Annotated in this window: 54 protein-coding genes and 2 tRNA genes (2 of these 56 cut by a window edge); 49 read left to right on the forward strand and 7 right to left on the reverse strand. The window is 37.1% G+C overall.

Translation table 11 applies throughout. The annotated features are described in order from the left end of the window. Together K5Q13_RS05605 and radA are read left to right on the forward strand one after the other, a co-directional pair. Positions 1 to 434: the 3' portion of an NUDIX hydrolase gene (locus tag K5Q13_RS05605; RefSeq protein ID WP_220740732.1), read on the forward strand. 40 nt of this gene lie to the left of the window's left edge; 434 of the gene's 474 nt are visible here — the last part of the coding sequence; its start codon lies off the left edge, out of view; it ends in the stop codon at positions 432 to 434. Between the two features lie 5 nt (positions 435 to 439). Beyond that, a complete protein-coding gene (radA, locus tag K5Q13_RS05610) occupies positions 440 to 1,807 on the forward strand; it encodes a DNA repair protein RadA (RefSeq protein WP_220740807.1) in 1,368 nt (455 codons plus the stop codon). Between the two features lie 73 nt (positions 1,808 to 1,880). Here radA and K5Q13_RS05615 read toward each other — a convergent pair whose 3' ends face one another. After that, the gene (locus tag K5Q13_RS05615) at positions 1,881 to 3,125 is read right to left on the reverse strand and encodes a YhgE/Pip domain-containing protein (RefSeq protein ID WP_220740733.1); all 1,245 of its coding nucleotides are present in this window, start codon (positions 3,123 to 3,125) and stop codon (positions 1,881 to 1,883) included. A 129-nt stretch (positions 3,126 to 3,254) separates the two neighbouring features. Between K5Q13_RS05615 and K5Q13_RS05620 the strand changes: the two genes are divergently transcribed. The 16 genes from K5Q13_RS05620 (at position 3,255) to dnaB (ending at position 20,187) form a co-directional block, all read left to right on the forward strand. Next, positions 3,255 to 3,836 carry a TetR/AcrR family transcriptional regulator gene (locus K5Q13_RS05620; protein ID WP_220740734.1) on the forward strand — a complete coding sequence of 194 codons (582 nt, stop codon included), beginning with the start codon at positions 3,255 to 3,257 and terminating at the stop codon, positions 3,834 to 3,836. 226 nt (positions 3,837 to 4,062) lie between these two features. Continuing rightward, a complete protein-coding gene (gene gltX / locus K5Q13_RS05625) occupies positions 4,063 to 5,559 on the forward strand; it encodes a glutamate--tRNA ligase (RefSeq protein ID WP_220740735.1) in 1,497 nt (498 codons plus the stop codon). A 140-nt stretch (positions 5,560 to 5,699) separates the two neighbouring features. After that, positions 5,700 to 6,602 carry an NADP-dependent oxidoreductase gene (locus K5Q13_RS05630; RefSeq protein WP_220740736.1) on the forward strand — a complete coding sequence of 301 codons (903 nt, stop codon included), beginning with the start codon at positions 5,700 to 5,702 and terminating at the stop codon, positions 6,600 to 6,602. Between the two features lie 147 nt (positions 6,603 to 6,749). After that, complete coding sequence (adhP, locus tag K5Q13_RS05635) at positions 6,750 to 7,805, forward strand: alcohol dehydrogenase AdhP (protein WP_220740737.1); 1,056 nt, start codon at positions 6,750 to 6,752, stop codon at positions 7,803 to 7,805. Between the two features lie 182 nt (positions 7,806 to 7,987). Beyond that, the gene (locus tag K5Q13_RS05640; protein WP_220740738.1) at positions 7,988 to 8,527 is read left to right on the forward strand and encodes a hypothetical protein; all 540 of its coding nucleotides are present in this window, start codon (positions 7,988 to 7,990) and stop codon (positions 8,525 to 8,527) included. Positions 8,528 to 8,762: 235 nt separating this feature from the next. Further along, positions 8,763 to 9,059, forward strand: coding sequence for a 30S ribosomal protein S6 (gene rpsF, locus K5Q13_RS05645; RefSeq protein WP_220740739.1), 297 nt, complete (start codon positions 8,763 to 8,765; stop codon positions 9,057 to 9,059). A 32-nt stretch (positions 9,060 to 9,091) separates the two neighbouring features. After that, positions 9,092 to 9,637, forward strand: a complete 546-nt coding sequence (gene ssb, locus K5Q13_RS05650) for a single-stranded DNA-binding protein (RefSeq protein WP_220740740.1) — start codon at positions 9,092 to 9,094, stop codon at positions 9,635 to 9,637. A 36-nt stretch (positions 9,638 to 9,673) separates the two neighbouring features. Next, the gene (gene rpsR / locus K5Q13_RS05655) at positions 9,674 to 9,958 is read left to right on the forward strand and encodes a 30S ribosomal protein S18 (protein ID WP_220740741.1); all 285 of its coding nucleotides are present in this window, start codon (positions 9,674 to 9,676) and stop codon (positions 9,956 to 9,958) included. A 477-nt stretch (positions 9,959 to 10,435) separates the two neighbouring features. Then, complete coding sequence (locus K5Q13_RS05660; RefSeq protein WP_220740742.1) at positions 10,436 to 11,296, forward strand: SAM hydrolase/SAM-dependent halogenase family protein; 861 nt, start codon at positions 10,436 to 10,438, stop codon at positions 11,294 to 11,296. Positions 11,297 to 11,313: 17 nt separating this feature from the next. Next, complete coding sequence (locus K5Q13_RS05665) at positions 11,314 to 11,880, forward strand: ECF-type riboflavin transporter substrate-binding protein (RefSeq protein ID WP_220740743.1); 567 nt, start codon at positions 11,314 to 11,316, stop codon at positions 11,878 to 11,880. Positions 11,881 to 11,927: 47 nt separating this feature from the next. Next, positions 11,928 to 13,607: an ABC transporter ATP-binding protein gene (locus K5Q13_RS05670; RefSeq protein WP_220740744.1), complete on the forward strand. Its 1,680-nt coding sequence runs from the start codon at positions 11,928 to 11,930 to the stop codon at positions 13,605 to 13,607. A 58-nt stretch (positions 13,608 to 13,665) separates the two neighbouring features. Next, entirely contained in the window at positions 13,666 to 14,490 is an 825-nt protein-coding gene (locus K5Q13_RS05675) for an energy-coupling factor transporter transmembrane component T family protein (RefSeq protein WP_220740745.1), read from the forward strand. A 50-nt stretch (positions 14,491 to 14,540) separates the two neighbouring features. Further along, on the forward strand, positions 14,541 to 15,989 hold the full coding sequence (pepV, locus tag K5Q13_RS05680) for a dipeptidase PepV (RefSeq protein ID WP_220740746.1): 1,449 nt from the start codon (positions 14,541 to 14,543) through the stop codon (positions 15,987 to 15,989). A 163-nt stretch (positions 15,990 to 16,152) separates the two neighbouring features. Next, a complete protein-coding gene (locus tag K5Q13_RS05685) occupies positions 16,153 to 18,180 on the forward strand; it encodes a GGDEF domain-containing protein (RefSeq protein WP_220740747.1) in 2,028 nt (675 codons plus the stop codon). A gap of 85 nt (positions 18,181 to 18,265) precedes the next feature. Then, positions 18,266 to 18,718 (forward strand): 50S ribosomal protein L9, encoded by a 453-nt coding sequence (rplI, locus tag K5Q13_RS05690; RefSeq protein ID WP_220740748.1) that lies wholly within the window; start codon positions 18,266 to 18,268, stop codon positions 18,716 to 18,718. A 2-nt stretch (positions 18,719 to 18,720) separates the two neighbouring features. Continuing rightward, on the forward strand, positions 18,721 to 20,187 hold the full coding sequence (gene dnaB / locus K5Q13_RS05695; protein WP_220740808.1) for a replicative DNA helicase: 1,467 nt from the start codon (positions 18,721 to 18,723) through the stop codon (positions 20,185 to 20,187). Positions 20,188 to 20,268: 81 nt separating this feature from the next. Here dnaB and K5Q13_RS05700 read toward each other — a convergent pair whose 3' ends face one another. Then, positions 20,269 to 20,769: an aminoacyl-tRNA deacylase gene (locus K5Q13_RS05700; protein WP_220740749.1), complete on the reverse strand. Its 501-nt coding sequence runs from the start codon at positions 20,767 to 20,769 to the stop codon at positions 20,269 to 20,271. Positions 20,770 to 20,847: 78 nt separating this feature from the next. Between K5Q13_RS05700 and K5Q13_RS05705 the strand changes: the two genes are divergently transcribed. Then, the gene (locus K5Q13_RS05705; RefSeq protein WP_220740750.1) at positions 20,848 to 21,576 is read left to right on the forward strand and encodes a GntR family transcriptional regulator; all 729 of its coding nucleotides are present in this window, start codon (positions 20,848 to 20,850) and stop codon (positions 21,574 to 21,576) included. A 277-nt stretch (positions 21,577 to 21,853) separates the two neighbouring features. Next, entirely contained in the window at positions 21,854 to 24,307 is a 2,454-nt protein-coding gene (locus K5Q13_RS05710) for a phosphoketolase family protein (protein ID WP_220740751.1), read from the forward strand. 426 nt (positions 24,308 to 24,733) lie between these two features. On the opposite strand, the gene K5Q13_RS05715 is transcribed toward K5Q13_RS05710, so the two are convergent. Further along, complete coding sequence (locus tag K5Q13_RS05715; protein ID WP_220740752.1) at positions 24,734 to 25,525, reverse strand: ABC transporter ATP-binding protein; 792 nt, start codon at positions 25,523 to 25,525, stop codon at positions 24,734 to 24,736. A gap of 317 nt (positions 25,526 to 25,842) precedes the next feature. Between K5Q13_RS05715 and ilvB the strand changes: the two genes are divergently transcribed. The 4 genes from ilvB to ilvA all read left to right on the forward strand — a co-directional run bounded on the left by ilvB (position 25,843) and on the right by ilvA (position 30,218). Further along, a complete protein-coding gene (gene ilvB, locus K5Q13_RS05720; protein ID WP_220740753.1) occupies positions 25,843 to 27,555 on the forward strand; it encodes a biosynthetic-type acetolactate synthase large subunit in 1,713 nt (570 codons plus the stop codon). Then, complete coding sequence (locus tag K5Q13_RS05725) at positions 27,555 to 27,800, forward strand: ACT domain-containing protein (protein WP_220740754.1); 246 nt, start codon at positions 27,555 to 27,557, stop codon at positions 27,798 to 27,800. The genes ilvB and K5Q13_RS05725 overlap by 1 nt, the downstream gene beginning before the upstream one ends. A gap of 36 nt (positions 27,801 to 27,836) precedes the next feature. Beyond that, the gene (ilvC, locus tag K5Q13_RS05730) at positions 27,837 to 28,880 is read left to right on the forward strand and encodes a ketol-acid reductoisomerase (protein ID WP_220740755.1); all 1,044 of its coding nucleotides are present in this window, start codon (positions 27,837 to 27,839) and stop codon (positions 28,878 to 28,880) included. A 72-nt stretch (positions 28,881 to 28,952) separates the two neighbouring features. Next, positions 28,953 to 30,218, forward strand: a complete 1,266-nt coding sequence (gene ilvA / locus K5Q13_RS05735; RefSeq protein WP_220740756.1) for a threonine ammonia-lyase IlvA — start codon at positions 28,953 to 28,955, stop codon at positions 30,216 to 30,218. A 35-nt stretch (positions 30,219 to 30,253) separates the two neighbouring features. On the opposite strand, the gene K5Q13_RS05740 is transcribed toward ilvA, so the two are convergent. Further along, positions 30,254 to 30,646 carry a RidA family protein gene (locus K5Q13_RS05740; protein ID WP_220740757.1) on the reverse strand — a complete coding sequence of 131 codons (393 nt, stop codon included), beginning with the start codon at positions 30,644 to 30,646 and terminating at the stop codon, positions 30,254 to 30,256. A 395-nt stretch (positions 30,647 to 31,041) separates the two neighbouring features. Here K5Q13_RS05740 and K5Q13_RS09575 point away from each other — a divergent pair, with 395 nt between their 5' ends. From K5Q13_RS09575 to thiD, 14 genes are all read left to right on the forward strand, one after another. Further along, complete coding sequence (locus K5Q13_RS09575) at positions 31,042 to 31,314, forward strand: hypothetical protein (protein WP_246574201.1); 273 nt, start codon at positions 31,042 to 31,044, stop codon at positions 31,312 to 31,314. 215 nt (positions 31,315 to 31,529) lie between these two features. After that, positions 31,530 to 32,354 carry a histidinol-phosphatase HisJ gene (gene hisJ / locus K5Q13_RS05750; protein ID WP_246574202.1) on the forward strand — a complete coding sequence of 275 codons (825 nt, stop codon included), beginning with the start codon at positions 31,530 to 31,532 and terminating at the stop codon, positions 32,352 to 32,354. 127 nt (positions 32,355 to 32,481) lie between these two features. Further along, complete coding sequence (locus K5Q13_RS05755) at positions 32,482 to 33,000, forward strand: NUDIX hydrolase (RefSeq protein WP_220740758.1); 519 nt, start codon at positions 32,482 to 32,484, stop codon at positions 32,998 to 33,000. 170 nt (positions 33,001 to 33,170) lie between these two features. Then, positions 33,171 to 34,403, forward strand: coding sequence for an MDR family MFS transporter (locus K5Q13_RS05760; protein WP_220740759.1), 1,233 nt, complete (start codon positions 33,171 to 33,173; stop codon positions 34,401 to 34,403). Positions 34,404 to 34,674: 271 nt separating this feature from the next. Beyond that, complete coding sequence (locus K5Q13_RS05765) at positions 34,675 to 35,493, forward strand: Cof-type HAD-IIB family hydrolase (RefSeq protein WP_220740760.1); 819 nt, start codon at positions 34,675 to 34,677, stop codon at positions 35,491 to 35,493. A gap of 61 nt (positions 35,494 to 35,554) precedes the next feature. After that, positions 35,555 to 36,052 carry a thiol peroxidase gene (locus tag K5Q13_RS05770; RefSeq protein WP_220740761.1) on the forward strand — a complete coding sequence of 166 codons (498 nt, stop codon included), beginning with the start codon at positions 35,555 to 35,557 and terminating at the stop codon, positions 36,050 to 36,052. 162 nt (positions 36,053 to 36,214) lie between these two features. Continuing rightward, positions 36,215 to 37,195, forward strand: a complete 981-nt coding sequence (locus K5Q13_RS05775; RefSeq protein WP_220740762.1) for a ribose-phosphate diphosphokinase — start codon at positions 36,215 to 36,217, stop codon at positions 37,193 to 37,195. 134 nt (positions 37,196 to 37,329) lie between these two features. Then, positions 37,330 to 38,037, forward strand: a complete 708-nt coding sequence (gene yycF / locus K5Q13_RS05780; protein WP_220740763.1) for a response regulator YycF — start codon at positions 37,330 to 37,332, stop codon at positions 38,035 to 38,037. Between the two features lie 115 nt (positions 38,038 to 38,152). Beyond that, the gene (gene walK, locus K5Q13_RS05785) at positions 38,153 to 40,024 is read left to right on the forward strand and encodes a cell wall metabolism sensor histidine kinase WalK (RefSeq protein ID WP_220740764.1); all 1,872 of its coding nucleotides are present in this window, start codon (positions 38,153 to 38,155) and stop codon (positions 40,022 to 40,024) included. Continuing rightward, positions 40,014 to 41,312: a two-component system activity regulator YycH gene (gene yycH / locus K5Q13_RS05790; protein WP_220740765.1), complete on the forward strand. Its 1,299-nt coding sequence runs from the start codon at positions 40,014 to 40,016 to the stop codon at positions 41,310 to 41,312. Before walK ends, yycH begins: the two co-directional genes overlap by 11 nt. A 28-nt stretch (positions 41,313 to 41,340) precedes the next feature. Beyond that, a complete protein-coding gene (gene yycI / locus K5Q13_RS05795; protein WP_220740766.1) occupies positions 41,341 to 42,117 on the forward strand; it encodes a two-component system regulatory protein YycI in 777 nt (258 codons plus the stop codon). A 63-nt stretch (positions 42,118 to 42,180) separates the two neighbouring features. Continuing rightward, on the forward strand, positions 42,181 to 43,320 hold the full coding sequence (locus tag K5Q13_RS05800) for a S1C family serine protease (RefSeq protein WP_220740767.1): 1,140 nt from the start codon (positions 42,181 to 42,183) through the stop codon (positions 43,318 to 43,320). A gap of 652 nt (positions 43,321 to 43,972) precedes the next feature. Next, a complete protein-coding gene (rlmH, locus tag K5Q13_RS05805; RefSeq protein ID WP_220740768.1) occupies positions 43,973 to 44,452 on the forward strand; it encodes a 23S rRNA (pseudouridine(1915)-N(3))-methyltransferase RlmH in 480 nt (159 codons plus the stop codon). An 82-nt stretch (positions 44,453 to 44,534) separates the two neighbouring features. After that, entirely contained in the window at positions 44,535 to 45,341 is an 807-nt protein-coding gene (gene thiD, locus K5Q13_RS05810) for a bifunctional hydroxymethylpyrimidine kinase/phosphomethylpyrimidine kinase (protein ID WP_220740769.1), read from the forward strand. A 46-nt stretch (positions 45,342 to 45,387) separates the two neighbouring features. Here thiD and K5Q13_RS05815 read toward each other — a convergent pair whose 3' ends face one another. Then, positions 45,388 to 46,791: an MDR family MFS transporter gene (locus K5Q13_RS05815; RefSeq protein ID WP_220740770.1), complete on the reverse strand. Its 1,404-nt coding sequence runs from the start codon at positions 46,789 to 46,791 to the stop codon at positions 45,388 to 45,390. A 106-nt stretch (positions 46,792 to 46,897) separates the two neighbouring features. Further along, positions 46,898 to 47,041 carry a hypothetical protein gene (locus tag K5Q13_RS05820; RefSeq protein ID WP_010015935.1) on the reverse strand — a complete coding sequence of 48 codons (144 nt, stop codon included), beginning with the start codon at positions 47,039 to 47,041 and terminating at the stop codon, positions 46,898 to 46,900. Positions 47,042 to 47,167: 126 nt separating this feature from the next. Between K5Q13_RS05820 and mutY the strand changes: the two genes are divergently transcribed. The 7 genes from mutY (at position 47,168) to K5Q13_RS05855 (ending at position 51,302) form a co-directional block, all read left to right on the forward strand. Further along, a complete protein-coding gene (gene mutY / locus K5Q13_RS05825) occupies positions 47,168 to 48,199 on the forward strand; it encodes an A/G-specific adenine glycosylase (protein WP_220740771.1) in 1,032 nt (343 codons plus the stop codon). Continuing rightward, the gene (locus K5Q13_RS05830; protein ID WP_220740772.1) at positions 48,189 to 49,304 is read left to right on the forward strand and encodes an AI-2E family transporter; all 1,116 of its coding nucleotides are present in this window, start codon (positions 48,189 to 48,191) and stop codon (positions 49,302 to 49,304) included. The genes mutY and K5Q13_RS05830 overlap by 11 nt, the downstream gene beginning before the upstream one ends. 24 nt (positions 49,305 to 49,328) lie before the next feature. After that, the gene (locus K5Q13_RS05835; protein ID WP_220740773.1) at positions 49,329 to 49,721 is read left to right on the forward strand and encodes a hypothetical protein; all 393 of its coding nucleotides are present in this window, start codon (positions 49,329 to 49,331) and stop codon (positions 49,719 to 49,721) included. Between the two features lie 44 nt (positions 49,722 to 49,765). Then, positions 49,766 to 49,847, forward strand: a tRNA-Leu gene (locus K5Q13_RS05840). A gap of 63 nt (positions 49,848 to 49,910) precedes the next feature. Continuing rightward, positions 49,911 to 49,983, forward strand: a tRNA-Thr gene (locus K5Q13_RS05845). A 141-nt stretch (positions 49,984 to 50,124) separates the two neighbouring features. Then, positions 50,125 to 50,463 (forward strand): PadR family transcriptional regulator, encoded by a 339-nt coding sequence (locus K5Q13_RS05850; RefSeq protein WP_220740774.1) that lies wholly within the window; start codon positions 50,125 to 50,127, stop codon positions 50,461 to 50,463. Continuing rightward, positions 50,460 to 51,302, forward strand: coding sequence for a DUF1129 domain-containing protein (locus K5Q13_RS05855; RefSeq protein WP_220740775.1), 843 nt, complete (start codon positions 50,460 to 50,462; stop codon positions 51,300 to 51,302). Before K5Q13_RS05850 ends, K5Q13_RS05855 begins: the two co-directional genes overlap by 4 nt. Before the next feature lie 29 nt (positions 51,303 to 51,331). Here K5Q13_RS05855 and rlmD read toward each other — a convergent pair whose 3' ends face one another. After that, positions 51,332 to 52,816, reverse strand: coding sequence for a 23S rRNA (uracil(1939)-C(5))-methyltransferase RlmD (gene rlmD, locus K5Q13_RS05860; RefSeq protein WP_220740776.1), 1,485 nt, complete (start codon positions 52,814 to 52,816; stop codon positions 51,332 to 51,334). A 269-nt stretch (positions 52,817 to 53,085) separates the two neighbouring features. Here rlmD and K5Q13_RS05865 point away from each other — a divergent pair, with 269 nt between their 5' ends. The 4 genes from K5Q13_RS05865 to K5Q13_RS05880 form a co-directional block, all read left to right on the forward strand. Beyond that, positions 53,086 to 53,313, forward strand: coding sequence for a transcriptional regulator (locus K5Q13_RS05865; RefSeq protein WP_220740777.1), 228 nt, complete (start codon positions 53,086 to 53,088; stop codon positions 53,311 to 53,313). A 55-nt stretch (positions 53,314 to 53,368) separates the two neighbouring features. Further along, positions 53,369 to 55,486: an AAA family ATPase gene (locus tag K5Q13_RS05870; RefSeq protein WP_220740778.1), complete on the forward strand. Its 2,118-nt coding sequence runs from the start codon at positions 53,369 to 53,371 to the stop codon at positions 55,484 to 55,486. Positions 55,487 to 55,732: 246 nt separating this feature from the next. Continuing rightward, positions 55,733 to 56,434: a trehalose operon repressor gene (treR, locus tag K5Q13_RS05875; protein WP_220740779.1), complete on the forward strand. Its 702-nt coding sequence runs from the start codon at positions 55,733 to 55,735 to the stop codon at positions 56,432 to 56,434. Positions 56,435 to 56,470: 36 nt separating this feature from the next. Next, on the forward strand, positions 56,471 to 57,671 hold the 5' portion of the coding sequence (locus K5Q13_RS05880; RefSeq protein ID WP_220740780.1) for a PTS sugar transporter subunit IIABC. 860 nt of this gene lie beyond the right edge of the window; 1,201 of the gene's 2,061 nt are visible here — the first part of the coding sequence; its start codon is at positions 56,471 to 56,473; its stop codon lies beyond the right edge, outside the window.

Genomic DNA, 57,671 nt, shown 5'->3' on the forward strand with positions numbered 1-57,671 from the left:
AGCATGATTTTAAATTACGTGCTACTGGTGTATTACTAAATGATATAGGTGATGTTGCTGTTAATGAAGACCGGCGTAATGGTTATTTGTTGTTGCCGGGTGGAAAAATAAAGTTTGGTGAAACGAGTCAACAGGCAATTGCTCGTGAGTTTTTAGAAGAAATGGGTATTCATGTCCGTGCTACGAGATTACTTGCAACGACGGAAAACATATTTGCTATCGATGGTAGACAAACTAACGAAGTATGTTTTACCTGGTTAGTTGTTCGCATTAATCATGAACGTGTGTATGCAAAGGATGATTGGGAACAAATAGTATCTTGGCGCTCGCCAAATGATTTGGTAGATTTGAAGCCAAAAGCATTACAAGCTGTTTTGAAACAACTACCAGCACAAACAATGTATTTATTAAATATTGATCAGGAAGAAGGATAATAGTTATCGCTAAAACAAAAACACAATTTATTTGTTCTAACTGTGGTTTTACATCGGCACGTTATCTCGGGCGCTGTTCAAACTGTGGTGAATGGGGCACTTTTGTTGAAGAAAAAATTGCGCCTGAAGTTAATGATCGTAAAAGCCGTGTGAGTCTTGATGGCCGCACGGCCAAAGTTGAGAAAATTAATGAAATCACCTCTGAAGAAACACCGCGAGTGACAACGAGTTTGATGGAACTTAATCGTGTCTTAGGGGGCGGTGTTGTACCTGGATCAATGGTGTTGATTGGTGGGGATCCAGGCATTGGAAAATCAACACTGTTACTGCAAGTTTCTGGTCAACTCGCGCAAAAAGGGCGTGTTTTGTATGTGACTGGAGAAGAATCAGCAACACAGGTAAAGCTGCGAGCTGATCGGCTTGGTGTTGGCCATGATGAATTTTATCTGTACCCAGAAACTGATATGACGGCTATTAAGAAGCAAATTGATGAGTTGCAACCTGATTTTGTTGTGATAGATTCAGTGCAAACAATGCAAGAACCAGATGTTACTTCAGCAATTGGCTCAGTATCGCAAATTCGTGAGGTAACAGCCGACCTGTTACAAATTGCGAAAACCAATAATATTTCAGTTTTCATTGTTGGTCATGTCACAAAAGATGGGGCCATTGCGGGACCAAAAATTTTGGAACATATGGTTGACACTGTATTATATTTTGAGGGGGATATGCATCATAACTATCGTATTTTGCGCGCAGTGAAAAATCGTTTTGGTGCCACTAATGAATTGGGAATATTTGAAATGCGCGATGGTGGGTTACGTGAAGTTGCAAACCCGTCAGAAATATTTTTAGAAGAACGACTAGATGGCGCAACTGGTTCTGCAGTAGTTATTGCACTAGAAGGATCAAGACCAATTTTGGTTGAACTTCAGGCACTGGTAACACCCACGGTTTTTGGTAATGCACAGCGTACAGCGGCAGGATTAGACCGTAATCGTGTCAGTCTATTGATGGCCGTATTGGAGAAACGTGCAAACTTATTATTGCAAAACCAAGATGCATACCTTAAAGCAGCAGGTGGTGTGAAACTAGATGAGCCCGCAATTGATTTAGCAGTGGCTGTTGCATTAGCCAGCTCTTATCATGATAAAGAAACACGACCAAGCGATGCCTTTATTGGTGAATTGGGATTAACGGGTGAAGTTCGAAGTGTGTCACAAATTGAAGAACGCTTGAAAGAAGCTAAAAAGTTAGGCTTTAAGCGTGTTATTGCACCGCAAAATAATTTATCAGGTATTGAAATTCCAGATAAGTTACAAGTAATTGGTGTGGTAACACTTGCTCAAGCCTTGAAGGTCGCATTTGAATAACCTCACTGTCATAGAAATACTGTTTATAAATAGCAGAAAACCCGCTAAATATCATATTTAAGCGGGTTTTCTGCTATTTTGATACCAATGTTGAACGTCGATTATTGTGTTTTTGGAAAGTGACAATAACTAAATGAAGAACAATAGCAATTAGACCGATTGTAAATAATTTCAAAAGTAGTGAGGTTGTGCCGCTGCCACCATATAAAACATTATAATCGGCTCTTATTGAATAGAAGCACGGAGAGATATTGCTTATTGCCTTGAAAAAACCAGGAAGAATTGGACGTGGGATTAAACCAGCTCCAGAAACAACTTGCATAATCATAAATGGCATGTTTATCATAATACCGATTTGACCGAGTATTAATGAAAAAATAAGATTAACGTTCAGTCCAGCAAATAGTTCAATGCTGTGGTTTATCCATAAATGCCAGTAAGCACTTGTATCAAAGTGAAGCAATGCTTTGCTGAGACCAACAACCAACAATGGCGCCAATATTGAAATTAAGACGATCGCGATTTCAGTATAGAGATAAGAACGCCAGTGACCAATAAGTGGTGCAAAAGATTTATATGCTGTAACGATTAGCATGGCACCAATCATTGAACCGATGTAAATTGCTAAGGTAATGAAGAAAGGCGCCATAGTATGATGCATACCCGAGGGAACTTTATTTATTTTAACAATCGTGTATTTGTAAGATTGCGCAATATTTGTGTAAGCATCATTTATTTTGGTAGTTGCCGCTTCTTTTGTCGTATCAGCTTGTTTTAAAATAACATCTTTTTGTGCAGGATTAGCGGCAATTAGAGCTTTGGTTTGCGTTTCTAGTTGCCCTAGTTCTGCTGCAGAAAGAATACCCTTACCTTGTTGTATCAAAACACTTTTTTGGACATTTGCGCCAATAGACTTAGCAACCGCTTCCATGGCGGAAACAGATGTCATAGGATTAGCATAGTTAATGTAAAATTTTAGTTGACTTTGCGATGGTTTATCCAATGTTTTTAAATGTTTATTAAAGTCTTTTGGAATATTGATAATCAAGTAAATCTTGCGATCATTGAGATCTTTTTTAGCAGTTTCTAAACTGAGGTCTGTTTTAACGTGTTTGAACGGTAAAAGATCAGTGAGTTGATTTTTTAAATTAGTGCTGTCGTTGTCTTGATTAACAACAGCCACTGGTAACTGTTCTACTCTATCGGGGACAGCTTGATAACCTGAAAGATAAACGCCAACCATGAGCAAACCGTAAAATATAACGATAATGAATGCACCGATAACGCCTTTACTGATAAGAAATTTTCTAAATTGCATGTGGAACTCCCTTTTTATTTGCTGTCAAAAGAATAGCACTTATTTATAAAGCATGCAAGTGGTTGGTTGCATTTTAAATAATATCTTTCAAAAATAAAATATGTTAATATGCTAGTATGAGGTTCACTAATGACTAAAAAAACATCAAAATATGACAAAATTCTAAACACATTCATTCAATTATTAATTGAGGGTGGCTATCAATCAGCGACTATCAGTAAAATAGCCGAAAGGGCAGAAGTTAATCCCAGTACCATTTTTAGAAACTTCACGGATAAGAAAGGTTTATTATCAGCAGTAGTTGATCGACATTTGAAGGACTTATCGACTATATTTGATGGGGTAAGCATGACTGGTAATATTGAAGATGATCTTGTTATTTTATCGAAAACGTATCAGGAATTTCAAGTTGATCACCAAGAAATCGTTTTGATTGGTTTTCAAGCAGCGCTGGAAATGCCAGAGATTAATAAAGCTGTAGAAGAAATTCCGGTGTTGTTTAAGAAAATATTGGGTGACTATTTCTCTGATATGAAAAAGCAGCACAAAATTAGAGAAACAATAGATGTTGAGGCGGCTACAATGAATTTATTATGGCTAAATTTTGGTTATTTTTTATCAGTTATTCGTTTTGATCATCCCAACATTTCAACATCGGCCACAGATTTTTATGATAAACAGATTCGTTTTTTTGCTAAAAGTTTAGTTTAATCACATGACATATGGTGTGCTAAGTGAAAAACGTGATGCGTGTGGAAAACTTGAAGATAAAGGCTATTTATAGACACTACACTGTTTTGTCTTATCGTGGACTCATAAATTAATTTTGAAATTAGTAATTATAATATGTACAATAGAACATGTAAATAATTGCGGTAAAACCGCGTAATTAGGAGGAAACGTGCTTAATTTTGATTGAATAAGCGCGTCATAAAACATGACTGAAGAAATTCGTGTCCGCTATGCACCATCACCAACGGGCCACCTACATATTGGAAATGCACGTACAGCAATCTTTAACTGGCTTTTTGCGCGTCATTATAACGGTAAATTTATTATCCGTATTGAAGATACTGATACGGCACGTAACATTGCTGACGGTGAAAAATCACAACTAGACAATCTAGCTTGGCTTGGTTTGGATTGGGATGAATCACCAGCAAATCCTGGTGAATACGGCCCATATCGTCAATCAGAACGTAATGAGCAAGGTGTCTATCAACCCTTTATTGCCGAGTTGTTAGCCAAGGGGCTTGCCTATAAGTCATATAAGACAACGGATCAAATTGCCGCTGAGCGTGAGGCGCAACAGGCAGCAAAGCAAGCGCCACATTATGTTTATGAGTATGAAGGTCTAACGAATGACGAACGTGAGGCTAAGTATGCTGAATTTGAGGCCCAAGGCTTAAAACCCGTTGTGCGTTTTCGTGTACCTGAAGAAAAAACTTACGCTTGGGATGACATTGTTAAAGGTCATATTGAAATTGGCGCTAAAGAAGTGGGTGGCGATTGGGTTATTCAAAAAGCAGATGGTATGCCAACTTATAACTTTGCCGTCGTGGTAGATGACCATTTGATGAAAATCTCTCATGTACTACGTGGTGATGATCATGTATCAAACACACCAAAGCAAATTATGATTTTTGAGGCCCTAGGCTGGGCTGTGCCAAAGTTTGGACATATGGCGTTAATTATTAATGGTGAAACAGGTAAGAAACTATCAAAGCGTGATGAAAATCTGTTACAATTCGTAGAACAATATCATGAATTGGGCTATCAGCCACAAGCCATGGTAAACTTTATTGGTTTACTTGGGTGGTCACCAAAGGGTGAGGATGAAATTTTCTCACTTGAAGCGTTTAAAGAAATGTTTGACGAGACACGTTTATCGAAGGCCAATGCTAAATTTGATCAAAAGAAACTAGAGTGGATTAACAATCAGTGGATGCGTCGGGATCTGGACAAGGTCATGCCACAACTTATTCAAGAATTGGTACATGCTGAGTTGATCACTGCATCAGAGGCAGAAGAAAAGTCAGACTGGTTAGCACAAGTAATCAAAGTTGCTGGCGTTGAAGGTATTTCTTATACACGTGAAGTTGTTGAGTTGGTTCGCAAACCCTTTTTTGAACTTGGGGATGTAACCGAAGAAATGGTAGATTACTTGACATCAGAAGACGGACGTAAAGTATTTTCTGCATGGGAAGCGGCTTACACGGCACTACCAGAAACTGCAACTGCCAAAGATTACATGGATACAATTCGCAGTATTCAAAATGCGCTTGAAATCAAGGGTCGCAACTTGTGGAATCCTATTCGTATTGCCACAACACACGAAATACAAGGACCTAATTTACCAGAAATGTTAGTTGTAATAGATAAAACAAAAGTCTTAGATACAATGGCTGATGTGAAAGCAAAGTACTTAGCTTAATTAATAACTCGAAAAACGTTATTTATCCTTTATTTGATGAATAACGTTTTTTGTATGCAATGAATTACACCACACAAACGTTAGTTAGCAATATAATAATATTAAACGAATTATAGTGCGTGTTTAGAAAGGGTAAAAAAATGTATGCAATTGAAATGAAGGACTATGGCGAAGTAAATGTTTTAGTGGCAACACAATTAGCTGAGATTCCAACGATAAAGCCAAAACAAATATTGGTTAAACAACATGCAACAGCAATTGATCCCTATGATGTTAAGTTTAGGAAAGGGTTGATGGGAACTGAACGTGCGTTACCTTTGATTCCTGGTTCATCAGTAGCTGGTGAAATTGTTGCAATAGGTTCAGAGGTGACGGAATTTTCAATAGGTGAACGTGTCGCTGCATCGCCTCATTTGAAAAGTTATGCTGAATTTGTACCAGTGGGTCGTTCAACTGTGGCTAAAATACCAGATAATGTGAGTTATACACAAGCGGCTGCTTTAGCCTTAGGGGCCCAGACTGGCTATCAAGCTATAAATGATGATTTAAAATTACAAGTTGGGGAATCTATTTTAGTGCAAGGTGGTGCCGGTTCGGTAGGATTGACTGCATTACAAACTGCGGTACTGCGTGGCGCAACAGATATCTATACAACAGCCGTTAATAATGGTGTTGATTTTCTTAAAAAATTTAACACTAATTGGCATGTTATTGATAACCATACTGAGCGTTTAACAGACATTATTCCAAAGGATGTTGATGCTATTTTGGACACAATTGGTGGTACAGCCATTGAGGAAGGTTTAAAAGTGCTTAAACCAAATGGACGTCTAGTATCACTTGCTGGTTCTCATGAAGATAATCGTGTCACGAGTATTTATTTAAAATCAAATGGTGAGCAGCTAGGTGAGTTATTGCAACTTGTATCAGAAGATAAGCTAGAAGTTGTGATAGCCGATGTAAAGTCCTTTAATGTTGAAAATCTAAAGAAATTTCAGGCAATGAAGCATGTGGTTGGCAAATTAGTGTTAACGTTTGACTAATAAGTACCAACATTTGGTATGTAAAAAGGACAAATTTCACTTGCATGTTGAAAAAGTGCGTATTGTTATTGGTGGAATCTTTACAAGTAAAGAAAAAGCGAGTACAATTAACTTGTAAATTAATTCACATGAAAAAGGAGATTTATAATGAAAGCAGCGCTTGTACGTGAAACACCAGACGGATATGTTGATTTGGTTGATAACTGGGAACCAAGATCTCTGAGTTTTGGTGAAGCATTGGTTGATGTAGAATATGTTGGATTGTGTCATACAGATTTGCATGTTGCCGGTGCAGATTTTGGTAACCCAAATCAGATAGGTCAACGTAATGGTCAGTTCCGACGTGTTATTGGACACGAAGGTGTAGGACGTGTTTCTAAGCTAGGTGAAGGTGCTAGTGACTATTTAAATATTGGTGATCGTGTATCTATTGCTTGGTTTTATGATGCCTGTGGTGTTTGTGACTATTGTGTATCGGGAAATGAAACATTCTGTCGTAAAGTTCGTAACTCTGGTTATACAGTTGATGGTGCGATGTCACAACAGGCTGTTGTCAATGCCAAGTATGCTGTAAAAGTACCAGAAGGTTTGGACCCAGTAGAAGCAACATCAATTACTTGTGCTGGTGTAACAATGTATAAGTCACTTAAAGTTGGTGAGACGAAGCCAGGACAATGGGTTTCAGTTCATGGTGCCGGTGGTTTAGGTAATTTGGCTGTGCAGTATGCGCATAGTGTATTTGGTGCACATGTGGCAGTTATTGATGGCAATGATGATAAATTAGCAGCGGCTAAAGCTAATGGTGCTGAGGTTTTGATTAACCGTAAAAAGGTCGAAGACGTTGCAGCGGAAGTACAAAAAGCTACTGGCGGTGTGCACAATGCACAAGTAACTGCGGTTAATGCTGCAGCCTTTGATCAAGCTGTTAGCTCATTGCGTCCAATGGGAAAGTTAGTTGCCGTTGCCTTGCCACAAGGTGATATGGCCTTGAATATCGCAAAAACTGTATTGGATGGTATCGAAGTACGTGGTTCATTAGTTGGTACACGTGCAGATTTGAAAGAAGCCTTCCAATTTGGTGCAGAAGGTAAAGTCAAGCCTATTGTTGAAAAAGTTAATTTTGCAGATATGAATGATGTCATTGATGAAATGAAAGCCGGCAACATCACTGGTCGTAAAGTATTTGATTTTACAACATTATAATTTCAATAAAGCGCTTGAAATCATCGTTTCAAGCGTTTTTTGATAATAAAATTTGAGACGATTTCGACCATTGCGCATAGCGGTTATATCCAGCTTGTGTTAAAATTGGGTAACAAAAGTATTGGAGGAATGTGTGTATGTTTTATACATACTAATCAGTAGCACATACACACTAGCAAATTATGCCATATTTTACACAACAACTTTTTAACGGACAACGTGATCGTATTCTTCGCGTTGTTGATGAAAATAGTGAGGATCAGAGTACAGCAGGGTTCATTCATATTTTTGACGAACGTCGTGCGTTTGATTTTGATTATGCCCTAGAGCTTACTGATGGCAACATAACGCAAGCAGAGTTTGATGAAGAAGGCGAAGCAAATAATACTTTCAGCGCTAATTTTATGCCGATTACTTCTGATGATGAAGATGTTCCAGATGCTGTTTTTCAGGAATGGGCAGAACTTGTAGGCCGTGACTATGCTTTGGTGCCACATGTGCATATTAATATGTACCAACAACCGTTAAAACAAGAAATTGAGTATATTGATAAAGATATTTTTGAAGAGAGATTGTTGGAACTAATTACGCGTATTTTAGGTTCTTCAGTTGTGGGATTTGAAGAAAAAGAATTAACTTTGTTTCCTAGCTATTTAACGCAGGAACAACCAGAAAATCCAACCCCGCAAGGACCATCAACACAAATCATTTTACCTGATTAAATGTCGTTGCTTGTCGCACATCAAAGATAAGCGACAAATAGAATAGTGATTTGCAGTAGCAAATGATAAGTATTATATAAGTGCTTGACGTATAATTTAATGACCAGATGGAAAATTCTGCGAAACACTTGAAATTTTAGGTGGTTTTGTAGTACAATTAGTAATTGTGAATATACAAAAGTATGTCCACTCCTTGCAGCTAAGGCTGCCGGAGACCAAAAGGAGGAAATAAAACATGGCTACATCATACGAATTGACTTATATCGTTCGTCCTGACTTAGAATCAGATGCAAAGAAAGCACTCGTAGAGCGTTTCGATGGCATTTTGACTAATAACGGTGGAACGATTACAAAGTCAGCTGACTGGGCAACTCGTCGTTTTGCTTATGAAATTGCTGGTTACCGCGAAGGCGTATACCACATCATTAATTTCACTGCAGAAGATGATAACGCAATCAACGAATTTGATCGTTTGGCAAAGATCTCACAAGATATCTTACGTCATATGATTGTTAAGCGCGACGCAGAATAAATCTGAATTCCACTGGTGAAGGAGCTTTTAATATGATTAATCGAGTAGTATTGATTGGGCGATTGACCCGTGATGTGGAATTACGCTATACCCAATCGGGTACGGCGGTCGGCACGTTTAGCTTAGCGGTTAATCGTCAGTTTACCAACCAAGCTGGTGAACGCGAAGCTGACTTTATCAACGCTGTAATTTGGCGTAAAGCAGCTGAAAATTTTTCTAATTTTACCGGAAAAGGTGCATTAGTCGCCGTTGAAGGTCGTTTGCAAACACGTAATTATGAAAACAACCAAGGTCAACGTGTCTACGTCACCGAGGTTGTTGTCGATAATTTCTCATTACTTGAATCACGTGCTGAAAGTGATAAAAGACGTGCCCAAAACGGTTCGTCAGAAACACCAAATAATGGTGGTGCTTTCAATAATGGTCCAAGTGATAATTCATTTAGTGGCGTTGATCCATTTGCCAATGCGAACCAAAATTCACATACGCAGTCAACTTCAACAAATGAAGCAGCCAATCCATTTGCTGCTAATGGCAAAACAGAAATTGATATATCAGATGATGATTTACCATTTTAACAATATATTAAAAACAATATGAAAGGAGCTTTAATCATGCCAGAACAAAACTCACGTCCACAGAGCTCAGAACGTCCACAACGCTCACGTCGCCCACAAGGCGGCCCACGTCGTCGTCGTAAGGTTGACTTCATTGCAGCTAACCACATTGAGTATATTGACTACAAGAATACAGAATTGTTGGAACGTTTTATTTCAGAACGTGGTAAGATTTTGCCACGTCGTGTAACTGGAACTTCAGCAAAAAACCAACGTAAAGTTACGACAGCTATCAAGCGTGCTCGTATCATGGCTTTGTTGCCATTCGTTACGGAAGATTAATAGTTATTAAATACTAAATAAAAAGGCGACAACTTGGCAGATATGTGCTCAAGTTGTCGCTTTTTTTATTGAACATGTGTTTGATATTATTATGAGAAATTAGTAGTAATAACTATGTTGCAAAAACACTGTTTATCACAAAATTATTGACAAATACTGTGAATTGTCTTAAGATTAAACAATGTTAATAAAAGGTATATATTCATTAAACAACGCGTAAAATTAATGAATTGACCCAGTCAATGCCATCTTAGTTGATATTTGATAAAAGTCAGAATTATTTTATCGAGACAACTATGAATTAATTTTGGTTATAGCATAGTTTACACACTTGTTAATTATTAAATTAACAAGCTTTTTATTAATATAACATTTGATTCGAAAGGAAACGTGCGCAAGAATATTTGATTTAAGTTTTACTATGTATCTGATATTTAGTGCTTAAAGCATCAATAATACTTAAGCACATCAAGTAATATGACAAATAAACATCTCGTTTTACAAACTGATTTTGGACTGCAGGACGGTGCTGTAAGTTCCATGCGTGGGGTTGCTTACGGTGTTTCAAGCGATATCTTAGTCAGTGATTTGACACATGGTATTACACCATTCAATATTTTTGAAGGCTCATTTCGCTTGTTCCAAACATTTAGCTATTGGGAGTCAGGGACGGTTTTTGTTTCTGTTGTTGATCCTGGTGTAGGATCTAAGCGATTATCAATCGTTGCAAAAACAACAGGTGGACATTACATCGTGACACCAGATAATGGTACGTTGTCACATTTATTGTCACATGATTTGATTGAAAGTGCCCGTGTCATTGATGAAACGACACAACGATTACCAGGATCCGAGAAATCTTCAACTTTTCATGGTAGAGACATTTATGCTTTCAATGGTGCATTATTAGCCAGTGGGCAAACAAAGTATGAAGATTATGGCGACTTATTGGCACCTAGCGACTTAGTTAAGTTACCAATCCAACCAGGGCAATATCAAACAACGACTTATGGTCAACCACAATTAGTAGGAAACATCGATATAACGGACGTTAACTTCGGATCACTGTGGTCAAATATTCCGCTACGTGAGTTTGAGAAATTACAATTGGTATACGGCGATGTTTTGCGTGTGCAAATTAAGAACCAAGGTCATGTATTATTTGATGAAGTTTTGCCTTACGTGCACACATTTACAGATGTTAATCCTGGTGAACCATTGATTTATATTGATTCTGTTTATACTGTGGCTTTTGGTGTACACACTGGTAGTTTTGAACAAATGTATCATGTGGGTGCTGGTCAAGAATGGCAAGTTTTGTTGACAAAAGAAGAGTAAAACGATAGGAGAACACGATGAATAATAAACAAAAGAAGAGTGGTTTTTCAGTGCGTTCAGTGGTTGCTACTGGAATTGGTGCTGCAGTATTCTTTGTCTTGATGAAGTTTATTGCAATTCCAACAGGTATTTCAAATACGAATATTAACGTTGCTGAAGGTTGGTTGGCGTTGATTGCTGGTTTGTTTGGACCAGTTGTCGGATTATTGGTTGGTTTTATAGGGCATACCTTAAATGATGCAGTAACATATGGTTCACCATGGTGGTCATGGGTAATTGCTGATGCCTTATTTGGATTTCTACTTGGATTAAGCAAACGATTTTTGGCACTTGAATATGGTGATTTATCAGCTAAAAAGTTAATTCAATTTAACATTTGGCAAGCAGTTTCTAACATTTTTGTTTGGGTTGTGGTAGCGCCAATTGGTGATATTTTGATTTATAAAGAAGCAGCACAGAAAGTCTTTTTACAAGGCGCTGTGACAGCTGTGGTTAACATAGTATCAGTAGCTGTTATCGGATCATTGCTTTTGGTAGCTTATGTTAAGTCACGTCCAAAAAAGAGCAGTCTTCGTAGTGAATAAACAAGCAGGTTAGCCTGCGTACATAGATAGAAAGTCAAGGAAACATCATGACATTGCCGTTAATCGATTTTAAACATGTGACATTTAAATATCACGCTCAAGCTGAACCAACCCTACACGACGTCAGTTTTCAAATTAATCCTGGTGAGAAAGTTTTAATTGCAGGTGCCTCTGGTTCTGGTAAAACAACTCTGTTACGGTTGTTGAATGGTCTTATTCCACAGGCTTATGAAGGTGAAGTAACAGGATCTTTAACATTAAACGGTAAAAATATTTTGGATCAAACGTTGTTTGATTTGTCGCTTCAAGCAGGAACAGTTTTGCAGGATTCAGATGCACAATTTGTCGGCCTTACAGTAGCAGAAGACATTGCATTTGCCTTGGAAAATGATTATCAGCCGGTTAATAAAATTAAAGCTGCTGTGTCTAAGTGGGCTAATTGGTTTGGTTTGGGAGAACGTTTAGAATTATCGCCACAGGCATTGTCTGGTGGCCAAAAACAGCGAACTGCAATGGCAGGTGTATTGGTCGATGATGGTAAATTATTGTTATTTGATGAACCATTAGCTAGTTTAGACCCAGCTGCTGGTGCTACTGCTATGGAAATGATTGATAATTTGCAATCAGAACGTGATTTAACAGTTGTTATTATTGAGCATCGTATTGAGGAAGTATTAAATGCGAATGTTGATCGTGTTATTGTGATGGCAGATGGTCGAATTGTTGCTAATGGTACTCCAACTGAAATTATACAGGCAGGCGTTCTTCCAAAAAATGGACTAGACGAGCCACTATATATTCAGTTACTTCGCCGTGCGAATATTGATATTACGAAAATTTCTGGGATATCAGATGTTTCTACAGTTAATGTTAATCAACATAAGGCAGCTATTGCGCAACTCAAACAAAAAATTAATAAAAATCAACATCTGGCACCACAGCTAGTGATTAAGGACTTGGCATTTAGTTACGACAATAATCAAACATTATTTGCGCAGTTTAATGCAACGATTAATCAAGGTGAAATTCTTGGAATTGTTGGTAAAAATGGCTCTGGCAAGACAACATTGTCTCACTTATTAACTGGATTTTTGAATCCGGAATCAGGTGATATTTTGTTGGATGGTCAGTCAGTTTTACAGCAGTCCATTAAAGAGCGAGCAGACCATATTGGATATGTGTTGCAAAATCCAAATCATATGATTACAAAATCAACTGTCTATGAGGAAGTAGCCAGTGGATTAGTCTTGCGACAGATACCAGAAGATCAAATTGAGACACGTGTACGTCAAGTATTAAAGTTGATTGATTTAGATGCAATGCGGCATTGGCCAATTGCTGCGTTAAGTTTTGGGCAAAAAAAACGTTTGACCATTGCTGCTGTGTTGGTTCTTGAACCAAAAATTTTAATTCTAGATGAACCGACTGCAGGACAAGACGCAACACATACAGGTGAGTTATTGCAGTTTTTGTCTCGTATTAACAAGGATAAGCAGACAACGATTATTATTATTACCCATGATATGCATTTGTTAGCAAATTTTGTTCAGCGGACCTTAGTCATTGTCAATGGTCAACTAATTGGAGATACAACACCTGCAGAATTATTAGCTGATGAACAGTTGGTCGAAGACGCTAGTTTACGAACGACAAGTATCTACCAGTTAGCAGAACGATTAGAAATTAGTCATCCAGAAGAGTTAAATGCTGCAATTGTAACGCAATGATATAAAAATTTTTGGCCGCTATTAGTTAGAAAGTTGCTACGGGGAATAATGTAAAACAATGAATAACTTATTTGGATATAAAAAAAGGGATACTTGGCTTAATCATACGACGGGTACGGCGAAATTGGTTGGTTTTTTATTGCTGACAACAATAGGAATGATATCATATGATACGCGTTTTCTACTTGGTTTAGGTTTGTTTGCAGTTGTTTTAATGCAAACCACACAAATAAAATATCATGAGTACGCGCTCATGCTAAATTTAGTACTGGTTTTTGCTGTAATTAACTTAGTTATGATAATGGTTTTGGCACCACAATATGGCACGCAATTGTACGGCACGCGTCACGTATTATTTGGTAGTGGTTATTGGTCAATTACACAAGAGCAACTGTTTTATGAATTCAATTTATTGCTTAAGTATCTCTTTTCATTGCCATTTGCAATTATTTTATTGTTTACAACTAACCCTAGTGAATTTTCAGCTGGATTGAATAAAATCGGTGTACCATACAAAATTGCTTATGCATTCGCTATTACATTACGATACATTCCTGATGTTCAAAGCGATTATCATACAATTAGTTTGGCACAGCAAGCGCGTGGCTATGAAATATCTAAAAAAGCTTCCCTAAAGGCACGTGCGAAAGGTGCCGTACAAATTATTTTGCCATTAGTATTTACCAGTTTAGATCGTATTGAAACGATTAGTCAAGCAATGGAATTGAGACGATTTGGACGTCAGAAGAAACGGTCTTGGTATCAAGAACAATCATTTTCTCGTCGTGATGTGAGTGTTTTAGTTGGCTCAGTGATTATTGTTGGTATCGGTATTGCACTTTTGCTTAGTAATGGTGGGCGATTGTACAATCCCTTTAAATAAAGGAGAGTGGTTACTGATATGAAATTTTATGTCAGTATACTTGATATAATATGATGAAATCAGTTATTCAATGGCAACAAGAAGCAGAAAGTTATCAGCCGGAATTGATTCAAGATTTATTACAATTTTTGGCCATTCCATCAGTTTTGGATCCCACAACAGCTACGATACAACAGCCATTTGGCATTGGCATTGATATGGCGTTGGCTTATTTAGTTGATTTGGCAACTAGAGATGGTTTTAATGTTGAACGTGTGGCAGATAACATGGTTGTTGTCGTTGATTATGGCCCAAGTGATGCAGACGAAACAGTTGGTGTCTTATCACATGTTGATGTTGTTCCCGGTAATAGTGCCGCATGGCGTATGACATTGCCCTTTAGTCCGAAAATTGTTGGTAACAAAATTTATGCGCGTGGCGCACATGACATGAAAGTTGATTTATTAGCAAGTTACTATGCATTAAGGCAATTAAAGGATAGTGGATTTTGGCCAAAACGTAAAATTCGTTTGATATTTGGTAGTGATGAAGAATCTGACTGGCGTGATATGAAAACTTATCTTGAGCAAGTTGGGGAACCCACACTCGGTTTTTCTCCTGACGGTGCATTTCCAATTGTACCAGGTGAAAAGGGTGTTCAAACGATTGTTATCAAATTTGCGGGAAATAAAATATTTAACGACCAACTTTTTCAATTGATTAAATTTGAGTCGGGTGATCGTGATAATGTTGTTCCGGGTGTTGCAAAAGCTATTGTAAGATTACCAGAATGGGCAGATATTAATAAATTTTTAGCCCAATTTGAACAATACGTGAAAAATGTCCCAGTTATTACGGGTATTGGGCAATATGATGACGGTTATATTCTGCTCACACTGTATGGCAAGTCAGCTCATGGTGCATATCCTGAAGATGGTCTCAATGCTGGAACTTATCTGGCACATTTTTTAGATCAATTTGAATTTAATGGACAAGCGCATGCTTTTATTGAATTTTTAGGGCATGGCAATCATCAAAGTGTTTTTGGTGAAAAGTTAGGTTTAGTTTTCCATGATGATATTATGGGCGATTTAACCATGAACATTGGACAAATGCATTACTACCATAATGCTGGCAGTGAAATTCGTATACAATTTAGATTTCCAATCGGTATTACAGAAACAGCCATTTTAACACAGGTTCAGCGCCATATCGGTAGCTTAAATGCTAAAATATTTAAAGAAGCACAATTTGGTAATGCACCTCATATGGTTGATTTAAAAGATCCAATTGTGGATGCCTTAGAAGAAGTTTATGCCGAACATACGCATACGCAAAAAACGTATAAAATTTCAAATGGTGGTTCATATGCACGATTATTAAAACGTGGTGTTGCATTTGGCGGTCAGTTTCCTGATGTTGAGGTCACAAGCCACCAACCTGATGAGTACGCGCTCGTGAGCCATATTCCAAAGACACAGGCAATTTTTGCTCATGCATTATATGAAATATCTAAATAGTAGATCTAATCGCCATCGTGTTAATGTATCTTAAAAATCAGGTAATTATGCCTGCTTTTTTTGTTCAATTAGGATAACGTCAACTATGGTAAAATAGAACGTATAGTATATTCTGAGGTGTAGGATTTAAGCGTTATTACGTTATAAAAAATTGAGGTTACTTGTGAAAAAACTATTTAATTTTAAATCACTACCTATATTTTTTCAAAATACCAAATTGGGCATGGTTACCTTACTATTACTCTTAGTAAGTTTAATGAGTGTTTTTTTTGCATTACTGATTAATTGGGTTTTTGGGCTAATATGGGTTATTGTCGTTGTTATTGGTCTTGTTTATTCTGCGCAAGCGTTAAGGGAAGTTAATGAAAATGCGCAAGAGTATCTTTCTGGTTTGGGTTATAGGATATCTCGTAGTGAACAAGAAGCTCTGATTAGAATGCCTATTGGTATAATTCTGTTGAACGAATCTGCAAAAATTGATTGGATCAATCCATACATGCAAGGTTATTTGGGGAAACGGGATGTATTGGGAATGACATTGTCAGCATTGGACTCACAGTTAGCTGCAGATATCAAAAGTTATTCTGATGCTAGAGAAACTAATACGATTACATGGCAAGACAAACAATTCTCGCTTTATGTGCAACAGAACTTACGTGTTATTTATATGATGGATATTAGTGAGTACGCTGCTATTGCTACAGAATATGAAGATCATCAGTTGTTTAGTGGTTTAATCTCAGTAGATAACTATGAGGAAGTCACTGAAGGAATGAGTGAATCAGAGACGTCAACGCTACGTACTTACGTTACAGGTGCATTGAGTGATTGGGCAGCATCACATCATATTTATTTAAGACGTCTTAATACCGTTCATTATGTATTGTTTGGATATCAAAAAGCATTGCAAGATGCTGAAAGTGATAAATTTTCTATTTTGAAAATTATTCGAGAAACGACTGCGCAACAAAATTCACCAGTGACGTTATCTATGGGGATTGCTTATGGTGAAAAAGATATTATTAAATTGGCTAAAATGGCTCAAACAAATCTGGATTTGGCTTTGGGACGTGGTGGAGATCAAGTTGTTGTTAAGTCTAACCAAGAAGCAGCACGTTTCTATGGCGGTGCGACAAACCCAATGGAGAAACGCACACGTGTACGTGCGAGAATGATTTCTCAAACAGTTGCTGAGTTGATGGAACAATCAGATAACATCATGATTGTTGGACATGCGACACCTGATTTGGATGCAATTGGTGCTGGATTAGGTATTTGGCGAATGGCTCAGACAAAAAACAAAGCGGCATTCGTGATTATTGATGAAAAAACAGTTTATAGTGACATCACATTACTTCTGGAGGAAATGCGTAAAGATCCACCAAATATTGTTGCACCTGGATCAAATATCAATGATTCCATTGTAGACGAAACAAGAGCTTTGAAACTTGTTCGGGACAATACGTTGTTGATTTTGGTTGATCATGCTAGGTCTGGTATTACCAGTGCCCCACATTTGTTAGAAAGACTGACAAATCGTGTTGTTGTAATTGATCATCACCGATTAGCTGAAAATGGTTTGTCAGAAAAACCTTTGTTAAGTTATGTTGAACCGTATGCCTCGTCAACGTCTGAGTTAGTTGTTGAGATGTTACAGTATCAAGATCAAAGCCACGCACCAATTACTAAGTTAGAAGCGACAGCGATGTTAGGTGGCATTCAAATTGATACTAAAAACTTCACACTTCGTACAGGAACAAGAACGTTCGATGCTGCTAGTTACTTACGTGCTAACGGAGCCGATAGCAATTTAATTCAATCATTTATGAAAGAAAGTTTGAGTGACTTTAAGGCACGTACTCACTTAGTTAATTTAGCGGTCGTACATGATGGTAATGCGATTGCCACTGGTGAAGATACAGTACCATATTCTGGATTAATCACAGCACAGGCTGCTGATGAGTTATTGCAGATTAATGGTGTTGAGGCCTCATACGTAATTAGTAAACGTTCAGATGACCGAGTTGGTATTTCAGCACGCTCAACAGGTCAGCGTAATGTGCAACGTGTTATGGAAGCAATGGGTGGTGGTGGCCGTTTGTCTAACGCAGCTACTCAAATTGAAAATATGACGACAGATGAAGTAGATAAACAGTTACAAGAAATTTTAAAAGATAGTGATGATGAATAGGAATAAGTTTAAGTATGCATACCAATGAATGATATTGGTATGCATGTTAATAAAAAATTAATTGACAAATTGGAGGATAAACAATATGAAGGTCGTATTTTTAGAAGATGTTAAGGGTCGTGGAAAAAAGGGAGAAATTAAAGAGGTTCCTGATGGCTATGCGAACAACTTTTTGATCAAAAACAAGAAAGCAGAACCTGCTACTGGAAAAAATTTAGGTGCAGTGAAGGGAAGACAGAAAGCTGAAGAAAAAGCAGCAGCTGAGTCCTTAGCCGATGCGCAAGCGTTAAAGGCAAAAATTGAAGCTGAAAATTTTGTAGTTGAAATAAAAGGTAAGTCTGGTGCTGATGGTCGACTATTTGGTGCTGTTTCAACAAAACAAATTGTGACAGCTTTAGCTGAACAAAAGCAACTTAAAGTAGATAAGCGTAAATTGGTATTAAATCAACCTATACACTCATTAGGTTATACAGATGTGCCTTTGAAGTTACATCGTGAAGTCACGGCAGATTTACGTGTTCATGTTAGCGAGGGATAATGATGGACAATCCGGGATCATACGAATATAGACAAGTACCACAAGATGTGGATGCGGAACGTGCGGTACTCGGTGCCATTTTTTTCGATGTTAAATCAGATAATGCAATGGTTGAGGCTAATGCAATCATAGAACCAGATGATTTTTACCGACAAGCACACCAAACTATTTTTAAGGCAATGCGTCAGTTAGTTGATGAGCAACGACCAATTGATATGCTGACATTGCAAGATAAATTAAATAGTATGCAGCAGCTTGATAATGTCGGTGGAATGGCGTATTTAGCGGAAATATCGGAATCCTCGGCTTCTTCTGCTAACTTGAAACATTATGCTAATATTGTGCACGAAAAGTCGATTCTAAGACGTATGATTGATACGTTAACCCGTAGCATGTCACTGGCTTACGATGCTGCGGAACCAAGTGAAGAAATTTTAGATAGTTTGAGTCGTAATTTAGATACTTTAGCTGAAAACCGTGGTGACGAAGATTTTCAGAAGATAAAAGAAGTATTACAAGAATTTCAGGCTAATTTAGATAGTGCTGTTGAAAACGATAATGATGTGGTAGGTTTAGCAACTGGATATCCAGAGCTGGATAAATTAACGCATGGTTTTCGAGAAGATCAGATGGTTGTACTGGGTGCACGTCCTGCGGTTGGAAAAACTGCATTTGTCTTAAATATTGCAAAAAATGTGGCAAAAGCTGAAAAAGTACCAGTGGTAGTTTTTAGTTTAGAAATGGGTGCTGTTGATTTAGTTACGCGGCTGGTAGCTGCTGAAGGTGCGATTGATTCAAATCACTTAACGACAGGAAAAATGACGCAAGAAGATTGGCAATCATTAACGTTGGCCATGCAGTCTTTGGCTAATATGCAGATTTACTTGGATGATACGCCAGGTATAAAAATTAATCAGATTAGTGCAAAGTTACGTAAACTAGAAAAAGATATTGTTAATGATATGACAGCAGAACAGCGAGTTAATAATCCGCATCCTATCGGTATGGTGATTATTGATTATCTGGGACTGATAGAATCTAATAATAGAGAAAGCCGTCAACAGGCAGTTTCAGAGATTTCGCGTGCAATCAAAAAACTAGCAAAAGAACTACATACACCAATATTAGCCCTTGCACAATTGAGCCGTGGTGTGGAACAACGAACAGACAAAAGACCTGTACTATCTGATTTGCGTGAATCTGGTTCTATTGAACAGGATGCTGATATCGTGGCGTTTTTGTATCGAGATGACTACTATCGTAATGAAAACGATGAAGACGGTGGCGATAGTACACAACGTGATGAGGAAGAAGCTGTACCAATAGAAATTATTTTGGAAAAGAACCGTGCCGGCGCTCGGGGAACGGCAACATTAATGTTTAATAAGCCAACATTTAAATTTAGTCCCATGGCACCATCATTTCGTGATGATCCTAATGCAGGACCTAATAACAATGCTGCTTGGTAGTAAAAAGGCGAGAATTTTTCTCGCCTTTTTATTATTGAAAATGTAGCGCTTGAGTGTTTTGATAAATCAGTTAGTGTGAGATTAATCATGTTCTAGTAAATCAACAAAGGGCGCATTGATGAGTTGAGAAACATCGTGTGGTTTAATTTTATTTGAACGACCGAGTTCACCACCGCTTACTAGAAAGTATTCGGCATGTTCAGCTGTTGTATCAATATAAATGGGGAAATGCTTATTTTGCCAGATACCAATAGGATTATTGGCACCATGAATGTATCCGGTTGTTTTTTTGAGCTCTTTTAGAGATAACATCGTGACTTTTTTATTGCCAGACGCAGCAGCAAGTTTTTTCAACGACAGGTGTTTTGTAATGGGTAAAACTGCAACAACTGGACCAGTTTTGTCACCAGTTGCAGCTAATGTTTTATAGATATCATCATGTTTAATATTGAAACTAGCCAGTATTGCATCACGCTCTGCTTCTGATTTGTCCAAAATATTTAACTCTAATGGTTCGTATGTCACGCCATGTTTATCCATTATTTGTTCAGGAAGTGTTTTTTTAATTTTTTTCTTTGCCATAATGGTTTCATTTTACCACAAATTGGAACAACCAAAAAGTCGCGCGGTCCAACCAATTTGTGATATAATTTTAACATTATGTCAGAAGCTATTTATGTGACCGTTCAAGCGGATATCAAACAAAAAATTTACCAAGGTAAATTTCCAAACTTAAAACTACCAGATGAGCGATCACTTGCAGAGCAATATAGCGTGTCGCGGTCGTCAATTAAGCGTGCACTAAACGTTCTAGTGCAACAAGGCGTTATTTTTAAAAAACGCGGAAGCGGAACTTTCGTCAATCCTTTATATCTAAAAAATAATGCTATCTTTCAACATGAAGGCTCGAATTTAGGTGTTTCAGATTCTTTTCGTGTTGATGGTCAAGCGCCAAGCATTGAATTGTTGGATTTCCAAGTCGTTCCGGCTACACCTGAACAGCAGCAAGCATTATTCTTAAATGATGGTGACTTTGTCTATGAAATTAAACGTTTACGACGTTTAGCAGGCGTGCCCTTTATGATTGAGCGTGGGTACGTACCAATTACTGTTTTGCCAGGATTAAATAAAGAAATTGTTTCGGGATCAGTATATGAGTACGTAGAAAATACTAAAAAACGTACTGTGACGAAATCGTTTATGACAATTATGGCAGAACCGTCAAATAAAGAGGACCAAAAATTGTTAGAATTAAAGCCTAACGAACCAGTTGGCATTATGGAAGGCATTTTCTTTATGGATGATGGGACACCATTAGAATTTTCTACTATGCGGTTGCATTATAAATATTTGAGATATAATGCATTTGTCAGTTTGGATACTGAATAAAAAAGAAGCTGTGAATGGGGCTTCTTTTTTTGATAAATCAAAAATTATATACTGCTATTCATCTTTATGAAAACAGCAATGGTAAATTGTAGATATAACTTTTATAAATTGGTTCGTACCAATAGCAACTGTGAGCCAACCAAAAATTAAATAAAAATCAACCAATCAAATCTATTCTCTTGAACAAAACGTGATAATCAGTTATACTTGAAGAGTAAATAACGGAGAAAAGTTCGCGGTTTACGATTCTCTTAAAAAATAAGGAGTAATAAATCTCATGGTAGATTTTAATTCAAAAGAGTACTTGGGACTCGTTGATAAGTGGTGGCGTGCAACCAACTATTTGTCAGCAGGGATGATCTTCTTGAAGAGCAACCCATTGTTCTCAGTTACTAACACACCTATCGAGGCTGAAGACGTCAAAGTTAAGCCTATCGGTCACTGGGGAACAATCTCAGGTCAAACATTCTTGTATGCTCATGCAAACCGTTTGATCAACAAGTATGACTTGAACTTGTTCTATATTGGTGGTCCTGGACACGGTGGCCAAGTAATGGTTACTAATGCCTACTTGGATGGTGAATATACGGAAGATTACCCAGAAATCACACAAGATTTGGAAGGTATGAGCCGTTTGTTCAAGCGTTTCTCTTTCCCTGGTGGAATTGGATCGCACATGACAGCTCAAACACCTGGTTCATTGCATGAAGGTGGCGAGTTAGGTTACTCATTATCTCACGCTTTTGGTGCAGTTTTGGATAACCCAGACCAAATTGCTTTTGCAGTTGTAGGTGATGGCGAAGCCGAAACAGGTCCATCAATGACATCATGGCACTCAACAAAGTTCTTGAATCCTAAGAACGATGGTGCTGTATTGCCTATCTTAGATTTGAATGGATTTAAGATTTCAAACCCTACACTTTTCTCACGTATGTCTAATGAAGAAATCACTAAGTTCTTTGAAGGTTTGGGATACTCACCACGTTTCATTGAAAATGATGATATTCATGACTATACTGCATACCATGAATTAGCTGCGACAGTACTTGATCAAGCGATTGAAGACATTCAAGGTATTCAAAAGGATGCGCGTGAAAATGGCAAGTATGCAGATGGTGTAATTCCTGCATGGCCTGTTATTATTGCACGTTTGCCAAAGGGTTGGGGTGGTCCAACACACGATGCAAAGGGCAACCCAATTGAAAATTCATTCCGTGCACACCAAGTGCCATTGCCTTTGGAACAAAATGATTTGTCAACATTGGATCAATTTGAAGAATGGATGAATTCATATAAGCCTGAAGAATTGTTCAATGTGGACGGTTCTTTGAAAGATGAATTGAAAGCTATTGCACCTAAGGGCGACAAGCGTATGTCAGCTAATCCAATTGCTAATGGCGGTCGCGCACGCGGTGCCAAGGCGGAAGATTTGACATTACCAGATTGGCGTCAATTCACTAACGATATCACTAACGAAAACCGTGGGCATGAGTTTGAAACAGTAACTCAAAACATGGATATGACAACACTTTCAAATTACTTGGAAGAAGTTGCTAAGTTGAACCCAACATCATTCCGTGTATTCGGTCCTGATGAAACAATGTCAAACCGTTTGTGGAGTCTATTTAACTCAACTAACCGTCAATGGATGGAAGAAGTTAAGGAACCAAATGATCAATATGTAGGACCAGAAGGTCGTATTATTGATTCGCAATTGTCAGAACATCAAGCTGAAGGTTGGTTAGAAGGTTATACATTAACTGGTCGTGTTGGAATCTTTGCATCATACGAATCATTCTTGCGTGTTGTTGACACAATGATCACACAACACTTCAAGTGGTTGCGTCACGCATCAGAACAATCATGGCGTAATGATTACCCATCATTGAACTTGATTGCAACGTCAACTGCGTTCCAACAAGATCATAATGGTTATACTCACCAAGATCCAGGTCTGTTAACACACTTGGCTGAAAAGAAGTCTAACTTCATTCGTGAATATTTGCCAGCAGATGGTAACTCATTGTTAGCAGTTCAAGCTCGTGCGTTCTCAGAACGTCATAAGGTTAACTTGATTATTGCTTCAAAGCAACCACGTCAACAATGGTTCACTACCGAAGAAGCTGATGTGTTGGCTAACGAAGGTTTGAAGATTATTGATTGGGCTTCAACAGCACCTTCTGGCGATGTTGATATTACGTTTGCATCTGCTGGTACAGAACCAACTATTGAAACTTTGGCTGCTTTGTGGTTAATTAACCAAGCTTTCCCTGAAGTTAAGTTCCGTTATGTTAACGTTGTTGAATTACTACGTTTGCAAAAGAAGTCTGAACCTAACATGAATGATGAACGTGAATTATCAGCTGAAGAATTCAACAAGTACTTCCAAGCTGATAAGCCAGTTATCTTTGGTTTCCATGCTTATGAAAACTTGGTTGAATCATTCTTCTTCGAACGCAAGTTTAAGGGTGATGTATATATTCACGGATACCGTGAAGATGGTGATATCACAACTACTTATGACATGCGTGTATATTCAAAGCTAGATCGTTTCCACCAAGCTAAGGAAGCTGCAGAAGTTTTGTCAGCTAAGGGTACAATTGATCAAGCTGCTGCTGATACATTTATCGCTAAGATGGATGAAACTTTGGCAAAGCACTTTGAAGTTACTCGTAATGAAGGTCGTGATATCGAAGAATTCACTGACTGGAATTGGTCACCACTTAAGTAATTTTAAATTATTTTATCAAAACCAACTATTATTTTTAATAGTTGGTTTTTTTATGGTTAAATTGAATATAAACTAAACAGAACCATGTCGAAGTATAACACAGTTTATTTAATGAGCTCTTTTTATCTTTTTGGTTTGCAACGCAAAATGTAAGCGCAATATGTCTGATGCATGATGAATAATAAAAACCCTCAATTAGTTAGCTAATTGGGGGTTTTTATAATTCACCATATCAGCTGCTCATAGTCAAGATGACAATAAGCAGCACAAACATCAGCTCATTGTCATTAGTTAATAATGACGATGACACTGAGAAGGAATTGTGTAGTTGTTGATGTTGGTCTTATCCATAGTGTTTTCTCCGACGTTTTATTTAACTTAAATTAAATCATATAAAAAACATAATGTCAATCTCATCTTTAAACTTCATAAATTAGCTGGATACACCGCGAAACGATTATTGGTTACAGGCAATATTATGATGGGTTTGGGATAAAACTTAGAAAGTACGTTTTCTGTTAATATTTTATCACGCGTTCCTTGTGCAAAAATCTCACCTTTCTTAAGCAACATAATGTTTTTAAAGGTGGGTAAAATTTCCTCGGTGTAGTGGGAGACAAATAGTAAGATTGGATGATTAGGTAATTGAGCGAGCTTATTAATTTGTTTCAACAATAGTTCGCGGGAGAATAAATCTAAACCGTTACACGGTTCGTCGAGTATAAGCAATTCCGGTTTTCCTAACAGAGCTCTGGCAATCAGCACCAACTGTCGTTGGCCTTGGGATAGAATACGATAGGGTCTATTGATTAATTCATCTCCGCCTAATTGCTTTAATAGTGCAATGGCTTCGTTCAAGTCGTTTTTTTCAAAGTCATTACGAATACCAATAGTACCAAATTTTCCACTCAACACGATATATTGTGCCAGATGATGTTCTGGAAATTGGGATTGTACGGTAGTAGAAATAAAACCAATGCGTTTTTTTAATGCTAAAACATTTGTCTTCCCAAAAGTTTCACCGAGAACTTCTATGCTTCCGGTTGTTGCCCAATGATTGCCATAAAGTAATGATAGTAGTGTGGTTTTTCCAGCGCCGTTGAGCCCCATCAACACCCAATTTTCACCCTTATGTAGAGACCAATTAATATTTTTTAATATCATTTTGTCTCGTTCAAACGAAACATTTTTCATCGATAATACAGCGTTATTTGTCATGCACTGTTCTCCTTTACATTAAAAACAAATGAAAATATAAATTCAGAATAACATTTTTATAATTAGTTAGTTGCTGCAATTATTAAAAATATTCCATTTTTATATAGTCTTAAATATTCCGAATTTATATATTTATTTTAAAAAGACTGTTATAACAAGGGATAATGAGTTTTGATTTCATTTTTTTTTATGGTTTTTCCTTTTTCAACGTTGACAGCACTAATTCGATTTGTCACAATATATTTGTTGCTTTGTTAATCAAAATCTAATTTTATTAATTTTCAAAGTGGCTGATAAATTTAAGAAGGGAGTGAACTATGAAAAATGTAGTATTAACCGAAGGTAAAAATGGTGCACATATACTACTAGATTCTTTAGAGCAAGAAGGTGTTGATAGTCTCTTTGGATACCCTGGTGGAGCTGTTATACCACTATATGATGCACTATATGAATCATCGCACATCAAGCATATACTTGTTCGACATGAGCAAGCAGCTGCTCATGCCGCCGAAGGCTATGCTAAGGCTACAGGAAAACCAGGTGTTGTTTTAGTCACATCTGGTCCGGGAGCGACAAATACCGTCACTGGTATAGCAGATGCATTTTGTGATTCTGTACCGCTTGTTGTGATATCTGGTCAAGTAGGATCGGCCGCTATTGGTTCAGATGCTTTTCAAGAGTTAGACATTTTATCAATTACAAGTTCAATAACTAAGATGAGTTATCAAGTTAGAACAGTTGGCGAATTGCCATTAATTGTTGCAGAAGCATTTAAGGTGGCTGTTTCTGGTCGTCCGGGCCCAGTGTTAATTGATCTGCCGAAAAGCGTGATGTTAGCAAAGAGCACTGAAGAAAGTCAAGCAGATGTATGGCTACGTCAAATTGATACTCAAAAACCTGATGTTGATGCTGTTCAAATTCATCAATTAGTAGTAGCTTTGGCTAAGGCTCATCAGCCACTTATTATTACTGGGGCAGGGGTTTTGAAATCAAATGCACAAGACCCACTACGCACACTTATTCAGCATTATCACATACCGACTGTTTCAACATTATTAGGACTCGGAGCAGTTGAATCAAAAAATCCACTATTCTTGGGGATGGTAGGTATGCATGGATCCATTGCAGCTAATCACGCTGTTGACCAGGCCGATTTTATTTTAAATATTGGTTCAAGATTTGATGACCGTGTTGTTACGAATGTTGATGATTTTGCAAAACATGCAACCATCGCACATATTGATATTGATGAAACGGAATTAGGGAAAGTGGTATCAACCGCTTACGCTATACATGCTAGTGCTGACGATGCGTTAAATGTAATTTTGACGGAAATTAAAAATACAAAAATGACAGATACGTCAAAATGGCAAGAAAATATTCGTCAAGCGAAAAGCGATTCAATGTTTCAATATCAGAAGTCTGAAACAACGATTATGCCACAAGCAGTGATTCAGTCGGTTGGTAAAATTACTAAAGGTGAGGCGATTGTGGTCACAGATGTTGGTCAACATCAAATGTGGGTAGCACAGTATTATCCATTCCAGAATAATTATCAAATGTTGACTTCCGGGGGTTTAGGGACAATGGGATATGGCATCCCGGCAGCGATTGGAGCGAAGTGTGCAAGACGAAATCAAGAGGTTGTACTTTTTGTCGGTGACGGTGGTTTTCAAATGACGTCAGAGGAACTAGTAATTTTAAACGACAATGACTTGAATATTAAAATCATACTGTTAAACAATCGTTCATTAGGAATGGTGAGACAATGGCAAACGCTATTTTACAATGGTCGTTTATCTAGTACAGTTTTCGAATCACAACCACAATTTGATCAGTTAGCACAGGCTTACGGTATTAATTATGTTCGAATTGAGGAACCTGAGCAAATGTTTGAAGATTTGCAATTGGCTTTTCAATCAGAAAAGTCAGTGCTAATTGAAATAATTATTCCTGATGATGTGAAAGTTTTGCCAATGGTTAATGCGGGGGCACCTTATCGTGACATGATTACTGAGGAGGACATTTAATGGATAAAACATTTATAACGCGTGTGTACAATCGGCCTGGATTATTAGTGAGATTTGCGAGTGTGTTGACACGGTTAAATTTGAACATTAAATCATTAATGGTGAGACCAGATGAAGATCAAAAGATTTCGACAATTTCATTTATCTTTGAATCTCAAGATGACAAACAAACAGCAACCGTACGCCGCAACCTATTGAAGCAATTAGATGTATTAATGGTAAATGATGGCTTTTACCATCATTAATTAGAAAATGAATTTAAAATCACGGAGGATTTTATTATGACCACAAAAATGTTTTATGACAAAGATATTGATACAACAGCATTGGAAAATAAAAAAATTGCGGTTATTGGCTATGGTGCACAAGGACATGCTCAAGCGAATAATCTACGCGACTCGGGATTTGATGTTATCTTGGGATTGCGCGCGGGGAAATCTTTTGATAGCGCTAAAAAAGATGGCTTCGAAGTTTATTCAGCTGCTGAAGCAACGGCACAAGCGGATGTTGTTATGATGGAAACCCCTGACGAATTGCAAGCGACAGTTTGGGAGAAAGAAGTTGAGCCTCACCTTAAGGCAGGTTCTTACCTTGGATTCTCTCATGGATTCAACATTGTTTATGGCTTGATTAAGCCAAATACTGATATTAATGTCATGATCATTGCGCCAAAGGGTCCAGGAAATATTGAACGTCGCCAATTCGTTGAAGGGGGTGGGATTCCTTCTTTGTATGGTGTTCATCAAGATCCTACGGGTGATACAGCTGAAGTAGCCAAGGCTTATGCGAAAGGTATTGGTTCAGGTCGCGCAGGTATCTTGGAAACGACTTTTGAAGAAGAAACAACGGAAGATTTGTTTGGTGAACAAGCTGTACTTTGTGGTGGATTGACACAATTGATTGAGGCAGCATTCAACACGTTGGTGGAAGCAGGTTATTCACCTGAACTGGCTTATTTTGAAACGTCTCATGAAATGAAGATGATTGTTGATTTGATCTTTGAGGGTGGTTTCGAGAAAATGAGACATGATTGCTCAAATACTTGTGAATATGGTGAAATGTTGAATGGACCACGCATCATCACTGAAGAATCAAAACAAGGGATGCGAGATGTTTTGAAGGATATTCAAGATGGTACTTATGCTAAAAAGTGGGTGGCAGAATACAATTCTGGTTTGCAAAATTTGGAAAAGATGCGCACAGAGTATAAGAGCAGTTTGTATGAACAAACGGGTAAGAAGGTTCGTGCTATGATGCCATGGATTTCAGATGCAGATAAGTACTCAACAGCAGCAGATACTGAGCAATTTTCAGCGGCTAAGTAACAAAATAAGAAGCATTACTAAAACGTAGTGCTTTTCGTACATAAAGTTAATGAAGAATTGGAGATGGAATATATGGCGACTGTTGAAAAGCTAACGGCTGAAGAAATAGACGAGGCACATCGAGTCTTGTCAAAGGTAGTAATGCATACGCCATTGGCATATGATGACTACCTTTCAAAAAAATATAAAGCGAATGTATACCTTAAACGAGAAGATGTACAACGGGTTCGTTCTTTCAAAATCCGTGGTGCTTACTACAATATCATTAAGGCAGAGAAAGAAAAGCTCAATAATGGAGTTGTTGCTGCTTCGGCTGGAAATCACGCGCAAGGCGTAGCCGATACGTGTCATAATTTAAAGATACAATCAACTATTTTTATGCCAGTCACTACACCAAATCAAAAAGTAGAAGCGGTTAAACGTTTTGGTGGTCAATACGTTACAGTAATCTTAGTCGGTGATACCTTTGACGAGGCACAAAGTGCAGCGTTTGAATACACTGAAAAACATAATATGTTCTTTGTGGCTCCTTTTGATGACCGCCGTACCATGGCTGGGCAAGGAACGGTGGCGGTAGAAATATTTGAAGATGCAGCAAAGCAAAATCTTGCAGTTGATTATTTGGTCGCATCTGTTGGTGGTGGTGGTTTGATTGGTGGTTTAGCAACCTATTCAAAAAAAACATCACCACAAACAACAGTTGTTGGCGTAGAGCCACAAACTGCACGTTCAATGCAAGCTGCTTTTGAGGCAAAAAAACCGGTAACGGTTGGAAATATTGATCATTTTGTTGACGGAGCAGCTGTTGCCCGTGTTAGTCAATTTACGTACAATCAAGCGCAACAGTATGTAGATAAGTTGTTAGGCATTCCGGAAGGTAAGGTTGCTCAATCCGTTTTAGATCTATATACTTATGAAGCGATTGTTGCTGAGCCAGCAGGTGCAATGCCAATAGCTAGTCTGGACTTTATGGCTAGTGATATTGTAGGGAAAAATGTTGTTCTAGTTGTTTCTGGTGGAAACAATGACATTGGCCGTATGCAAGAAATGGAACAAAAAGCATTAATGTATAAGGGACGCCAACAGTTTTATTTAGTTGAGTTTCCGCAACGACCTGGGGCGTTACGGCAATTTGTAAATGATGTTCTAGGTCCAAACGACGATATTACTCGTTTTGAGTACACTAAGAAAATAAACTCTGAAACAGGATCTGTCATGGTTGGTATTCTGCTGGATCCCGTTACGAAAGTAGATGATTTAACGGCCCGCTTAGCAGCTTTTTTTCCAAAATATATCAATTTGCAAGAAAATACTGTGCTTTTCAATATGTTAGTGTAGGAAAAGAAAAAACTTGATTTTATTAAATCAAGTTTTTATTTCATAGCGGTAATTTCGATTTCTAATTTAGCATTTTTAGGTAAAGCAGCTACTTGAACGGCTGAACGAGCAGGGAACTCTTCAACCGAAGTTGTGTCGAAGTATTGTGCATAGATATCGTTAACTAGTGAAAAGTCTGTAATATCATCAAAAAACAATGCAGCTTTTACGATATTATTTCTTGAAAATTCAGCTTCGTGTAAAATATTATCAATGTTATCAAAAATTTGATGTGCTTGTTCGGCTGTCGTAGCGCCAGCAAATTCGTCGGTTTCTGGATTAATACCAATTTGTCCAGAAATGTACAATGTATTGTCATTTAAAATGGCTTGCGAATAGGGGCCGAGTGCTTTGGGCGCTTTAGTTGTTGAAACGACTTTCTTTGACATGGATAATGTCCTCCTGGTTGATATTTTAATCTAAAAATCTATATTATGCAACGTTTGTAGAATAAAAAGGAAAAGTTATGGAGTATAAATTAGCAATATTAAAAGGTGATAAAAAATTGGCAATGTAATTGATAGACTCTTAGACATCATTAAGTCAACTACTTTGGAGGTGACGGAACTTCCTTTTGGCGTTAACGCAGTGCTTTCATGTAATGAACCATTATCAAACCAAATTCTTCGTGAATCAAAAATATGGGTACGAGCTACTGAAAAGATTGCTAGAATATATCCCGATGTTGTCGTAAACTATGTATCATTACCTCGTGTGATATCAACTATTATTCAGCAGCCAGCTTAGATGTTGTTGCTCCTAAATGAGATCGACAAGATTTTAAATGAAGAAAGCCAAAAGAATCACGGGCCTACCTGAAACAATGCCGGTATCTATGAAAAATAATAGTGGGCAAATATTATATCAATTACCACAAATCAATGTAGACGACAACGATTTGATGATGGCGACTGGACAAGATACTGCTAAGCTTATTTTAAAAGAATGTTTTAATAATTATGAAATTTGCAAAGGAATTATGTCTATCGATATTGATGGCACACTGATTAACAATCAACGTCAAATTTTGTTAGATGTAAAATTTGCAGTTCAATAGGCACTTGTATAAGATTTTAAATTGTTAATACAACAAGTTTACTCGTAATGAAGGTCGTGATATCGAAGAATTTACTGACTGGAATTGGTCACCATTTAAGTAATTTTAAATTTTTAAATCATAATTAAGCAAGAAAGCTAATCGAGCAACGGCTTGGTTCGCTTTTTTATATTTTTATAGGTAAAATATAGATAGTTTATTGGCTGGAGGGTATAATGATGGAATTGTCAAAAAAAGATGGTCATACACATACACCTTTTTTAAATAAAAAATCAAATGAAACAATTGATATGTATATCGAAAAAGCAATTGATCTTGGGATCCAAGAGTATACCATTGCAGAACATGCACCATTGGTTGCAAATATAAATTTACCACCACACTATCATTTTATTGATACATCTGACATAACGGCTATTAAAGAGGAAACTAGGCGTGTTATGGCGAAGTATGGTAATAAAATAAAAATTAGGCGCGGTTTTGAGGTTGACTATTTTTCTGCTCATGAAACTGATACACGTCAATTTTTAAAGGCAAATAAAGATTGGATTGATGAAATTATTTTAGCCGTACATTTTATAAAAAGTGATTCTGGCGAGATATTACCGATTGATTATTCAGCAGAATATCTAAAAAAACATTTTGAAAATATGTTGAGTGATCCGCAACTATTCTATAAAAATTATTTTGATACTGTCGCTCAAAGTGTTGAAGCCATTTTAGGGATTGATGTTCCGATTCGAATTGGACACTTAGGATTGGTTAGAAAATTCCAGAAACCATTAAAATTACCAGACTATTCAGATGATATTTATAAATCAATTGGGGATATTTTGCAAATGATGCAAACCCGAGGTTATCAATTGGAATTTAATACATCAGGGCTAAGAGATGTTACTAATGGTGAGACATACCCACAGTTTGATATTGTTCTAGCAGCCAAAGATATGGGTCTGGATATTGTTTATGGTTCTGATGCAAAATCATCTGACGAAGTTGGTATGAACTTTTTTGATCTGGATAATGTACTTCGTCAATAATATATTTCATGTACAAAATATACTGACCGGGTTTTAAAACGATGATGACAATGCTTTTTAGCATATTACTACGTTTAAAGTTCTTGGTTTGAGAATGATTTAAGAGCTGTAATGAAAGGAACATATAATGACCATTGGACGTGCAGATAAATTAGGGGAATTATGGGATGTTTATGATTCAAAAAAACATCTGACAGGACGTACACATCATCGAGGTGACAAGTTAAATGATAATGATTTTCATTTGGTAGTCAATGCTTTAATATTTAAGTCAACTGATGAAATTTTACTGCAACAGCGTTCTTTTGAAAAAATGAGCTATCCTGGTATGTGGACAGCTGATACAGGCGGATCAGTCTTAGCTGGAGAAACTAGCGAAGAGGCAATGGTTCGAGAATTGAGAGAAGAGCTACAATTAATAGTGGACGCTGACAAACTGCATTTTTTTGTCTCACGGCAATACGCAGATTGGATTGAAGATTGGTATGTGGTACGTATTGATGCATCTGTAGCCAATTTAAAACGGCAAGAGTCAGAAGTTGCATCTCTACGATGGACAACGTTGTCTGAAGCAATCAAAATTAATAATCATAACGGATTTAATGATAGTGAATTGTTTTTAACAGCACATTCAATGTTATTTTAAATATAAGATATCATTAATTATTATCGCAAAAATCACACTAGTTTAATTGCGAATTATTGTGTAATTTGATATGATAGTTGGCGTATGCGTTGTTTATTAAAACATATTAGCATACGCTTTTTATTTGAATTTGATGATGATTTATTAAACAAAATCAAGGAGTGACGAGGATGTCGGACTTTTTTAAATTGGATCGCAATATTCAATTACGTATTGTAATCATGTTTATTACAATTGCCATTGGCTCCTCTGTTGGTCCGAATATGACCATCTATTATGTTGAGTACTTTGGCGCTTTCTTAACGGGGATGCTACTAGTTTCTGTACAAATAGCTGGTTTTATAGCTGGATTATATGGTGGACACTTAGCAGATTCGTGGGGGCGTAAACCAGTGATGCTTACTGGTGTCGCTGCTATGGCTGTGGGATATATTATTGCGGCAAGTATGAATTCACCGCTTTATGTTAATCCATATGTTACCTTTTTTGGCTTTCTGTTGGCAACGATTGGACTAAGCTTTGCCTCGCCTGCTGAAGAAGCGATGATGATTGACGTTTCCACTTTACAAAATCGAAAGTTTATATATGCCATGATTTACTGGGTCATTAACTTATCTGTTATGATTGGAGCGGCACTTGGAGGTTGGTTCTTTAAAACCGCACGTTTCGAGTTACTTGTTGGAACAGCCGTTGGAGCAATAATTAGTTTAATCATTGTACTGGTTTGGATTACAGAAACTTTCCCTAAAGAAAAACGTCAGTCTCATGGGCAATCAGTTTGGGATGTGGTTAAGAGCTATAAAGTTGTGTTTTCTGATAGGCGTTATTTAAAATTTATGGTAGCAGGTATTGGTATAACAGTCATTTTTTCATCACCGGATTATTACTTAGCAGCTCATCTTGCACAAAGTTTTCATGATCTAACTTTTCTGAATGTACCAATATTTGGACAACGCATGTTATCTGTCATTACAATTACAAACACAGTGATCATTGTTTTGTTAATGGGAACTATGACAAAATTATTTTCGAGATGGTCAGATATGAAATCAAGTTTTGTTGGTACCATTATTCAGGGTGGTGGATTTGCCATGATGTTTTTACTAACTGATTTTTGGCCTTTGCTAATTGTGACTGTCGTATTAACCTTTGGTGAAATGATCGTGACACCGGCCAGTCAGTCACTTAGAGCTGAAATGATGGATCAAGAAAAAATCGGCGTGTACAGTGGATTTAGTTCGGCAACGCGTCCGGTTGGCTATATTTTATCTTCAGGCATTGTTAGCGCTTCTGTGTTTATTGGTAATATTGGTGCAGCTGTATTATTGTTAATCGCAACTGGAGTGAGCGTATGGTTCACTTATTTATCGGTGATCATGTTACGTGAAAATCGAACAAGGTAGTTGACCATGAAGTAATGTGTAAACTTAATAACATATGGCACTCTAATCTCATGATTTCTACTATTTTTAATGTTTTGTAAGTGCTTTCTTTGATATAATGTAAATAAGATTTTTGTAGATATAGATTAGTATGTGTCACAATATCTAATAAATTGCTTGATGAAAGGAAATGTAACTGTGCACAACTCATTGTGGGCTATTATCTTAAAAAGTCAGTGCTTGACTATGACAAGTTAATTAAACGCAAGTGATGTGATTACAAAACTAAACTATGTCAGAAATTAAAATTGTTTCAATAGATATTGATGGTACATTGCTCAATGATCGACGAGAAATCACACAAGAAGTCAAGGCGAGTATTCAGCAAGCTTTAGCAAAGGGTGTTAAAATAGTAATTACAACCGGTAGACCATTACCAGGTGTTCGTGACATTTTGGCTGATTTAGGAATTAGTGGTGATGATCAATATGTGATTACCTATAATGGTGGGTTGGTTCAAACGGCGAGTGGTAAAAAAACACTTTTCCACCAACCATTAGATTTGCAAGCATTTCAGAAGATCAATGCATTCATGATTAACCAAGATACATATGTACAGGTTGAGACTAAAGATGCTGCATACACTACGAATCATAAAATTAATCATTGGGCTAGTTTTGAAAACAGTTTAGTTGATTTACCACTATTTGTTTTAGACAAAACATCTGATTTAGATCAAATAGAATTTATTAAGGCCATTGCTAATGCTGAGAGCGATGAACTAGATATCGTTCAGGCTGCAGTGCCAAATGAAATTTCTAGTCTTGTTAATGTGATTCGTTCTACGGCAAATAACTTAGAATTTATCGATAAAAATGCTTCAAAAGGTAATGCACTACTAGCATTAGCAGATCTTTTGGGTGTTAAACAAGTGGAGACTATGGCCATTGGAGATCAGGCTAATGACTACTCTATGATTCAACAAGCTGGTGTTGGTGTTGCTATGAAAAATGCAATTGCAGACTTAAAAGCAATCGCAAATTATCAGACCACTTCAAACAATCAATCGGGTGTCGCGCATGCGATTAATCGTTTTGTCTTGGATGAATGACAGAACTGGTAATTGATTTAGAATGATATTGTTATAGAAAATAAATGCGGAGGTCGCAAAAATGAATGTATTGTTATCTGGAGAAGCCACAGAATTAGTTGGAGAACCATTAAAGGTTGGGGAAACGTTACCACACTTTAAATTAGAGGACGAAAATGGAGAAAAAGTTAAGACGGCTGATTTAGTTGGTCAATTAACTCTGATTTCAGTTGTACCTGATTTAAACACAGCAACGTGCTCCTTACAAACACGTTACTTTAATCAAACGGTTGATCAGTTTAAAAATGTACAATTTCTGACCATCTCAACCAACTCTATAGATGAACAGCGTGATTGGTGTGCTGCTGAAGGTGTAGACAATTTACGCGTGTTGTCAGATGAACAAGAATCATTTGGGTATGCAACAAAGCTATATATACCATCTCAAGGATTTGATACGCGCTCAGTTTATATTGTAGACGCAGCAGGTGTTGTGCGTTATGCGCAAATCGTACCAGAAGTCTCAGAAGAACCAGATTATGAGGATGCCTTGAAAGCCTTGCGAACTTTGGCTGTATAAGCGTTAAATCATTGCTATAATTTAAAATTGAACAGTGTATTGCTATACTGAGGTATATTTTTTTAAAATTAACAAAGAACCACGACGTTAGTGGCTTTTGTTAATTTTTTTTGTTAAAATAAACATGAACGTGAATTTCACATAAAATCTTTGGAGCCAGACATGCCAGAACCTAAATTGAAACTTTTTTCTCTCAGCTCAAATGAACCACTTGCAAAAAAAATTGCTGATTCAGTTGGCGTACCGTTGAGCGAAATATCTGTTAAAAGATTTGCCGACGGTGAAGTACAGATAAACATTGAAGAGAGCATTCGAGGAGATAATGTTTTTGTTATTCAATCAACTTCCGCACCAGTTAATGATAATCTTATGGAACTTTTGATTATGATTGACGCACTACGGCGCGCTTCTGCCAATCAAATTAACGTTGTATTACCATATTATGGTTATGCAAGACAGGATCGTAAGGCACGCTCGCGTGAGCCAATTACCGCAAAACTTGTAGCAAATATGTTGGAGAGAGCTGGCACGACACGTGTTTTAGCACTAGATTTACATGCTGCGCAAATTCAAGGATTTTTTGATATTCCAATGGATCACTTACAAGGCGCACCATTGTTAGCTGACTACTTGATTGAATCAGGCATCGCAGATAAGCAAAATGCAGTGATAGTTTCTCCTGACCATGGTGGTATGACACGTGCGCGTAATTTAAATAATATGTTGGAACTAGAATCACCGGTTGCAGTTATTGATAAGCGTAGACCAAAGCCCAATGTCGCCGAAATTGGTAGTATTGTGGGTGATGTAAAAGGCAAAACGGCAATTATGATTGATGACATGATCGATACCGCGGGAACAATTACCCAAGGGGCAGAACTCATCATGGCTCATGGTGCTAAAGAAGTATACGTTGTCGCTTCACACGCAGTATTCTCAGGTCCTGCTGTTGAACGCTTACAGAATTCAGTTTTCACAAAAGTTATTTTAACTGACTCTATTAATTTACCAGAAGAGAAAAAGTTCGATAAGTTAGAAATTGTATCAGTTGGAGAACTAATTGGTGAGGCTATCCGACGCGTAAACAATAATGAAGCAATTTCGTCATTATTTAAGAATCGTTTTCACCGGCGCTCGCATTAATATTTAACATATTAAAATTTTTTGATAAAAACTGATTAAATTCGGTTTTTTTTGTTAAATATTACAGAAAGGTAAAAAAATGATATACTTAGGTATAGTAGACAAACCAGTAAAAATACGTGAGGAGAACGTCCATGAGTAAAATTTTGGTTGTGGATGATGAGAAGCCAATCTCAGATATCATTAAATTTAATTTAGCTAAAGAAGGCTATGAAGTAATTACAGCAGCAGACGGTCAGGAAGCATTGACAATGTTCAATGAGGAAAATCCTGATCTTGTTTTGCTTGATCAAATGTTACCAGAAATTGATGGTGTTGAAGTGTTACGTCAAATTCGTTCCAAGTCAGAAGTGCCAGTTATTATGGTTACTGCCAAAGATTCTGAAATTGATAAGGTATTAGGATTAGAGATGGGCGCTGACGATTATGTGACAAAACCGTTTTCGAATCGAGAACTGGTTGCACGTGTTAAGGCCAATCTTCGTAGTCGTAAAGCTGTTGCGCAGCATAGTGATGATAATGTTGTGAATACGGAAGATATTGAGCTGGGTGATTTAACAATACACCCACAAGCTTATATGGTTTCAAAGGCTGGTCAAGATATAGAATTGACGCACCGTGAATTTGAACTATTATATTACTTAGCGCAGCATATCAGTCAAGTTATGACACGTGAACACTTACTTCAACAAGTATGGGGTTATGATTACTTTGGTGACGTACGTACGGTTGATGTTACAGTTCGTCGATTGCGTGAAAAAATAGAAGATAATCCAAGTCATCCTAATTGGTTGGCAACACGACGTGGCGTGGGCTATTATTTACGTCCAGATGAAGACTAAATAACTATTGGTATAGTAGTCAGGCAAATTAGCTCATTATATTTTGTTAGATAGCGCAATCAGGATGTTTCTTCTGCTGAGACTTCAAGGGGACAGACGCTTTGCGTCAGCAATTATGAATATTAAGACTAACTTTTTTAAATCAATACGTTTTCGTATCACACTTGTTTTTGTGTTGTTAATGATTATCGCACTCGAGCTTTTGGGTGCGTTTTTTGTACGACAAATAGAACAGCAAAATTTAGCAACATTTCAACAACAAATAACATTACCAAAATATGTGACTGATCAAATCAACACGGCGCTTAGAAATCAAGATGTTAATGCAGGAAATCATGCCATTCAAGATGTATTAACTGGTTTAAACAATACAACTCTCCAAGAAGCGCAGGTAATTGATAAGACAGGTACTATTCGTGGTACGTTATCAATCTCTGGGCAACAAACAATTGGACAAAAAACAACGGATCTTAATGCTCAAAGAGCCATTGCTGGTGAACAATCTTTTTTGAAATCGCGCACTATTAGTGAAAATGGTGAACGAAAAGAGTTGATGACAACAACCCTTGGTACAACAACTGGACGAGTGCGTGACGTAACCGGTGTGATTGTTGTTAAGGCAAGCTTACTACCGGTTTATCGAAATGTTAATAGCGTGATGAAGCTGTTCATTATTGCAGGATTAATAGCACTGGTGGTTAGTATTACTTTAGCATTGTTCTTAGCTCGAACACTAACTCGTCCGATTGCTCAAATTGATGAGCAAACTACCAAAATTGCTAGTGGTGATTATTCTATGGTGAATCATATCTATGGTTCTGATGAATTAGGGCATTTAGCGCAGTCTGTCAACGAATTATCAACACGAGTTGAAGAATCAACAGAAACTGTGAACGCAGAGCGTAATCGGTTAGATTCAGTTTTGACACACATGGCCGATGGCGTTTTAGCAGCTAATCGTCGTGGCGAAATAACAATTATTAATCAAGCAGCTGCTGATTTTGTCGGTATTGAGCGTGAATCTGCACTAGGAAAAAACGTCATAGATCTCTTAGGACTTCAAGGAAAGAAAACATTACGTGACATACTAGAGAATCTCGATGATTTTCGAATCGATTTGTCAGATGATAGCAAAGATATCTTGATTCAGGCTTATGTGTCCCTAATCAAACGTCAATCAGGATTTATTTCAGGTTTAGTGGTTGTTTTGCATAATATTACCGAACAACAACGTATTGACTCAGAACGTCGAATGTTTGTCTCGAATGTGTCTCATGAGTTAAGAACACCTTTAACATCAGTTCGTTCATATGTTGATGCACTGGCCGAAGGGGCGATTAGTGATCCAGAAATGGCTCAAAACTTTTTGGGTGTTGTTCAAGATGAGACACAACGTATGATTCGTATGATTAATGATCTTCTGGCGTTGTCCCGATTGGATCAAGGGACAATGGATGTTCGGCTTGAAGTCGTTAATTTAAATAGCCTCTTTAACTTTGTTTTAAATCGTTTTGATATGATTATTGAAAATGACGCTAAGAATGCGGACACGCCCAATAAAAATTATAATATTCAAAGAGAATTCACAAATGAAGATGTTTGGGTGGAAGTGGATCCCGACAAATTCACACAGGTTCTTGATAATATTATGAATAATGCCGTAAAGTATTCTCCTGATGGTGGGACAATCACAGCACGTTTAATTAAAACTAAAACACGTGCTATTTTAAGTATTTCCGATCAAGGTTTAGGTATTCCGCGTAAAGACCTAGATAATATATTTAACCGTTTTTTCCGTGTTGATAAGTCGCGTTCTCGTGCGCAGGGTGGCACGGGGCTTGGTTTAGCGATTTCAAAAGAAGTAGTAGAAAGATTTAATGGCCGGATTTGGGTTGATTCTGTAGAAAATAGGGGCTCAACTTTTTATATTTCACTTGCTTACGTCGATGATGCAGTCATTGAGGAGGATGATTGGGATGCGGAATAAAAATAAATTTATACAAAGTTCAGTTTTAAGTGTCCTACTTTTTATTGCCGTTGCTATTTCTGTTGCCCTAACGTGTTTTATTTTTAGCTCTTTTGGAAAACGTGAAGCACCAGATCAAGCGACTGCACAGCAACCAGAGCAGCAATTATTTGAAGTTTTTCGTCCAACGCAATATGTTGTAACCAAGGCTAGTGGTAAACAACAGTTAGTTACAAATACTACTGATGAAAAGATTAAAAAAATAGGTAACGCACTAACCAATTCTCAAATAACGGATTCAAAAACCAAACAAGCTACTTTATCAGAAATAAAAAAAGTATTATCACTTAAAAAATCACAAATTTTTCGTTATCCAGATGTGATACCAATGTCTTTTTTTAATACACGCTACAGTCAAAACGTTGCAACAAATAAAAATAGTAATTTTGATTATTTTGTGTTGCCCCTTGATCACTCGAATAAGGGATATTTTGTTAATACCAAAACAAATTATATAACAACTGTGTCAATTAAAAAGCTTGATACAAATAGTGTTTGGCAACAGGTTAATAAATTACCAAAAAATTTAACGATTGACTTCAAATCTTATAATGGCCGAGTGATGTTAAATTATCCTAAAAAGTTAGCATTACCAGTCTATTCTTATCTAGTTAATCATCGCGATCCAAAAACATATGTTTCAGCATTATTGGGCACAATTAATCAACTAACGATTACAGAAGAAAATAATAAGACGATATATACAAATAAAATTAATAATCAAAAAATAATCTATGATCCCAATTGGGAAACGGTCACGTTTGAAGAAAATAATCCTAAAAATAAGTTGCCTAAAAGTTACTCTGACCGCTTAAATACAAGTATCTCACAAATTAATTTAGTACAATCTGATCTAACTGATACACGTTTTTATGAAAGTCAAGAGGATGGAAAAAAAATAACCTTCCGAACTTATGTTGAAGGATTTCCAGTTTACTTCCAGTCTGAAAGTGGTGCTATCCACATGACAATGGATAAACGGGGTAACTTAACAAGCACGTATTCCCTTAATGAAATCGGTGTCCCTGTACCAAATAGGCAAGCAAAGGTAGTTTTGCCTTCAACAGCAGAAGTTATGAAACAGCTTACAGAGGCTGGTGTGAAGCCTACAGAATATAATTTCATTACACCTGGATATGAATGGTTGATTAATCAAGACAGTCAAGCGGCAGTTAATATGCAACCCACTTGGATGATTGAAACGCACACGGGTTGGCAAAGCGTTTCGTCATTTTTAAAAGCACGGTAAATGTCTGAATAAATGATAGGAGAAAAGTATGCAATTTAGACGAATTAAAGTGTTGATGTTAATTTTGTTCTTTTTGTTAGATATTTTTCTACTTAATTGGTGGCGCTCGGGACAGGTACCTAGTGCGCAAGTAACAGATGCTAATATGGACATCATTACGGAAATGAAAAAACAAAAAATTCAATTGCCGAAGTTTAGTACTGCTGTTAAATATAGCCGATATATTGCTGCACAACGTGGTGATAGGCATACGATGTATTTACCTGCAGGAATAGACATCGTTAATGGGACAAGCATAAATACTGTGATTGCAAGGTTTAAGACATCAGATATATTAAAAGATGGGACGAATACAGGTTCAAAAATTAACAACCCGACTGCTATTGCTTATAGTGCCGGATATCATTATAATCCAATACTAACAGCTGACAAGCGAAACTCAGATAGAGTCTATTCGCAGCGTATCGAAGGATTACCAGTAATTTCTGATAATGGCATCATAAATTTTCGATATAATAGTGATAAAATACCTACTGGGTTTACTCAAACACAGCTTGTCAATGTGGAAAAGCTTCGTGAGGCTCGTGCAACAATAACCGAAGAGGATGCGATTATTGCATTATATCGTTACAATGAAATTGGTAGTGGAGACGAGCTATCAAAAGGTTATTTATCATATGATAGAAGTTTGACAGTTAATGGCTATGACATTTATTTGCCTGTTTGGGCATTTGAGGCATATAGTGGTAAAGAAAAGTATGTTTTAAAAATTAATGCTTTTACAGGTGATAACTTATCGGAATGATTTAATGTAATATTAATTTTTGGCGTATAAAATTGAAAGTAATCTAACTAACAGGTGACTAATATGGCACAACAATCATTAACAAAAATTATTTTAACGGGCGCAATCGCTGGTGTATTAGGTGGTGGTGTCGTTTTGTATGGAGAACATAGCATTGAGAACATACAAACAACAAAACAAAAAGTTAGTACAAAAGCTGACAAAACAACAGCAATTCCAGAAAATGCTACAGCTACAACAGCATATGGTAAAATTTCTGATGCCGTTGTATCTGTTTTGAATTTTTCAAAATCTGGTGCAAATAGTTTTCAAGAATCCTCCGAAGGATCCGGCGTCATTTATAAAAAAGCTGGAGATGCTGCCTATGTAGTCACTAATAATCATGTAATTAATGGTGCTGATCAAATACAAGTCATGCTTCATGACGGCAAGAAGGTTGTGGCAACGCTGGTTGGTAAAGACGCCATGACAGATTTAGCGGTGCTAAAAATCGATCCTAAGAATGTAACAACAACAGCAGAATTTGGTGATTCAAATAAAATACAAGTTGGCCAAAAGGTACTAGCTATAGGATCACCGCTTGGCTCAGAGTACGCCTCTTCGGTAACACAAGGTATTATATCGGCCAAAAAGAGATTAGTTGAATCAACGCCTGAAAATGGACAAAATTATGGTGGTTCAACTGTTATTCAAACTGATGCTGCAATTAACCCTGGTAATTCGGGTGGTCCATTGGTGAACTTTCAAGGGCAAGTTGTCGGTATTAATTCAATGAAGCTTTCATCGTCATCATCTGGAACAAGTGTTGAGGGGATGGGATTCGCCATTCCTTCAGATCAAGTTGTCGATATCGTTAACAAGCTCGTTAAAGATGGGAAAGTAACCAGACCAGCAATTGGGATAGGCCTTGTGGAACTTTCTGAGGTCACTGTAGATGATCAAAAGAAGTTATTGAAAACACCTGAATTTCTTACTGGTGGTGTCGTTGTAATGAGTACAACACCAAATGGTCCAGCAAATAAAGCCGGTTTGAAGAAGTATGATGTCATTACTGCAATTGACGGTAAGACTGTCAATGGTCAGGCAGATTTGCGTGAAGAACTTTATAAACATAATTTGAATGATACAGTCACTATTACCTACTATCACCAAGAAAGTAAGAAAACTGTTAAGGTTAAATTAACACAAAAATTAGAAAACTAACGTGGACAGTTAAGTACATGTTAGTTTTTTCTTTACTTTATCTTGACAAATATAACAAGATAAGCATTTTTTGAAATGTTGAAAACTTGTAGAACATTGTTGATAATTTATTATAATAACCAATAAGATGTGGATAAAAACTATTTATTTGTGGAAAAGTCGATTAAAAAGATAAAAAAAACTTAAGACTTGCTATTTGATAGTAAAATACATTAAAAAATGCAGTATAGTAGTATCTAGATGCTTATTATACGTGTTTTAACGAAAATTTAACGAATAAATATCTTTATTTTAAAATATTGAGGCTAAATGTTAACTTTAATGATTGAAGTGATTTTTATTATTAAGGGAACAGGTGTGCTTATCCACAATTGTGGATAAATATGTTGAAAAATGTGGATAACTCAGAAAATTGTACGCAACATTTGATAATATAAGTCTATATAGCATTTTAAAAGTTATCCACATTTTGCCGTTATTTATAAAAAAATTGTGGATAAAAAAATATGCGAACACTTAATATGTTGATGTGATAGGTTTTTGAAACTTTTAAAAGTTGGTTGTTCGTGTGGATAATTGTGGATAACTTTAACAATACAAATGTTTGCCAAACTGTGTATAATATTAAGAAAGTTTAAAATTAGGGAATGTAATGAATATTAAATTAATCACAGTTGGTAAATTGAAAGAAAATTATCTTAAAGATGGCATTTTGGAATATACAAAGCGCATCTCGCGTTTTGCTAAAGTACAAATTATAGAACTCAATGATGAAAAGACCCCTGAAAAATTTAGCCTATCACAAAATCAGCAAATTATGGCTAAAGAAGGGCAACGAATTCAAGGAAAAATTGAACCACGTGATTTTGTCATTGTTTTAGCAATTGAGGGAAAACAACTATCATCTGAGGATTTTTCTAAAAAAGTAGCCGATATCATGGTATCTGGTTATTCAGACATTACTTTTGTTATTGGTGGATCTTTAGGATTGGATCCGGCTGTTAAACAACGTGCCAACATGAAAATGAGTTTTGGCCTATTAACATTACCGCATCAATTGATGAGATTAGTATTAGTTGAACAAATTTATCGCGCTTTTATGATTCAACAAGGCTCGCCGTATCACAAATAAATTTTTAAGTCACTTTTTTACCTAATCGATTGTTTAATAATCAAATTGTTCCTATAATAATTTTTAAAAAGAGGGTGTTGTTATGAATGAATTTCCACAGATTTTAACAATTGCTGGGTCAGACTCAGATGGTTCTGCAGGAATGCAGGCTGATTTACATACTTTTTTTATTAGAAAAGTTTATGGCATGAGTGTGTTGGTCGCTGCTGTGGCCGGCAACTCATACGGTATTCATGCTGCGGAAACATTACCATTAGCTTTTATCGAAAAGCAATTTGAGGTGTTAGCTGATGATTTTAAAATACGTGCCAGTAAAACAGGTATGTTGTCGGATGCGGATCTCATTGACACAGTGGTGGCAGCTTATCAAAAATATGATTTTGGTCCGCTGGTAGTTGACCCAGTAATCACCACCAAACATGGTGCGCAGCTTTTAGCCGACAGTGCATTTCAAGCATTGAAAACTAAGTTACTGCCGTTAGCTGAAGTTGCAACACCCAATTTTTTTGAAGCGCAACTGCTAACAGGGCGTACAATTGATTCAGAGGATGAACAACGTAGAGCGGCATATGATATAAAAAAATTAGGTGTTAAAAATGTTGTTGTAAAAGGTTGGCATAATCAAACAGACCAAGACGAAGTTGCTGACTATGTACTACTAGCTGATGGGCGTGATTTTTGGCTGCGTCATCAATTCTTCAACACAACCCATATCAATGGTACAGGGGACACATTGAGTGCAGCAATTGCTGCAGAACTTGGTAAAGGAAAAGAAGTTGCAGAGGCTATTGAGATTGGACATGATGTCACGATGACAGCTATTGAGCATGAGATTGCGGTTGGTCATCAATTTGGTCCTATCAATCATTGGGCATCAGAAAATATTTAATTCAGTCTATAAAAAAGTGATCATGTATTAATACATGATCATTTTTTTAAATCAGGTCTTTTGGTGGCCTATTTCTAAATAAGAATGTTAGTGCTGCACCAAAAATCATAATGCCAGCTGCAGTTAGGAAAGTTATTTGAATAGCGTGTAATTGGACAAGTACATCTGAGCTGTTTGGGTGTGCGTTATTATAGTTGAGCGCGGATCTTGTCATTACTGTGACCAAAGCTGCTGTACCAAAGGAAGCTGCTATCTGACGAACCGTGGTAAACATTGCTGAGCCATCAGGCATAAGCGATAATGGTAGCGCGTTAAATGCTTCTGTTTGAATGGGCATAAGCACCAAAACTAGACCGAACTGGCGAAGAAACTGCCCAACAACAGCAAACCAAAGCGGTGTTGTGAGTGTTAATGATGCTAAGACAATTGAGCCTAAAGCAGTGATTAGAATGCCTATCAATGTCAGATATTTTACGCCGTACTGATCATACAATCGACCACTCCAAGGTGAGATAAAGGCGGTAACGAGCGCGCCAGGAAATAATACCATTCCTGATACAAAGGGAGAAGCACCACGAACTGTTTGCATATAAAGTGGTAACATCAAGGCACCACCATACATGGCAATCATCAAAACAATGTTAATAACCGTGGCAATCACAAATTCACGATATTTCAAAACATTCATGTTAAGTAATGGTGTTTTTGTTGAAAATTGTCGCCAAACAAACAAACCAGTAACAATTAAACCAATCAATACAAACCCCCAGACTGTGAACTCAGACCAAGGTGTGGCACCGGCGTTTGAAAAGCCATACAATAACGAACCAAGACCAATACTGGAAAAAACGACTCCTATAAAATCAAATTTGAGTACTTTTGGTTCGCCGATATTTTGTAACAAAAAATAGGCTAGTATGAAATTTGCAACAATCAAAGGTGCAACAATGAAAAACAAGTAACGCCAAGAGAGGTTAGTGACAACTAATCCAGATAAAGTTGGACCAATTGTGGGCGCAAAGTTCAAAGCTAAGCCAATCATTCCCATTGCGCCACCACGTTTGTCGGGTGGAAATAGGTTCATAACGACCACGTTCATTAGTGGACCAAAAACACCAGCGCCCAAGGCTTGTATCATACGTCCGATAATTAAAACAGAAAAATTTGGCGCAAATCCGGCTACTAGTGTGCCAAAAGCAAATAGACCAGCAGCTGTAAGGTATAGCCTTCGAGTTGATAAGCGCTGGATTAAAAAGGCAGTCAGAGGGACCATGACGCCATTGACTAACATGTAGCCGTTTGTAATCCACTGACCCAAGCCAGGGCTAATATGAAATTCGCTCATAATATTAGGTAAGGCAACATTCATCAGTGTTTGGTTTAAAAATCCAAGAAATGCGCCAATTACAAGGATTACAAGGATTGATTTCTGTTTTTGTGATATATTCAAGTGTAATTCAACCTTTCTTTAAAGTGATTATAACATTTGTTTAATGATAATATAATAAAAATGTAAATAAAAAACCAGTAAAAATACTGGTTTTTTATCGAGCTAATTACTTTGTAACAGGTAATTCTTCTGACTTACCTTTTGCCCATTGTTGCAACTTTGCGATAGCAGTTTGACGTTGCTTCTTGGCTGAGTTATGTCCGACCTTACGAGCACGGGCGAATGAATTAAGCGGCTTCTTTAATGCCATGATGGGTACTCCTTTTTCAAATGTTTTACATACAAGATATTATTATACGGTATAAAACCTTAAAAATCAATACTTTTAAAAAATAAGTGTTACTAAAATGCCGATGAATTAGGGTACAATAGATATATGGAATTATGGTCTAAACAAACAATTGAAGATTTTCGCCGGACATTACTTGATTGGTATGATAAAGAAGGACGAGCTAACTTACCTTGGCGTTTGAATCACGACCCTTATCGTGTATTAGTATCTGAAATCATGCTACAACAGACGCAGGTTGATACTGTCTTACCTTATTATGAACGCTTCATGCTTGAGTTACCAACAGTACAAGATTTGGCTAGCGCACCAGAGACACAAGTTCTGAAGCTCTGGGAAGGATTAGGTTACTATTCCAGAGCGCGCAACTTACAAAAAGCTGCCCAATTTGTGGTCGATGAATTACATGGTTATTGGCCAGAGAGTGCCGATGATTTACAGGAATTACCAGGTGTAGGACCATATACATCAGCTGCAATTGCCTCAATTAGTTTTGGCGAGGTTGTGCCTGCTGTTGACGGCAATGCTTACCGTGTTTTTAGTCGATTACTTAAAATTGAAGCAGACGTCGCTAATACTAAGTCACGTAAGATTTTTTATGATGCTATTTCACCTATTGTAGATACTCAGCGACCAGGTGATTTTAATCAAGCGATTATGGATTTGGGATCAAGTTATATGACTGCTAAAAATCCAGACACGTTAAATTCACCAGTTCGTGAATTTAATGCGGCATTTCGTGACGGTGTTGAAGCCAATTATCCAGTTAAAACTAAAAAACAAAAACCAGTAAAACAACAGTATGTCGCAGTAATTTCTGAAAAACAAGGGAAGCTATTGTTTGAAAGAAGACCAGATACTGGGTTACTTGCCAGTTTTTGGACATTTCCATTGATTGAGATTGATAGTATTGAGAACATTGAGGGACAACAGCTTAATATTAAACCAATCGTTCATGTGTTTACTCACAGACGTTGGGAAATATGGTTAGTCAAACGCGATGTTGAGCCAGTATCAAATCAAAAATATTTAGCATCAAATGAATGGCAAGATTTGTCGTTGCCAACCGTACAACACAAGCTACTTAAAGCTTTGGAGGATTACAATCATGTTCCCTAATGTCAAATTGAAAAAGTTGTTTTATTGGACAATCGAGCTTTTAGCTGCGTCATTGTTGATTTTAATTGTATCAGGATTTGATTTTATCATGCGTCCAATTTCGGTTTTTATCTCAACTGTTTTTGTACCCTTGCTAGTTGCTGGTTTTTTATACTATGTATTAAAGCCTATTTTGAAATTAGTGCAAAAAATAAAAATTTTTGGCAAACCAATACCGCATAAATTAGCTGTGATAATTACATTTTTTTTATTTATAGCTGTAATAGCTGGTGCACTAATTGGTCTTTTACCAACCTTGATACGTGAAATAACTAATCTGATTACCGCTATGCCGGGATTCGCACAAGACATGCAACGCTTTACGACAAAGACAATTAGTAGTAAATGGTTTGAAAATTTGAATCTGTCTGTCGACGCCAATCAAATTAGAAACGCTGTTGGTAAATATGCTGCATCATTTTTGACAGTGACGGCAGGAACTTTAGGATCAATCGTTTCAACAGTTACCTCTGTAACAATTAATTTGGTTACTATTCCAGTTGTTCTATTTTACATGTTAAGTGATGGGGATCGTTTAGTACCTGCAATTAAGAAGGCGTTTCCAGATCGTCATGCACAGAAAATTTCTGAATTAACAACAAAAATGGACAGTACGATAGAAAAATATATTTCAGGTCAAGCCATTGAAATGTTATTTGTTGGCGTGACGATGGCAATTGGTTATATGTTGATTGGTCAGCCATACGCATGGTTACTTGCTGTGGTTGCTGGAATAACCAATATTGTGCCATATATTGGTCCGTGGATTGGTGTTATACCTGCCTTAATTGTTGCCAGTACGCAATCATGGAAGCAAATGCTATTGGTGTTTATTGTGATGACGGTAGTACAACAGTTGGATGGTAATTTTATTTATCCTAATGTTATTGGCAAATCATTAGCGATACACCCACTGACCATTATGATTTTATTAATGGTTGCAGGGAACTTGTGGGGAATTGTTGGTATGATTGTTATTGTACCGGTATATGCAGTTCTGAGAGTTGTTATCGCGTTTATATTTGAATTAATTTCACTTACAAAAAGTAAAGATCTGTTACAATAAGAATGTAAAGGTAGGCGAACATTCATGATGACATTTGATTTTGACAAAAATATTCCAATTCTTCAAGCGGCTAAAGGAAAAGAAATTCCTTGGGTAGGCGGATCGTATCCTTCTTATCCAGTTGATATTTTAAAATTGACTCAAAGCTATTTTAAATCGGATGAGTACGATCGTAATTTTGATCGTACTTTGAGACAACATGATTTTCGCGAAGGGATACCAGAGCAACAGGTAGCAGAAATTGCGAGTCATTCGGATGATTATTCTCTCGTACGTGCCGTTATGTCAGCCATTATTCGCGGTGAAAAATATACGCCAGGTATGTGGCAAACGTTGCTGTACAACGGTATTATGTTTGACTTATTGACACGAGAGCATCAACTTAAAGAAAATTTGCAAATAAGTGTTGACGTATGAGCATTTTTAAAGTAAACTGATATAGTTGTGTAAACGATAAAGATGCGGGTGTGGCGGAACTGGCAGACGCGCTGGATTTAGGTTCCAGTGCCGCAAGGCGTGCAGGTTCGATTCCTGTCACCCGTATAAGAGGATTTATATTCTCTGGGGTATCTGGTATGATTTAGGCATACTTGAGTACTTGGAGTTGCCGACTTAGCTCAGTTGGTAGAGCATCTCACTAGTAATGAGGGGGTCAACGGTTCGATTCCGCTAGTCGGCACTATCAAAAAAAGCAGTGATTTTAATAATCACTGCTTTTTTGTTATGCAAAATTAACTGGCTTCTACTAGTATGCTTTACAAATTAGATGAGTCGTATTATACTACTAGTATGTTAACCATACTAGTAGAAGAGGAGAAGCATGAAATCTAATAATTCAAGTCAAATGCTGAAAGGTATTCTGCAGGGGATGATGTTGACTATTTTATCTAAAAAACCAGATTACGGTTATGGTATTAGTAAACAAATTAATCAGTATGGTTTAAAAGATGTACCAAAAGGGACAATTTATCCGCTATTAACTACGATGGAAAAACGTGGCTTAATTAGAGGACACATGCAGCCGTCAGATGATGGACCGGATCGTAAGTATTATTTTGTGACGACAGAAGGCGATCAGGTTAAAAGTGCGTTTATTGAGGAATGGCATTTTTTGGAAAAAGCTGTGAATACGTTAATTGATGAGGGGGAAACAGAATGAAGACACATGAAATGATTGCAGAGAACAACCGCTTGAGGGAACTACTGACTATCGAGAATAAAGTGTATTATGAAAATTTATTACTTTATGTCAGATTAGAAGGTATGATGCGTGATGAAGGGAAAATTGAATCTTTTTTACTTGAAGTATTGCAAGATATGTTAGCTGCACAAAAGGATGGATTATCAGCAAAAGCTTATTTTGGCAAAACGCCTAAAGCTATTGCAGATGACTATCTTTCGGTATTACCACGAAGTATCTGGGAAGGTGTCAAGTTAGTGATGATTGTCTTAGTATCTTATCTAGGGAGTAGCTTATTTCCCACTTTAACAACTACTGGGCGGTCGATTGACGTTGGTTCTTTGATGGTTGCTGGTGTCTACTTATTTGTCGTGGTTATGATTTTGTTTAAGTATATGGCAACAACGATATATCAGCTGTCCGTCCGAAGAATAAACAAGTGGTTTCGATACATGATATTTGCAGGAATTGGAATCGGCGTTTTTTTGCCACTTTATAGCATCAGTCAATGGATCAAAACACCGTTGCAAATTAATTTAGATGGTATTTTAGGCATTGTTGTGATTGTTGTTGCGTGGTTGATAGGATTATATTTTTATTTAAAAATTTCAGATAAACAAATGTGGACACCATTTGTTTTTGCAGCATTTATGTTAGGTATGATGGGGATAGCTGCTAGACTACCTAGCTTATCAGGACTAATTAATCTTAAATTTGGACGTTATATCTACGCTGGTTTGATGATACTGGTCATGGTAATTTTCTATCTCATGAGTTATTTTGCCTCTAAAAAAATAAAAAAAGAAGAAAACAACTAAAAAAGCAAACCAGCACTGGTTTGCTTTTTTTAGTTGTTACGCCTTGTTAACTTGACAACACCTTCCCAACGGGCTGTTTGTGGGAACATGTCAATACTTTGAATGTAGTCAACTTTGTACGCTTTGGTGAGATCAACCAAGTCACGTGCTAAAGTAGAAGCATTACATGAAATGTAAACAAATTTTTCAGGTTTTGTGCGGAGAATTTCACGACGCAAAGCCGTATCTAGTCCAGTACGTGGTGGATCAACAACCAATGCATCAGCTAACCAACCCTCAGACTGCCATTTTGGAAAGAGTTCTTCTGCAGTGCCTACTTCGTAATGGGCATTCGTAATGTGATTAATTTTTGCATTAATATTGGCATCATCAACGGCTTCTGGAATAATTTCCATACCCCGAACTTCGCCAACTTTGTCAGCTAAACTCAGACCAATAGTACCAACACCTGCATATGCATCTACAAGCTTGTCAGCATGTGTCAAATCAAGCGCAGTTAGGGCTTCTTCGTAAACTACTGACATTTGGGTGTGGTTTAATTGCATAAAGGCGCGTGGCGATAACTGGAAAGTCTTACCCATAACGGTCTCTTCGATATAATCCTTACCCCATAATTTGATTGTTTCCTCACCCCAAACCAAGCTAACGCGACCTGGATTGAAATTTTGAAAAATGCCAGTGACTTCAGGCAAAGCGCTATTAATCGCTTCAATTAATGCTTTATCACCAGGAAAACCATCAGTATTGGTGACAAATGTTAATTGTACTTCATCTGTTGTGTGAGAGACACGGGCAACGATTGTTTTGACTGTACCACGGTTTTTATCTTCGTTATAGATTGAAACAGACAATTTATCGAGTAATTCACGTACGGTACGTAGGACTTTCATGGTTGCAGGACTTTGAGTGTGTACGACAGGCAAATCAACGAGGTCGTGGCTGCTGCGTTTGTACATACCAACACTAAGCTGATCACCAATTTTACGAACTGGAAATTGTGCTTTGTTACGGTATTCATAAGGATTATCCATGCCAATTGTGTCGCGCAAATCATAATCAGACCAACCTCTTGGTTGGAATTTTTCAAGTGATTGTACGAGCACATCTTTTTTAAAAGCTAATTGTGCATCATAGTTCATATGTTCTAGTTCGAAACCACCGACTTCATCAGCGTACTCATCAAGTGGTTTCACACGATTAGGTGATTTTTCACGAATTTTAAGTACCTTGGCTGCAATGTATTTTGGTTGAACATCGGTCACTTTAACAACAGCAACTTCATCAGGTAATGCGCCAGGAACGAAAACAATTTTACGTTTGAAATAACCAATACCTTCGCCATTGATACCTAACCGTTTAATCGTGAGTGGGAAATTTTGTCCAATACGAACGTCCACACCGTTTTTATCATTACTTTGGCTACGTATATTAGGTTTATGTGTCCCACCTTTACTGTTATGATAAGGTTTTTTTTGAGCCCCTTTTTGATAGGGGCGATTATTGTTTTGTGTCATGATTAACTTTCTGCATTGTCATGCTTTAGGATAAATTGTTATTCATCTATCATAACATGCCAATACACTGATAATAAAAGCATATTATTTTTATGCGCGTTTATATTAAAAAAGCTGATAGTTTTAATTTATAACACACTTGTGGTATTTTACAAATGTGTTATAATTATAAGTGTAAAGGAGATGTGGAAAAATGATTAGAAGCAAGGACTTTATTAACCGCAATCACGATCGTGTGCGTGGACAAACTTTAAGCTGGAGAGATGATGATGAGATTTAATATTAAAGCGTATCTGGATGATAATTCGCTAACTATTTACCGCGTAGCGAAGGAGTCTGGTTATGGCTATACAACAATTCATAAATCGTTTAATAAAACACAATCAGATGCAACTAGCTTAAACATGAGAGATCTGGATGCTTTAGCTAAAACGCAACATCAAGAAATGTGGGAAGTACTCCGAGAACTCGAGAAACTTTATTTTGATGAACAGTAATATCGTGCTTGAGATGTAAGCACAGGCACGTAGATAAAAAAGGGGATTTTAGACTATGGCTAATAACAATTTTTTCAATGATCCATTTGGACCAGATGTCAATGACATTTTTAATAACATGATGGGTAACATGAATGGTGTGAATTCTGAAAATCGGCGTTACTTAATTAATGGACGCGAAGTATCACCAGAAGAGTTTGCACAATACCGTCAGACAGGGCAATTACCACAAGGGGGGCAACAAGCAGCAACTGGTAGTGGGCAACAGATAGCACAACAACCAAATCAAGTTAAGCAGGAGGGCATGCTCTCTAAATTGGGACGTAATCTAACACAGGAAGCACGTGATGGGTTATTAGATCCTGTCATTGGACGTAATAGTGAAATTCAAGAAACAGCTGAAATTTTAGGTCGTCGTACTAAGAATAATCCGATATTAGTTGGAGATGCTGGTGTTGGTAAAACAGCAGTTGTTGAAGGCTTAGCGCAAGCGATTGTACATGGGGATGTACCAGCGGCAATTAAAGACAAAGAAATATATAGTATTGACATTTCTAGTTTGGAAGCTGGTACGCAGTTCCGTGGCGCCTTTGAAGAAAATATTCAAAATCTGATGAAGGAAGTTAAAACAGCTGGTAATATTATCTTGTTCTTTGATGAAATTCATCAAATACTAGGTGCCGGATCAACTGGTGGTGAAGATGGTGGAAAAGGCTTAGCTGATATTATTAAACCAGCTTTGAGTCGTGGTGAGATTTCATTGATTGGTGCAACAACCCAAGATGAATATCGTAACACAATTATGAAGAATGCGGCTTTAGCACGTCGATTTAATGAAGTGACGGTTAATGCACCAAGTCCTGAAGATACGCTGGAAATTCTGAAGGGTATTGCTAAGTTATATGAAAAGCATCATCATGTTGAATTACCAGAAAGTATTTTAAAGGCAGCTGTCGATTATGCTGTGCAATATATTCCACAACGCAGTTTACCTGATAAGGCGATTGACTTGCTAGATATGACAGCAGCGCACTTAAGTGCGAAAAATCCAGTAACTGATAAAGTTAGTCTCGAAAAGCAGCTAAGTGATATTAAAGTAAAACAAGAGAAAGCTGTCTCAGAAGAAGATTTCGAAGCAGCTTTGCAGTATAAGAATGAAATTGCAGCATTAGAAAAGCAGATTGCAGGTGCTGATGAGGCAACTAAAGTGGTAGCAACTACGAATGATGTTGCTGAATCTGTTGAGCGTTTAACTGGTATACCAGTATCACAAATGGGTGCGTCAGATATTGAACGATTGAAGTCTATTGGTGAACGCTTGGCTGGTAAAGTGATCGGTCAAGATGAAGCAGTGAACATGGTTGCACGAGCAATTCGACGTAATCGTGCAGGATTTGATGAGGGAAATCGACCAATTGGTAGTTTCTTATTTGTTGGACCAACTGGTGTCGGAAAAACTGAGTTAGCAAAACAATTAGCACTGGATATGTTTGGTAGTAAAGAAAATATTATTCGGTTAGATATGTCAGAATACTCTGATTTGACGGCTGTTTCAAAATTAATTGGAACAACTGCTGGATATGTTGGTTATGATGACAACAGCAATACATTAACCGAAAAGGTTCGCCGTAATCCATATTCAATTGTTTTGTTAGATGAAATTGAGAAGGCAAATCCACAAGTCTTAACTTTGTTACTACAAGTTATGGATGATGGTCGCTTAACTGATGGTCAGGGAAATGTTGTTAATTTCAAAAATACAGTCATCATTGCGACATCGAACGCAGGATTCTCTGATAAGAGCGATGGTGTGTTAATGGATCGTTTGGCACCGTACTTCCGTCCAGAATTTTTGAACCGATTTAATGGTGTGATTGAATTTTCATCATTAACAAAAACAGATTTGAAGCAAATAATTGATTTAATGTTAATTGATGTCAATCAAACATTGGCAAAAAAAGAATTGACACTTAAGGTTTCAGATGAAGTTAAAAACCATTTAATTGAAGCAGGATATGATGAAGCATTAGGTGCACGACCACTACGTCGTGTCATTGAACAACAGATTCGAGATCAGGTGACTGATTTTTACCTAGACAATCCAGGTGAAAAGCATTTAAGTGCAGATTTGGTTGATGGCAAAGTTGTCATTTCAGCTATTATTGAAAAATAAAATAGTAGGATAAGAAAAACGATACGCATAATCTATGCGTATCGTTTTTTATTAACAATTTTATTTAAATTTGTATAAACAGGTCAATAAAATAAAAAAATCTTGTCTAGATGGTAAAGTCTGAAGCGCCGTGCCAAGGTTTGAACTTGTCTATACATCTTGGCAAAAAAACCAGTCATATTGTTTGAAAGCGCTTACAAATGATGTTATATTTACCTTATAAACGTGCAGAAAGGAGAGGTCGTGATGAACAAATATCAAATTATCCATGACGATTTGTTAAAGGAAATTAATGGTGAAAAGTATCCCGAGAATACAAAAATACCGAGTGATTTTGCCTTGATGAATCGCTATCATGTGGCTCGTGAGACATCGAGAAAGGCGATTGCTATGTTGGTTGATGAGGGTTATGTCATGCGTATCAAAGGTCGTGGCACATTTGTTATTAATCAAAATCGTTATTCATTTCCAATTTCACATGTTGAGAGCTATCGCGAATTAGCTGCACGATTGAAACTTAATGAACGTACACAGTTGAATTCGATTTCTGATAGCACCGTACCATTGGCTTTTGATTATGCTACAGAAAAGCCACCTAATGCTACCGAGATTGTTCGTATTCGCTATGTTGATAATGAGCCTGTTATTGTTGATCGTGATTATGTTTTAAAAGACGTGGTTCCGGAAATCAGTGAATTATCCAAATCATTATCCCTATTTGAGTTATTTGAACAAAAGTTGGGATTGGTTATTAGTTATGCCAAAAAGACAATAACGATTGACACTGCTAATGCAATGGATAGACGGTTGATGTCACTAACTGGCCCAGCAGCAATTGTCGTCATTCGTTCAGAAACATTTTTAAATGACGGCAGAGTTATTTCATTTACTGAATCGCGTCACCGAGCAGATCGTTTTAAAAGTGTTGAATTTTCCAGACGTCATTAAAACGATTTTTAAAGTAAGTTATATGGGAGAAGAAAAATGGCAAATACAAAAATTTTGGCACCTCTTGCTGGTCAACTTATACCACTTGGAGAGGTTGAAGATCCAATTTTTAGCAAAAAAGTAATGGGTGAAGGGTTTGGCCTTAAACCTACAGGACGAAAGATTGTTGCGCCCATAGATGGTGAAGTTATGGCTCTTCAAGGGCATGCTTTTGGGTTACACCATCCTGATGGTCTAGAAGTATTAACACATATTGGTATTGAAACAGTCAGCCTAAATGGTAAACCTTTTTCGTGGACCATTAAAATTGGTGATCATGTTCATGCAGGCGATGTCGTTGGTACTGTGGATTTAGCGCAAATTGAAGCAGCAAATTTATCAACAACAACAATAGTTGTGATTACAAATACAGCTGATAAACTTGATAAATTAGAAATTAGTGGCTATAAAATAGTAGCAGCTGGTGAGCAAGCTGCTGAAGCGACTGCTAAACCAGATATTGTGCAAGCGTCAACGACCAGCAATACAAACAAACCAGCATCTAAAAAAAGTGGCAATCAATATGCGTCCTTAGCTACTGATATTATTGCTGGTGTGGGCGGGGCAAAAAATGTAGATAAAGTCATTCATTGTATTACACGATTACGCTTTTATTTAAAAGATCACAATGCCGCTGATGATCGTGCTATTGAAGGTTTAAGTGGTGTTGCAGGTGTAAATTATGCCGACTCATTAGGACAATATCAGGTTGTTATTGGTCCTGCTGTGACTGATGTTTATGATGAAGTTGTAGATCAGCTGGGTGAAGGCGTGGTAGATGAAGCGGCTACAGATGATGCAATTGCTGAATCGATTGGTAACAAGAAACCTAAGAACCCATTTGTTCATGCATTTCAGGCCATCATCGGAACAATTACTGGCGCAATGATGCCGATTATTGGGTTACTTGCCGCAGGAGGTATGTTAAATGGTTTCTTAAGCTTGGTATCAAATAAAGAATCATTTTCAGCGATTTATTTTATTGATCCAGCATCAAGTACGTTTACAATTTTGCAATCAATGGCAATGGCACCATTCTACTTCTTGCCTATTTTAGTTGGTTTCTCCGCTGCACAACAACTTAAAAGTGATCCATTTGTTGTTGCAGCTATTGGTGCATTTCTAGTCAAGCCGGAATTTATTAATTTAACAAATGCTCATGTTGTTAATAATCAAATTGTGCAGCCTGGTAAAATTG

Source organism: Leuconostoc miyukkimchii, from assembly GCF_019656055.1.
Taxonomy (GTDB): domain Bacteria; phylum Bacillota; class Bacilli; order Lactobacillales; family Lactobacillaceae; genus Leuconostoc; species Leuconostoc miyukkimchii.

Excerpts from the sequence above, each read along its gene's own strand:
- K5Q13_RS05615 (WP_220740733.1), bottom strand. The coding sequence starts at position 3,125 with ATGCAATTTAGAAAATTTCTTATCAGTAAAGGCGTTATCGGTGCATTC.
- K5Q13_RS05620 (WP_220740734.1), top strand. The coding sequence starts at position 3,255 with ATGACTAAAAAAACATCAAAATATGACAAAATTCTAAACACATTCATT.
- gltX (WP_220740735.1), top strand. The coding sequence starts at position 4,063 with ATGACTGAAGAAATTCGTGTCCGCTATGCACCATCACCAACGGGCCAC.
- K5Q13_RS05630 (WP_220740736.1), top strand. The coding sequence starts at position 5,700 with ATGTATGCAATTGAAATGAAGGACTATGGCGAAGTAAATGTTTTAGTG.
- adhP (WP_220740737.1), top strand. The coding sequence starts at position 6,750 with ATGAAAGCAGCGCTTGTACGTGAAACACCAGACGGATATGTTGATTTG.
- K5Q13_RS05640 (WP_220740738.1), top strand. The coding sequence starts at position 7,988 with ATGCCATATTTTACACAACAACTTTTTAACGGACAACGTGATCGTATT.
- rpsF (WP_220740739.1), top strand. The coding sequence starts at position 8,763 with ATGGCTACATCATACGAATTGACTTATATCGTTCGTCCTGACTTAGAA.
- ssb (WP_220740740.1), top strand. The coding sequence starts at position 9,092 with ATGATTAATCGAGTAGTATTGATTGGGCGATTGACCCGTGATGTGGAA.
- rpsR (WP_220740741.1), top strand. The coding sequence starts at position 9,674 with ATGCCAGAACAAAACTCACGTCCACAGAGCTCAGAACGTCCACAACGC.
- K5Q13_RS05660 (WP_220740742.1), top strand. The coding sequence starts at position 10,436 with ATGACAAATAAACATCTCGTTTTACAAACTGATTTTGGACTGCAGGAC.
- K5Q13_RS05665 (WP_220740743.1), top strand. The coding sequence starts at position 11,314 with ATGAATAATAAACAAAAGAAGAGTGGTTTTTCAGTGCGTTCAGTGGTT.
- K5Q13_RS05670 (WP_220740744.1), top strand. The coding sequence starts at position 11,928 with ATGACATTGCCGTTAATCGATTTTAAACATGTGACATTTAAATATCAC.
- K5Q13_RS05675 (WP_220740745.1), top strand. The coding sequence starts at position 13,666 with ATGAATAACTTATTTGGATATAAAAAAAGGGATACTTGGCTTAATCAT.
- pepV (WP_220740746.1), top strand. The coding sequence starts at position 14,541 with ATGATGAAATCAGTTATTCAATGGCAACAAGAAGCAGAAAGTTATCAG.
- rplI (WP_220740748.1), top strand. The coding sequence starts at position 18,266 with ATGAAGGTCGTATTTTTAGAAGATGTTAAGGGTCGTGGAAAAAAGGGA.
- dnaB (WP_220740808.1), top strand. The coding sequence starts at position 18,721 with ATGGACAATCCGGGATCATACGAATATAGACAAGTACCACAAGATGTG.
- K5Q13_RS05700 (WP_220740749.1), bottom strand. The coding sequence starts at position 20,769 with ATGGCAAAGAAAAAAATTAAAAAAACACTTCCTGAACAAATAATGGAT.
- K5Q13_RS05705 (WP_220740750.1), top strand. The coding sequence starts at position 20,848 with ATGTCAGAAGCTATTTATGTGACCGTTCAAGCGGATATCAAACAAAAA.
- K5Q13_RS05710 (WP_220740751.1), top strand. The coding sequence starts at position 21,854 with ATGGTAGATTTTAATTCAAAAGAGTACTTGGGACTCGTTGATAAGTGG.
- K5Q13_RS05715 (WP_220740752.1), bottom strand. The coding sequence starts at position 25,525 with ATGACAAATAACGCTGTATTATCGATGAAAAATGTTTCGTTTGAACGA.
- ilvB (WP_220740753.1), top strand. The coding sequence starts at position 25,843 with ATGAAAAATGTAGTATTAACCGAAGGTAAAAATGGTGCACATATACTA.
- K5Q13_RS05725 (WP_220740754.1), top strand. The coding sequence starts at position 27,555 with ATGGATAAAACATTTATAACGCGTGTGTACAATCGGCCTGGATTATTA.
- ilvC (WP_220740755.1), top strand. The coding sequence starts at position 27,837 with ATGACCACAAAAATGTTTTATGACAAAGATATTGATACAACAGCATTG.
- ilvA (WP_220740756.1), top strand. The coding sequence starts at position 28,953 with ATGGCGACTGTTGAAAAGCTAACGGCTGAAGAAATAGACGAGGCACAT.
- K5Q13_RS05740 (WP_220740757.1), bottom strand. The coding sequence starts at position 30,646 with ATGTCAAAGAAAGTCGTTTCAACAACTAAAGCGCCCAAAGCACTCGGC.
- K5Q13_RS09575 (WP_246574201.1), top strand. The coding sequence starts at position 31,042 with ATGAAGAAAGCCAAAAGAATCACGGGCCTACCTGAAACAATGCCGGTA.
- hisJ (WP_246574202.1), top strand. The coding sequence starts at position 31,530 with ATGATGGAATTGTCAAAAAAAGATGGTCATACACATACACCTTTTTTA.
- K5Q13_RS05755 (WP_220740758.1), top strand. The coding sequence starts at position 32,482 with ATGACCATTGGACGTGCAGATAAATTAGGGGAATTATGGGATGTTTAT.
- K5Q13_RS05760 (WP_220740759.1), top strand. The coding sequence starts at position 33,171 with ATGTCGGACTTTTTTAAATTGGATCGCAATATTCAATTACGTATTGTA.
- K5Q13_RS05765 (WP_220740760.1), top strand. The coding sequence starts at position 34,675 with ATGTCAGAAATTAAAATTGTTTCAATAGATATTGATGGTACATTGCTC.
- K5Q13_RS05770 (WP_220740761.1), top strand. The coding sequence starts at position 35,555 with ATGAATGTATTGTTATCTGGAGAAGCCACAGAATTAGTTGGAGAACCA.
- K5Q13_RS05775 (WP_220740762.1), top strand. The coding sequence starts at position 36,215 with ATGCCAGAACCTAAATTGAAACTTTTTTCTCTCAGCTCAAATGAACCA.
- yycF (WP_220740763.1), top strand. The coding sequence starts at position 37,330 with ATGAGTAAAATTTTGGTTGTGGATGATGAGAAGCCAATCTCAGATATC.
- walK (WP_220740764.1), top strand. The coding sequence starts at position 38,153 with ATGAATATTAAGACTAACTTTTTTAAATCAATACGTTTTCGTATCACA.
- yycH (WP_220740765.1), top strand. The coding sequence starts at position 40,014 with ATGCGGAATAAAAATAAATTTATACAAAGTTCAGTTTTAAGTGTCCTA.
- yycI (WP_220740766.1), top strand. The coding sequence starts at position 41,341 with ATGCAATTTAGACGAATTAAAGTGTTGATGTTAATTTTGTTCTTTTTG.
- K5Q13_RS05800 (WP_220740767.1), top strand. The coding sequence starts at position 42,181 with ATGGCACAACAATCATTAACAAAAATTATTTTAACGGGCGCAATCGCT.
- rlmH (WP_220740768.1), top strand. The coding sequence starts at position 43,973 with ATGAATATTAAATTAATCACAGTTGGTAAATTGAAAGAAAATTATCTT.
- thiD (WP_220740769.1), top strand. The coding sequence starts at position 44,535 with ATGAATGAATTTCCACAGATTTTAACAATTGCTGGGTCAGACTCAGAT.
- K5Q13_RS05820 (WP_010015935.1), bottom strand. The coding sequence starts at position 47,041 with ATGGCATTAAAGAAGCCGCTTAATTCATTCGCCCGTGCTCGTAAGGTC.
- mutY (WP_220740771.1), top strand. The coding sequence starts at position 47,168 with ATGGAATTATGGTCTAAACAAACAATTGAAGATTTTCGCCGGACATTA.
- K5Q13_RS05830 (WP_220740772.1), top strand. The coding sequence starts at position 48,189 with ATGTTCCCTAATGTCAAATTGAAAAAGTTGTTTTATTGGACAATCGAG.
- K5Q13_RS05835 (WP_220740773.1), top strand. The coding sequence starts at position 49,329 with ATGATGACATTTGATTTTGACAAAAATATTCCAATTCTTCAAGCGGCT.
- K5Q13_RS05850 (WP_220740774.1), top strand. The coding sequence starts at position 50,125 with ATGAAATCTAATAATTCAAGTCAAATGCTGAAAGGTATTCTGCAGGGG.
- K5Q13_RS05855 (WP_220740775.1), top strand. The coding sequence starts at position 50,460 with ATGAAGACACATGAAATGATTGCAGAGAACAACCGCTTGAGGGAACTA.
- rlmD (WP_220740776.1), bottom strand. The coding sequence starts at position 52,816 with ATGACACAAAACAATAATCGCCCCTATCAAAAAGGGGCTCAAAAAAAA.
- K5Q13_RS05865 (WP_220740777.1), top strand. The coding sequence starts at position 53,086 with ATGAGATTTAATATTAAAGCGTATCTGGATGATAATTCGCTAACTATT.
- K5Q13_RS05870 (WP_220740778.1), top strand. The coding sequence starts at position 53,369 with ATGGCTAATAACAATTTTTTCAATGATCCATTTGGACCAGATGTCAAT.
- treR (WP_220740779.1), top strand. The coding sequence starts at position 55,733 with ATGAACAAATATCAAATTATCCATGACGATTTGTTAAAGGAAATTAAT.